Annotated in this window: 53 protein-coding genes and 1 pseudogene; 18 read left to right on the top strand and 36 right to left on the bottom strand. The window is 73.9% G+C overall.

Features of this window, described 5'->3' with window-relative positions; all coding sequences use genetic code 11:
* Both B0E53_RS04785 and B0E53_RS04780 read right to left on the bottom strand, forming a co-directional pair.
* The coding region (locus B0E53_RS04785; RefSeq protein ID WP_107074858.1) for a hypothetical protein at positions 1-1,446 on the bottom strand (1,446 nt) is incomplete at its 3' end.
* Positions 1,404-3,209 (bottom strand): hypothetical protein, encoded by a 1,806-nt coding sequence (locus B0E53_RS04780; protein WP_246835239.1) that lies wholly within the window; start codon positions 3,207-3,209, stop codon positions 1,404-1,406. The genes B0E53_RS04780 and B0E53_RS04785, both read right to left, overlap by 43 nt.
* A 243-nt stretch (positions 3,210-3,452) precedes the next feature.
* Here B0E53_RS04780 and B0E53_RS04775 point away from each other — a divergent pair, with 243 nt between their 5' ends.
* Positions 3,453-4,637, top strand: a complete 1,185-nt coding sequence (locus B0E53_RS04775) for a hypothetical protein (RefSeq protein ID WP_107074853.1) — start codon at positions 3,453-3,455, stop codon at positions 4,635-4,637.
* 148 nt (positions 4,638-4,785) lie between these two features.
* Here B0E53_RS04775 and B0E53_RS37325 read toward each other — a convergent pair whose 3' ends face one another.
* The 11 genes and pseudogenes from B0E53_RS37325 to B0E53_RS04735 form a co-directional block, all read right to left on the bottom strand.
* Positions 4,786-4,959, bottom strand: a complete 174-nt coding sequence (locus tag B0E53_RS37325) for a hypothetical protein (protein WP_168215221.1) — start codon at positions 4,957-4,959, stop codon at positions 4,786-4,788.
* Complete coding sequence (locus B0E53_RS04770) at positions 4,956-5,174, bottom strand: flavin reductase (protein ID WP_107074852.1); 219 nt, start codon at positions 5,172-5,174, stop codon at positions 4,956-4,958. The genes B0E53_RS37325 and B0E53_RS04770 overlap by 4 nt, the downstream gene beginning before the upstream one ends.
* Positions 5,171-5,359: a hypothetical protein gene (locus B0E53_RS04765; protein ID WP_107074851.1), complete on the bottom strand. Its 189-nt coding sequence runs from the start codon at positions 5,357-5,359 to the stop codon at positions 5,171-5,173. The genes B0E53_RS04770 and B0E53_RS04765 overlap by 4 nt, the downstream gene beginning before the upstream one ends.
* A gap of 130 nt (positions 5,360-5,489) precedes the next feature.
* Positions 5,490-6,701 carry a helix-turn-helix domain-containing protein gene (locus B0E53_RS04760; RefSeq protein ID WP_107074850.1) on the bottom strand — a complete coding sequence of 404 codons (1,212 nt, stop codon included), beginning with the start codon at positions 6,699-6,701 and terminating at the stop codon, positions 5,490-5,492.
* A 135-nt stretch (positions 6,702-6,836) separates the two neighbouring features.
* Positions 6,837-7,385: a GNAT family N-acetyltransferase gene (locus tag B0E53_RS04755; RefSeq protein ID WP_107074849.1), complete on the bottom strand. Its 549-nt coding sequence runs from the start codon at positions 7,383-7,385 to the stop codon at positions 6,837-6,839.
* A 109-nt stretch (positions 7,386-7,494) separates the two neighbouring features.
* Positions 7,495-9,438 (bottom strand): 1-deoxy-D-xylulose-5-phosphate synthase, encoded by a 1,944-nt coding sequence (dxs, locus tag B0E53_RS04750; RefSeq protein ID WP_107074848.1) that lies wholly within the window; start codon positions 9,436-9,438, stop codon positions 7,495-7,497.
* Positions 9,439-9,508: 70 nt separating this feature from the next.
* Complete coding sequence (locus B0E53_RS39060; RefSeq protein ID WP_281492834.1) at positions 9,509-9,871, bottom strand: anhydro-N-acetylmuramic acid kinase; 363 nt, start codon at positions 9,869-9,871, stop codon at positions 9,509-9,511.
* Positions 9,850-10,017, bottom strand: coding sequence for an anhydro-N-acetylmuramic acid kinase (locus tag B0E53_RS40025; RefSeq protein WP_281492833.1), 168 nt, complete (start codon positions 10,015-10,017; stop codon positions 9,850-9,852). The genes B0E53_RS39060 and B0E53_RS40025 overlap by 22 nt, the downstream gene beginning before the upstream one ends.
* Before the next feature lie 81 nt (positions 10,018-10,098).
* Positions 10,099-10,489 (bottom strand): annotated as a pseudogene (locus B0E53_RS39055) (anhydro-N-acetylmuramic acid kinase); the annotation flags it as partial.
* A gap of 31 nt (positions 10,490-10,520) precedes the next feature.
* Entirely contained in the window at positions 10,521-11,759 is a 1,239-nt protein-coding gene (locus B0E53_RS04740; RefSeq protein WP_107074847.1) for a class I SAM-dependent RNA methyltransferase, read from the bottom strand.
* Positions 11,756-13,819, bottom strand: a complete 2,064-nt coding sequence (locus tag B0E53_RS04735) for an APC family permease (protein WP_107074846.1) — start codon at positions 13,817-13,819, stop codon at positions 11,756-11,758. The genes B0E53_RS04740 and B0E53_RS04735 overlap by 4 nt, the downstream gene beginning before the upstream one ends.
* 158 nt (positions 13,820-13,977) lie before the next feature.
* Here B0E53_RS04735 and B0E53_RS04730 point away from each other — a divergent pair, with 158 nt between their 5' ends.
* Complete coding sequence (locus B0E53_RS04730) at positions 13,978-14,643, top strand: TrkA family potassium uptake protein (protein WP_107074845.1); 666 nt, start codon at positions 13,978-13,980, stop codon at positions 14,641-14,643.
* A 3-nt stretch (positions 14,644-14,646) separates the two neighbouring features.
* Positions 14,647-15,336 (top strand): TrkA family potassium uptake protein, encoded by a 690-nt coding sequence (locus B0E53_RS04725; RefSeq protein WP_107074844.1) that lies wholly within the window; start codon positions 14,647-14,649, stop codon positions 15,334-15,336.
* Positions 15,337-15,354: 18 nt separating this feature from the next.
* On the opposite strand, the gene B0E53_RS04720 is transcribed toward B0E53_RS04725, so the two are convergent.
* From B0E53_RS04720 to dut, 4 genes are all read right to left on the bottom strand, one after another.
* Positions 15,355-15,969, bottom strand: a complete 615-nt coding sequence (locus B0E53_RS04720; RefSeq protein WP_246835238.1) for a DUF3159 domain-containing protein — start codon at positions 15,967-15,969, stop codon at positions 15,355-15,357.
* 56 nt (positions 15,970-16,025) lie between these two features.
* Positions 16,026-16,406, bottom strand: a complete 381-nt coding sequence (locus tag B0E53_RS04715; RefSeq protein ID WP_107074842.1) for an OB-fold nucleic acid binding domain-containing protein — start codon at positions 16,404-16,406, stop codon at positions 16,026-16,028.
* Between the two features lie 237 nt (positions 16,407-16,643).
* Positions 16,644-17,294, bottom strand: coding sequence for a DUF3710 domain-containing protein (locus B0E53_RS04710; protein WP_107074841.1), 651 nt, complete (start codon positions 17,292-17,294; stop codon positions 16,644-16,646).
* A 25-nt stretch (positions 17,295-17,319) separates the two neighbouring features.
* Positions 17,320-17,817 carry a dUTP diphosphatase gene (gene dut, locus B0E53_RS04705; RefSeq protein ID WP_210405922.1) on the bottom strand — a complete coding sequence of 166 codons (498 nt, stop codon included), beginning with the start codon at positions 17,815-17,817 and terminating at the stop codon, positions 17,320-17,322.
* Positions 17,818-17,903: 86 nt separating this feature from the next.
* Between dut and B0E53_RS04700 the strand changes: the two genes are divergently transcribed.
* Positions 17,904-18,395 carry a DUF3093 domain-containing protein gene (locus tag B0E53_RS04700; RefSeq protein WP_107074839.1) on the top strand — a complete coding sequence of 164 codons (492 nt, stop codon included), beginning with the start codon at positions 17,904-17,906 and terminating at the stop codon, positions 18,393-18,395.
* Positions 18,396-18,428: 33 nt separating this feature from the next.
* Here the strand turns inward: B0E53_RS04700 and B0E53_RS04695 are convergent, their stop codons facing one another.
* Complete coding sequence (locus B0E53_RS04695) at positions 18,429-19,307, bottom strand: hypothetical protein (RefSeq protein WP_107074838.1); 879 nt, start codon at positions 19,305-19,307, stop codon at positions 18,429-18,431.
* 132 nt (positions 19,308-19,439) lie between these two features.
* Complete coding sequence (locus tag B0E53_RS04690) at positions 19,440-19,736, bottom strand: DUF4193 domain-containing protein (RefSeq protein ID WP_091269374.1); 297 nt, start codon at positions 19,734-19,736, stop codon at positions 19,440-19,442.
* A gap of 435 nt (positions 19,737-20,171) precedes the next feature.
* Between B0E53_RS04690 and B0E53_RS04685 the strand changes: the two genes are divergently transcribed.
* Positions 20,172-20,681, top strand: a complete 510-nt coding sequence (locus tag B0E53_RS04685; RefSeq protein WP_210405923.1) for a LytR C-terminal domain-containing protein — start codon at positions 20,172-20,174, stop codon at positions 20,679-20,681.
* A gap of 86 nt (positions 20,682-20,767) precedes the next feature.
* Here the strand turns inward: B0E53_RS04685 and B0E53_RS04680 are convergent, their stop codons facing one another.
* A complete protein-coding gene (locus B0E53_RS04680; protein ID WP_107074836.1) occupies positions 20,768-21,589 on the bottom strand; it encodes an inositol monophosphatase family protein in 822 nt (273 codons plus the stop codon).
* A gap of 287 nt (positions 21,590-21,876) precedes the next feature.
* On the opposite strand from B0E53_RS04680, the gene B0E53_RS04675 reads away from it, so the two are divergent.
* Positions 21,877-23,487, top strand: coding sequence for an RNA polymerase sigma factor (locus tag B0E53_RS04675; protein ID WP_107074835.1), 1,611 nt, complete (start codon positions 21,877-21,879; stop codon positions 23,485-23,487).
* A gap of 245 nt (positions 23,488-23,732) precedes the next feature.
* Entirely contained in the window at positions 23,733-23,966 is a 234-nt protein-coding gene (locus tag B0E53_RS04670; RefSeq protein WP_107074857.1) for a hypothetical protein, read from the top strand.
* Positions 23,967-24,071: 105 nt separating this feature from the next.
* Here B0E53_RS04670 and B0E53_RS04665 read toward each other — a convergent pair whose 3' ends face one another.
* The 3 genes from B0E53_RS04665 to B0E53_RS04655 form a co-directional block, all read right to left on the bottom strand.
* Positions 24,072-25,805 (bottom strand): DEAD/DEAH box helicase, encoded by a 1,734-nt coding sequence (locus B0E53_RS04665; RefSeq protein ID WP_107074834.1) that lies wholly within the window; start codon positions 25,803-25,805, stop codon positions 24,072-24,074.
* Positions 25,806-25,990: 185 nt separating this feature from the next.
* The gene (locus tag B0E53_RS04660; RefSeq protein WP_107074833.1) at positions 25,991-26,641 is read right to left on the bottom strand and encodes a TRIC cation channel family protein; all 651 of its coding nucleotides are present in this window, start codon (positions 26,639-26,641) and stop codon (positions 25,991-25,993) included.
* Positions 26,642-26,681: 40 nt separating this feature from the next.
* On the bottom strand, positions 26,682-26,900 hold the full coding sequence (locus B0E53_RS04655; protein WP_107074832.1) for a DUF3039 domain-containing protein: 219 nt from the start codon (positions 26,898-26,900) through the stop codon (positions 26,682-26,684).
* Positions 26,901-26,988: 88 nt separating this feature from the next.
* Here B0E53_RS04655 and B0E53_RS04650 point away from each other — a divergent pair, with 88 nt between their 5' ends.
* The gene (locus B0E53_RS04650; RefSeq protein WP_107074831.1) at positions 26,989-27,924 is read left to right on the top strand and encodes a pseudouridine-5'-phosphate glycosidase; all 936 of its coding nucleotides are present in this window, start codon (positions 26,989-26,991) and stop codon (positions 27,922-27,924) included.
* Positions 27,921-28,817 (top strand): PfkB family carbohydrate kinase, encoded by an 897-nt coding sequence (locus tag B0E53_RS04645; RefSeq protein ID WP_107074830.1) that lies wholly within the window; start codon positions 27,921-27,923, stop codon positions 28,815-28,817. The genes B0E53_RS04650 and B0E53_RS04645 overlap by 4 nt, the downstream gene beginning before the upstream one ends.
* 35 nt (positions 28,818-28,852) lie before the next feature.
* Here B0E53_RS04645 and B0E53_RS04640 read toward each other — a convergent pair whose 3' ends face one another.
* Entirely contained in the window at positions 28,853-29,209 is a 357-nt protein-coding gene (locus tag B0E53_RS04640) for a DUF3099 domain-containing protein (protein ID WP_107074829.1), read from the bottom strand.
* A gap of 105 nt (positions 29,210-29,314) precedes the next feature.
* Here B0E53_RS04640 and B0E53_RS04635 point away from each other — a divergent pair, with 105 nt between their 5' ends.
* Both B0E53_RS04635 and B0E53_RS04630 read left to right on the top strand, forming a co-directional pair.
* Positions 29,315-29,626, top strand: coding sequence for a hypothetical protein (locus B0E53_RS04635; protein ID WP_244167872.1), 312 nt, complete (start codon positions 29,315-29,317; stop codon positions 29,624-29,626).
* Positions 29,616-29,927, top strand: a complete 312-nt coding sequence (locus B0E53_RS04630) for a hypothetical protein (RefSeq protein WP_107074827.1) — start codon at positions 29,616-29,618, stop codon at positions 29,925-29,927. The genes B0E53_RS04635 and B0E53_RS04630 overlap by 11 nt, the downstream gene beginning before the upstream one ends.
* A gap of 210 nt (positions 29,928-30,137) precedes the next feature.
* Here B0E53_RS04630 and B0E53_RS04625 read toward each other — a convergent pair whose 3' ends face one another.
* From B0E53_RS04625 to B0E53_RS04615, 3 genes are all read right to left on the bottom strand, one after another.
* Positions 30,138-31,337, bottom strand: coding sequence for a low temperature requirement protein A (locus B0E53_RS04625; protein ID WP_107074826.1), 1,200 nt, complete (start codon positions 31,335-31,337; stop codon positions 30,138-30,140).
* 62 nt (positions 31,338-31,399) lie between these two features.
* Entirely contained in the window at positions 31,400-31,975 is a 576-nt protein-coding gene (locus tag B0E53_RS04620) for an HhH-GPD-type base excision DNA repair protein (protein WP_107074825.1), read from the bottom strand.
* Between the two features lie 112 nt (positions 31,976-32,087).
* Positions 32,088-33,311 carry a S8 family peptidase gene (locus tag B0E53_RS04615; RefSeq protein WP_107074824.1) on the bottom strand — a complete coding sequence of 408 codons (1,224 nt, stop codon included), beginning with the start codon at positions 33,309-33,311 and terminating at the stop codon, positions 32,088-32,090.
* Between the two features lie 184 nt (positions 33,312-33,495).
* Here B0E53_RS04615 and B0E53_RS04610 point away from each other — a divergent pair, with 184 nt between their 5' ends.
* The 4 genes from B0E53_RS04610 to B0E53_RS04595 all read left to right on the top strand — a co-directional run bounded on the left by B0E53_RS04610 (position 33,496) and on the right by B0E53_RS04595 (position 40,341).
* On the top strand, positions 33,496-34,980 hold the full coding sequence (locus B0E53_RS04610) for a methyltransferase (RefSeq protein ID WP_210405921.1): 1,485 nt from the start codon (positions 33,496-33,498) through the stop codon (positions 34,978-34,980).
* Positions 34,980-35,402: a D-aminoacyl-tRNA deacylase gene (gene dtd, locus B0E53_RS04605; protein ID WP_107074823.1), complete on the top strand. Its 423-nt coding sequence runs from the start codon at positions 34,980-34,982 to the stop codon at positions 35,400-35,402. Before B0E53_RS04610 ends, dtd begins: the two co-directional genes overlap by 1 nt.
* A gap of 119 nt (positions 35,403-35,521) precedes the next feature.
* Positions 35,522-39,220 (top strand): S8 family serine peptidase, encoded by a 3,699-nt coding sequence (locus B0E53_RS04600; protein WP_107074822.1) that lies wholly within the window; start codon positions 35,522-35,524, stop codon positions 39,218-39,220.
* Between the two features lie 134 nt (positions 39,221-39,354).
* Positions 39,355-40,341 carry a transcriptional regulator TrmB gene (locus B0E53_RS04595; RefSeq protein WP_107074821.1) on the top strand — a complete coding sequence of 329 codons (987 nt, stop codon included), beginning with the start codon at positions 39,355-39,357 and terminating at the stop codon, positions 40,339-40,341.
* Between the two features lie 16 nt (positions 40,342-40,357).
* Here B0E53_RS04595 and B0E53_RS04590 read toward each other — a convergent pair whose 3' ends face one another.
* A complete protein-coding gene (locus B0E53_RS04590) occupies positions 40,358-41,146 on the bottom strand; it encodes a sporulation protein (protein ID WP_107074855.1) in 789 nt (262 codons plus the stop codon).
* Between the two features lie 225 nt (positions 41,147-41,371).
* Here B0E53_RS04590 and sigB point away from each other — a divergent pair, with 225 nt between their 5' ends.
* Both sigB and B0E53_RS04580 read left to right on the top strand, forming a co-directional pair.
* A complete protein-coding gene (gene sigB / locus B0E53_RS04585) occupies positions 41,372-42,358 on the top strand; it encodes an RNA polymerase sigma factor SigB (RefSeq protein ID WP_107074820.1) in 987 nt (328 codons plus the stop codon).
* Between the two features lie 87 nt (positions 42,359-42,445).
* Complete coding sequence (locus tag B0E53_RS04580; RefSeq protein WP_107074819.1) at positions 42,446-42,853, top strand: VOC family protein; 408 nt, start codon at positions 42,446-42,448, stop codon at positions 42,851-42,853.
* A 3-nt stretch (positions 42,854-42,856) separates the two neighbouring features.
* On the opposite strand, the gene B0E53_RS04575 is transcribed toward B0E53_RS04580, so the two are convergent.
* The 3 genes from B0E53_RS04575 to B0E53_RS04565 are packed head-to-tail and all read right to left on the bottom strand — an operon-like array spanning position 42,857 to position 47,525.
* Positions 42,857-45,412: a bifunctional GNAT family N-acetyltransferase/acetate--CoA ligase family protein gene (locus B0E53_RS04575; RefSeq protein ID WP_107074818.1), complete on the bottom strand. Its 2,556-nt coding sequence runs from the start codon at positions 45,410-45,412 to the stop codon at positions 42,857-42,859.
* A 25-nt stretch (positions 45,413-45,437) separates the two neighbouring features.
* On the bottom strand, positions 45,438-46,619 hold the full coding sequence (locus tag B0E53_RS04570) for an acetoin utilization protein AcuC (RefSeq protein WP_107074817.1): 1,182 nt from the start codon (positions 46,617-46,619) through the stop codon (positions 45,438-45,440).
* A gap of 48 nt (positions 46,620-46,667) precedes the next feature.
* Positions 46,668-47,525 (bottom strand): sulfurtransferase, encoded by an 858-nt coding sequence (locus B0E53_RS04565; protein ID WP_107074816.1) that lies wholly within the window; start codon positions 47,523-47,525, stop codon positions 46,668-46,670.
* A 98-nt stretch (positions 47,526-47,623) separates the two neighbouring features.
* On the opposite strand from B0E53_RS04565, the gene B0E53_RS04560 reads away from it, so the two are divergent.
* Complete coding sequence (locus tag B0E53_RS04560) at positions 47,624-48,310, top strand: metal-dependent transcriptional regulator (protein ID WP_107074815.1); 687 nt, start codon at positions 47,624-47,626, stop codon at positions 48,308-48,310.
* Positions 48,311-48,337: 27 nt separating this feature from the next.
* On the opposite strand, the gene B0E53_RS04555 is transcribed toward B0E53_RS04560, so the two are convergent.
* From B0E53_RS04555 to B0E53_RS04535, 5 genes are all read right to left on the bottom strand, one after another.
* Positions 48,338-48,886 (bottom strand): hypothetical protein, encoded by a 549-nt coding sequence (locus tag B0E53_RS04555; RefSeq protein ID WP_107074814.1) that lies wholly within the window; start codon positions 48,884-48,886, stop codon positions 48,338-48,340.
* Between the two features lie 86 nt (positions 48,887-48,972).
* Positions 48,973-49,215 (bottom strand): DUF5522 domain-containing protein, encoded by a 243-nt coding sequence (locus B0E53_RS04550; RefSeq protein ID WP_107074813.1) that lies wholly within the window; start codon positions 49,213-49,215, stop codon positions 48,973-48,975.
* Between the two features lie 43 nt (positions 49,216-49,258).
* Positions 49,259-50,236 carry an asparaginase domain-containing protein gene (locus B0E53_RS04545; protein WP_107074812.1) on the bottom strand — a complete coding sequence of 326 codons (978 nt, stop codon included), beginning with the start codon at positions 50,234-50,236 and terminating at the stop codon, positions 49,259-49,261.
* On the bottom strand, positions 50,233-50,874 hold the full coding sequence (locus B0E53_RS04540; protein ID WP_107074811.1) for a class I SAM-dependent methyltransferase: 642 nt from the start codon (positions 50,872-50,874) through the stop codon (positions 50,233-50,235). The genes B0E53_RS04545 and B0E53_RS04540 overlap by 4 nt, the downstream gene beginning before the upstream one ends.
* An 11-nt stretch (positions 50,875-50,885) precedes the next feature.
* Positions 50,886-51,972, bottom strand: a 1,087-nt coding sequence (locus tag B0E53_RS04535) for an alpha/beta hydrolase (RefSeq protein WP_107074810.1), incomplete at its 5' end; no start/stop codon positions are given.

Raw genomic sequence — 51,972 nt, 5'->3', positions numbered from 1 at the left:
CGGGCTGACCCCGGACCCGGTGACCGGCGGCACCGGCACCAGCGTCCGCCCCGGCGGCACGTACGCCCGCCAGCCGCCGTCGGCCACGAAGGCCGGCACCGGCATGGCCGGCACGGTGCGGATCGGGGTCGGGGTGAGCGGCAGCAGCGCGGCGGCGACGGCCCCCGCCCACGGTGCCCAGGTCCGGGCCGCGCGGTGCCGGACCCGGTCCAGGGCGAGGGCCAGCAGCACCCCGAGCACCGGTACGCAGACCAGCGCGAACCGGGCCGGCACCACGAGGTCGAGCAGCGGCACCCCGGCGAGCAGCCGGTACGGCCCGGGCAGCCCGGTGTCGTGCCGGTTCACCACGATCGTGGTGCCGAGCGAGAGCAGCGCGAAGAGCAGCCCGCAGGCGGCGAGGGCCCGGACCAGCGGCCGCCGCCACAGCCGGACCACTATCAGCACGGCCAGCAGCGGCAGGAACGGCCCGAAGAACGAGTTCTCCTCCGTGGCGTTCGGGGAGAGCAACCCGGCGTGGTAGGGGTCCCCGGCGACGGTCTGCCGGGCGGCGGTGGCGTACGAGGCCAGGTCCAGCCGGTAGCCCCGGGCGTAGAACGGCATCCCGCTGTAGTGGCCGGGGCCGTGGAACTGGACCCAGAGCGGGTACGCCAGCAGCACTCCGGCGACCAGCGCCCCGATCCCGAGCCGGCGCGCCACCACGGGCGCCAGCCGGCGCGCCCCGGCCCGGTCGGCGAGGGCGTACGCCCCGGCGAACACCCCGGCCGCGAGGGCCAGGAAGACCAGCACCTCCTCGCCGAGGAAGACCTGGTACGCGACGGCGAGCCCGAGCAGCACCCCGTCCCGGCGGACCCGGTCGTGCGCCGGCCGGAACACCAGCCCGAGAATCACCGGGACCAGGAACTGGGCGGCCATGTGCAGGTGCGCCCCGGCCTGCGACACCAGGCCGGGGGCGAAGCCGCAGAACAGCCCGCCCACCGCCGCCGCGGCCCGGGACCGGACCAGGCGGCGGGCGAGCAGCGCGTACCAGGCGGTGGCCGTGCCGGCGAGGCAGAGCACCACGGCCACGAGGAACGCCACCTGGGAGCCGAACAACGCGGTGACCGGGGTGAGCGGCACGCCCAGCCCGAGCACCGAGGTGTTGGCCATCAGGTTGACCCCGTCCGGCACGTTCAGGGCGGTGCTGTGCAGCGGGTTCTCCCCGCCGGTCACCGCCCGGGCCGCCCGGGCCAGCATCCACTCGAAGAGCATCTGGTCGCCGGCCTGGTGGAACAGCCGGTCCGGCCGGCCCCACTGGCCGGCGGTGAGCAGGACGGCCAGGCCGAGGTAGCCGGCGACCACCAGCGCGTCGACCGGCCGTGGCCGCCACCGGCGCCGGGGCGCGGGCCCGGGGCGGTCCGGGCCGCTCAGGCGGACGGGCTGGTCAGTGTCCGGACGTCCCACAACCACACGTCCAGCTCCTGCCGGGCCGGCCCGACCAGCTGCTCCACGGTCCGGCGCAGCGGCTCGGCGTTCTGCTCGTTCAGCGGCAGCAGCACGATCGCGGCCCGCCAGTGCCGCAGCTCGTCGAGGAAGCGGCGGCGCTGCCGGTCGTCGAGCTTCGGCGTACGCCCGGTGGATTCGACCTCGGCGAGCAGCTCGCCGATGCCGCTGGGCCGGCCACCGAAGCGGCCCGGATCGCCGGTGACCCCGTTGCGCGGGGCGAGGAAGTAGCCCCCAGGGATCTTGAAGGCCAGGTCGGTGCTGGCCGCCCAGCGCATCGGGTCGGTGTTGCCCATGGCCGGCACCGGCACGGACACCAGCGTCTGGTCCGGCCCGACGTACTGCCGCCACCGGTCCGCGGTGATGAACTTCGGCACGGCCGGGCGGGTGGTGACCCGCAACGGCATCGGCGCGACGGGCAGCAGCGCGAACACCAGACCGGCGGCGGTCAGGGTACGCACGGTGCGCCGCTCCACGACCCGCAGCGCCGCCGCCCGCTCCACGGCCAGGGCCAGCAGCACCCCGACCACCACGGTGGTGATGAGGCCGAACCGGGTCGGCACCACGGCGTCCAGCAGTGGCAGCTTCACCAGCAGCTCCCACGGGCCGGTGATGAGGTCCCGGTCCCACCAGGAGACCCGCTCGCCGAGGGAGAGCACGGCGAAGAACAGCCCGGTCGCCCCGAGCGCCCGGACCACCACCTCCCGGCGCAGCCAGACCACGATGCCGATGGCAAGCAGCGACAGGCTCCAGCCGAAGAAGGCGTTCTCCTCCGAGTAGTTCGGGGCCAGGTTGACGTTGGCCCGCTCGTTGCCGCCCAGCGTGGCCGAGCCCGGGGTGAAGAACGCGGCGATGTCGTTGCCGTAGTCGCGGACCGTGTCGCTGAGCCCGTGGTACGCCATCGGCCCCGCGAACTGCACCCACAGCGGGTACGCCAGCAGCGCCCCGGCGAGCACCGCGCAGACGGCCAGCCCGACGCCGAGCGGCCGCCACGCGGCGGCCCACCGCTCCCGCTGCTGCACCACCACGGCGAACAGGAACACCCCGCAGGCCAGCGCCGTGAAGAGCAGGATCTCCTCGTTGACGAACGCCTGCGCGGTAACCAGCAGGGCGAGCAGCACGCCGTCACGGACCGGCCGGGTGGAGCGGGCCAGCACCAGCACCCGCCACACGATGAACGGCAGCAGGAACTGGCTGATGATGTTCGGATGCCAGTTGGCGTGCGACAGCATGGCCGGCGAGAACCCGCAGAACCAGCCACCCACGGCGGCGGCCAGCCGGTTGCGCACCAGGTGCCGGGAGAGCACCCGGTACCAGGCGGCGGCCGTGCCGGCGAGGCCCAGCGTGACCAGGGTGACGAAGGAGACCGCCGGTCCGAACAGGAGGGTCACCGGCACCATCGGGATGCCGAGGGCCAGGATGGCGGTGTTCGCCATCAGGTTGACGCCGTCCGGATAGTTGAACTGGTCGGTGTAGAACGGGTACTCGCCGTGCAGCACGACCCGCACCGAGTGGGCCAGGAAGAACTGCACCTGCGCCGGGTCGCTGCTGTAGAGCGCCGCCACCCGGCCGGCCGGGTCGGCCCAGATCCCACTGGTCACCCAGAGCGCGGCGAGCAGGAACACCCCGTACACGGCCAGGTCCTGCCGGCGCGGCGTCCACCGCCACCGCCGCCGGACGGCCGGCGCGACCGGCTCCGGGTCATCCGTGGCGACCGGGGGTTCGTCCACCAGGACGGAGAGCGGTCCGCCTGAAACGTCGGCGTCCGGCGTCGAGTCACCACGGGGCTCGGCAGGCGTCACAGTCGGCGGAGTCTACCGGAGCCGGATATTGGCGTACGAATCGCACGTGCCACCGTCCTTTGTGCTCATCAGCCGAAAGGGTGAGGCGGGCGCGGTCGGCCGACCGGGCGTCTCGTACCATGTGGGCTTCCGGACACGGCCGGTGAAGACGGGATTCAGGGGGCGTACAGGGTGGTTTCAGTCCGTCGACGCGGCACGACGGCCACCGCGCTGCTGGCCCTGCTGCTGACCGGCTGCGGCCCGGTCGCCGGGCGGCAGCCGGCCGCGCTGCCGGTCGGCTACGACAGCCTGGACGGCACCCTGAAGGTCTGGCCGGCGCGGGGCAACCTGGCCCGCGACGCCGCCGCGACCGCCGGGATCACCGCCGCCGTCCGCGACTGGCGCTCCCCCGTCGACGACCGCGCCCACCTCGCCTCCTCCGGCATCCTCTACTCCGGTGAGGTCGCCGGGTCACCGCTCGCCCTGGTCGCCGCCGACGTGCCCGGCGAGGCCGCCTCCTGGCTGCTGCAACTCGACCGCGACGGGCAGCGCTGGCGGATCGCCCACGCCACCGAGTACACCGACCCCGGCTACCTGGTCTACTCCGACGTGCTGCCGGTCCAGCAGCCCGCCGGCCGCCGCTACCTCACCTCCGCCCGCGTCGAACGGCTGCTCGGCCCCGACGGCAAGGCGCTCCCCGCCGCCGACGGCATCACCGAGCCGGTCGCCGTGCCGGCCTGCCAGGCCGTGGCCGTGACCGCGACGCTGCGGCCCACCCGCTCGCTGCCGCGCGGCCGGGCCGCCGACCGCGTCCTCGACCTGGGTACGGCGACCTCCGCGCCCCGCTATCCCTTGGTACGGGACGAGACGGGGTCGGGGAAGCGGGCGCTGACCGGGCTGGACACGTGCGTGCTGGCCGGGGAGCGGGGGCCGTTCGGGAGCGTGCCGCGGCGGATCGGGGACCGGCAGGCGCCCCGGTCGGCGCCGGAGTCGTGGCCGATGGCGAAGATTTCTGTGCGATCGCTCGGGTCGGTTTCCCTTGGTGGCGGGGAGCCGGGTGAGCTGGAGCAGCTGACCTGGGAGAGCGCTACCGGAACGATGACCGCGGTGGTCTACCGGCCGGCCGGCGGTGGTTCTCCCGTGGTCTCCCCTGCTGACCGGTCCACGACGTTGCAGGCTTACTACCTGCCGGTACCGGGACAGCCGCTTGCGGTGCTGAGCTGGCGGTCCCGGGATGCTTCGTTCGCCGCGCCGCCGGGGACCACCCGGCTGGTGGACCGGCCTGGTCTTGTGGTGGTGGCGCAGCCGGACCGGAAGCAGACATTCAGCCTGGCGGGTACGGAGAAGACCTGGTACCGGTCCGTGGGCGGGCGCTGAGGCCGCCTGTGGTTGCGGTGGTGGGGTTCGGGGCAGCCCGACCCGCTCCGGGCGGTCAGGCTTGATCCCTGCGCGGGTCGGGCTGCCCCGAACCCCGCGCTGGTTTTGGTCCGTCCATGGGTTGCGGCTCGGCCGCCGCTGGCGATCTTCACACGAGGCGGTGGAGGCGGACTTTGGGGCGCTCGTTCCTCAAGTGGCTCTGCTTGTGTTGGCGGACCTGCTCGTCCCAGACCTCCTGGTCGTAGTCCGGGTCGGGTGGGATCCACCGGTGGGAGCCGTCGCTGTAGTGGTACTTCTCGTCGCCGGCTCGAAGGATGCTCATCGGGTCCAGCCGAGGAATCGGTGGTGCAGTTGGCCGGCCGGGACGTGGGCCAGATCCTTGGTGGCGTCGACGAGTTGGGCGGCCAGGTAAAGGGCCAGTGATACCGGGGCGCCGTCGTATTCGGCTCGCAGTTCCCGCTGGCGGGTTTGGCAGGGCCAGCCGGCGCCGCAGCCGCCGCACGCCCAGGCCGGTTTGACCGGGAGGTGCGTCGTCATCGCGGGTCGTCCTGGCTGGGCCAGTGGCCGCGGTTGATCGGGATGAGGTGGCGGCTTCGGCACGGCAGGTCGGCTCCGCAGCGGCAGACGCGTCGCCAGTGCCGCCACGACCAGACCGGGCGGTGGCGGCGAGCCAGGGTCAGCGCCGCCGCCAGGAGGTATTCGTCGTAGGAGACGCGCCGCACCTGTTCTCCCTCGTCCCTCAGGGTTGAGAGGGACACGGCGACCAGGCGATCCCGCACCGCCCGCCGCATCCCGTGACGAGGAAGCTACGCAGCGTTGCAGGGCGCGATGGGTAGGGTTCCTACCCCTGGATCAAGAGACGAGGCCGACCTTCAACGCGAGGTCGACAACGTCCTTCCGCACCGGACGCGGCGCGTCGAGCAGATTCAGGGTCATCTGCCGGGCGTAGCCGTTGAAGCGGATCGTCTCCGGTGCCGACTCGTACGCCTGCCGGAGGGCGGCCACGGTCGCTTCGCTGTCGCCCTTGCCATAGTGACCACGAGCGACCTCGATGAGGTGGCGGGCGCGGCGCGGCCTCGACGGGATGCCAGCCGGATCGACGCGACGGGCTTGTCGCAGCGCCTCGCCGGACTTCTGCAACTCGACGGCCACGGTCACGGCGTGCGCGCCCATGATGACCCGCGAGAACGACGTCTGCGGCTGGTAGAAGTCCTTCGGCAGGCGCTGCGCCACCCGGTCCGCGCGGTCCCAGTACCGCCAGGCCCGGCCCTCCTCGCCAGCCCGGGCAGCGGTGTAGGCGGCTTCGAAGTTCAGCGCTCCCCAGAGCGCGAGAAGGTTGGTGTCCGCGTCGGCCACCCGAGCCTCCAGTGCCGACACGACATCGAGCGTCACCGCCATGGCCGTGTCCCAGTCCCCGGCATCCCGGTGCACCTGGCACAGGAACCACCCGGCGCCGGCCAGCGCCTCGGGCTCCCCGGACTCCTGGGCTGCGACCATCGCCCGGTCGGCGACGCGCCAGAGGAGTTCGGCGGCCGGCTGGTAGGCGAGGAACATCTGCGCCAGCCCGAGCACCCCGGCCAGCAGAGCCTGGGCCTGCCGACGCTCGTCGCCCTCATATGTCAACGCGGCATGTTGGGCATCCCGAACCAGGCCCGGAAGCAGACCACCAAGCACCGTGCGGTGATCCGACGCCTGATGGCGTGCCCGCCATGCTGCCGCAAGACGTTCCCTCAACTGGTCCAAGGGCACCGGTGGAACACGGCCGGACAGCGGGATCCGGTTCACGGCGTCTCGGACCGTTGCGAGGGCCGGGTGTTCCGGGCCGTTGACGACGGCGGAACGGTCGCTCAGCTCTCCCACCAGAGCGGACACGTCGACCTTGAGAGCGCGGGCGATCCGGTCCAGCATGTGCACGCGTGGGGGGAGGATCCGATCGGTTTCCACCGCCTTGACCCACTCGGCGCTGCGACCAACCAGGCCGCCGAGTACGGCTCGGGTCTTGCCCGAGCGCTCGCGGTAGATCTTTAGTCGCTGCCCGAAGGTCAGCTCCGGCATGGAGTCCATCCCGAACCTCCTCATAGCGCGGGATGCGTCGCTGCCCGCAGGCCGCCGCCCTGCCCAACCGTACTCACGACCTCTCGCCGTGATAAGCCCGCGACGTCGCGCGACCCGCCCTCAGCCGACAACCCCTCGCCTGGCTCAGCACTCCCCGCAAGAAGGAGTTGAGGCCGGCGCAGCAAGGGCCATCAGTTCAAGCCGCATGCCGATGTATTTGGAGTCGTCTGGCCCGGCCCGAAACTGCCCATCCGGCTTCCAGCCATGCCTGACGTAGAAAGCTCGCGCACGTCTGTTGCGCTCCCAGACTTCGAGCATGCCTGCAGGTAGGGAAACGTCTTCCAGGTATCGCACGAAGGACGCGTGCAAGGCACTGCCGATACCCTTTCCCCAGTTCCCCGGGACGACATGGATCTGGTACAGCTGGCCCACCGCACTGGCGTCCACCTGGGATGAGAGCGGAGGACCCATGGCGGCGACACCAACGATGCGACCATCGACGGCACCACACAGCACTCTCTTGTGGGGCGACTCGATCGCCGCCGTCCATCCGGTTCGCTGTTCTCGTTCCAGGGCCGGATTCACGATGGCCTCGGGGGCCAGTCCGCCGGCTCTGTAATAGGCCAGGCGCGCCCGAGTGTGCACGTCGATAATTCCGTCCACATCGGCGAGCATCGCTTCCCGTACTTCCATCGCATGGACGTTACTAGCTTTCAGCAATGCCCTAACCCACGGAGGGGCGGCCCCGACGCCGAACGGGCGGCCCTGAGCGAAGCAGGGCCGCCCGTTCGCGTAGCTGGGATCAGTTCTTGGCGGTCGCCTTGTCGGCGGCCGGGTCAACAGACTGAGCGTCCAGCCCCGAGATCCACCCGGTCACGTTTCGCGCCACGTCCTGCGCAGTCAGCCCCAGGTCGGCAAGGATCTGCGCCCGGGTCCCGTGCGGGTGCCAGTCCGCCGGCACACCGAGATCCTTCACCGGCACCCGAACGTCAGCGTCCCGCATGGCCTGGGCCAGCGCGGAACCCACGCCCCCAACCCGGACCCCGTCCTCGACGGTGACGACGAGCCGGTGCCCGGCGGCCAGCTCGACCAGCTCGGCCGGCACCGGACGCACCCACCGCGGGTCGACCACGGTCACGCCGTACCCCTGCTCGGCGACCCGGGTGGCGACCTCCATGCCGAGGCCGGCGAAGGAGCCGACCGCGACCAGCAGCACGTCGGTACGCGCCGACTCGGCCAGCACGTCGACCGGGCCGACCCGGCGCACGGCCGGCAGGTCGGCGGCGACGGTGCCGGTCGGGAAGCGCAGGATGGTGGGGCCGTCGTCAACGGCGACCGCCTCGCGCAGTTCCTCGCGGAGGGTGGCCGAGTCGCGGGGCGCGGCGATGCGCAGGCCGGGCACCACACCGAAGACGGACATGTCCCAGATGCCGTAGTGGCTGGGCCCGTCGGGGCCGGTGATGCCGGCCCGGTCCAGCACGAAGGTGACCGGCAGCTTGTGCATGGCCACGTCGAGCAGGACCTGGTCGAAGGCGCGGTTGAGGAAGGTCGCGTAGACGGCGACCACCGGGTGCAGGCCACCCATGGCGAGGCCGGCCGCCGAGGTGGCGGCGTGCTGCTCGGCGATGCCCACGTCGTACACCCGGTTGGGGTACTTGCGGGCCAGGGTGGCGATGCCGGTGGGCTCGGCCATGGCGGCGGTGATGCCGACCACGTCGGGACGCTCGTCGGCGATGGCGACCAGCTCGTCGGCGAAGACGTTCGTCCACTTCACCGAGGGGACGGCGAGCAGCTTGCCGGTCTCGGCGTCGAACGCGCCGGGGCCGTGCAGGCAGTCGGCCTCGTCCTCCTCGGCCGGCCGGTAGCCGTAGCCCTTGCGGGTGACCGCGTGCACTATCACCGGGCCGCCGAAGTTCTTCGCGGCGCGCAGCGCCGACTCGATGGCGGGGACGTCGTGGCCGTCGACCGGGCCGACGTACTTGATGCCCAGGTCCTCGAACATGGCCTGCGGGGCGACCGCGTCCTTGATGCCCTTCTTGACCGCGTGCAGCACCTCGTACATGGGCCTGCCGACCAGCGGGGTCGAGCCGAGGGCGTCCTTGACGGTGTCGAGCACCTTCTCGTAGCTCGGGTTGAGCCGCAGCGACGACAGGTGGTCGGCGAGGCCGCCGATGGTCGGCGAGTAGGACCGGCCGTTGTCGTTGACCACGATCACGAGGGGGTTGCCGGCGGTGGCGATGTTGTTCAGCGCCTCCCAGCACATGCCGCCGGTGAGCGCGCCGTCGCCGACCACGGCGACCACGCTGCGCTTCTCGCCGCGCAGCGCGTACGCCTTGGCGAGGCCGTCGGCGTAGGAGAGGGCGGTGGAGGCGTGCGAGTTCTCGATGAGGTCGTGCTCGCTCTCCGCCTGGCTGGGGTAGCCGGAGAGGCCACCGCGCTGGCGGAGCTTGTCGAAGCCCTCCTGCCGCCCGGTGACGATCTTGTGTACGTAGGCCTGGTGGCCGGTGTCGAACAGGAGCCGGTCGCGCGGCGAGTCGAAGACGCGGTGCATGGCCAGCGTCAGCTCGACCACGCCCAGGTTGGGGCCCACGTGCCCGCCGGTGCGGGAGACCTTGGCGATCAGGAAGTCCCGGATCTCGGCGGCGAGGATGTCCAGTTGCTCGGCCGTCATCCGCTTCACGTCCTGCGGGCCGCGGACGGTGCCCAGCAGCCGACCGTGGTTGGCCGTGCCCTCTTCAACACTCATGACCGAAGAGTCTATCGGCCACCCGACAGCCCGCAGCGCGGCCGTGGATCTTCCCAGGTCAGGGCCCCGATCAGGGGACGATGACCAGCCGGCGCGGCGGATCCGCCGGGGTGCCCGCCCAGGCCGGGCCGGAGGGAGTCCAGGAGCCCAGCACGGCGGCCCGGGACGCCCCGGTGACCGAGGGGATGGCCCCGGGCAGCCCGTGCCAGGAGAGCCAGCCCAGCAGGGCGAACGCGTACGCCTCCTTGGCCTGGGCCGGCACGCCCAGCTCGTCGGTCGTGCGCAGCCGCCAACGCCCCTCGCCCAACGCGGCGAGCCGGGCCCGGAGTGTGGGGTTGCGCACTCCCCCGCCGGCGGCGATGACCTCGGTCACCCCGTGCCGGTCACAGGCGTCGGCGACGGTCCGGGCGGTCAGCTCGGTGAGCGTGGCCAGCCGTCGTCGACGGCCAGCGGCTCCCCCAGGGCGGCCAGCCGGTCGTCCAGGTAGCGGCCGTGGAACAGCTCCTTGCCGGTCGACTTGGGCGGGGGCGCGGCGTAGTAGGGCTCGGCCAGCAGCAGCCCCAGCAGCCCCTCGTGCACCCGGCCGGCCGCCGCCGGCCGAGTCGAGCAGCAGCGCGTCGAAGGCCGGGACCAGCGGCGCGCCCTGGCCGCCGGCCGCCACGTCCGCCGACCGCAGGTCGTGCAACACGGGTACGCCCACCCGGGCGGCCACCCGGGCCGGCGCGCCGAGCTGGAGGGTGCCCCGCACCCGGCTCGCCTCGACCCAGTGGAAGACGGTCTGCCCGGGCGAGACCACGGCGTCGGCCGTGCCACCGGCCAGCTCGACGCCGGCCGCCGCCGCCTCGGCGAAGACCTCGCCGAGGCGGTTGTCCAGCCGGCAGACCGCCTCGATGGTGGTGGCCGCCGGGGGCAGCAGCGCGCCGATCTCGGCCCGCAGGTCATCGGGGTAGTCGAGGCTGCGGTGCCCGAGCGGGCGCAGCCGCAGCGTCTCCCCGTCCCGGGTGAACTCGGCCGCCACCACGTCCACCCCGTCGTACGAGGTGCCCGACATCAGCCCGACGATCTTCATCGGGCCAGGCTAGTCATTGCCCGGGTGGCAGGAACAGCCCGACCAGCTCGACGTGCTGGGTCATCGGGAACAGGTCGAAGCCGCGCAGCGCGGCCAGCCGCCAACCGGCCCCGGTGAAGGTGCGCACGTCCCGGGCGAAGGCGGCCGGGTCGCAGGCCACGTACGCGACCGCGCGCGGGCCGGCGGCGACGATGTCCCGCACCACCGGGGCGCCCGCGCCGGAGCGCGGCGGGTCGAGCACCACGAGGTCGACCGGGCCGGTGACCCGGCGGCGGGCCAGCGCGGTCTCCACCCGGGCGGCGACCACCTCGACCCGGGGCAGGTCGGCCAGGTTGGCCCGGGCCGCGTCCACCCCGTCCTGGCTCGACTCGACCAGGGTGACCCGGGCGTCGCCGACCCGGCCCGTGAGGGCCGCGGCGAACAGCCCGGCGCCGCCGTAGAGGTCCCAGGCGGTCTCGCCGGGGTGCGGTTCGAGCAGGTCGAGGACCGCCCCGACCAGGGTGTCCGCGGCGGCCGGGTGCACCTGCCAGAAGCCGGACGCGGGCAGCGTCCAGTCCCGGCCGGCGGCCACCTCGCGGACCTCGGCCGGGCCGCTGACCGGGGTGGGGACCCCCTCGGCGAAGGCGACCACGCTGACGTCGCCGCCGGTGGAGGCGACCGTCTCGACGGCGTCGGCGTCCGGCCAGCGGGCACCGCTCGGGGTCAGCACGGGCAGGTCCTGGATGGCCGGGTGGGCGATCAGGCAGCGGTCGATCGGCACGACCTCGTGCGAGCGGTGCTTGAGCAGGCCGGCCCGGCCGGCGGCGTCGACCGCGTAGCGGACCCGGGAGCGCCAGCCCAGCGGCCCGCCGGGCAGCGCCTCGACCCGAACGCCGAGCGCGTCGATCTGGTCGTCGGTGAGCCCGCCCAGCCGGGTGAGCTGCTCGCACACCACGGTGTTCTTCCAGTCGAGCTGGGCGGCCGGGGTGACGTGCTGGAGGTCGCAGCCGCCACACCGGCCCGGCTTCGCGTACGGGCAGGGTGGCTCGACCCGGTCCGCCGACGCGGTCAGGATCTCCACGGCGTCGGCGCGGGCGAAGCCCCGGTGCAGCTCGGTCACCTCGGCCACCACCCGCTCGCCGGGCAGCGCGTGGCGGACGAAGACCACCTGGCCGTCGACCCGGGCCACGCAGTGCCCGCCGGGGGCGACCGCGTCCACGGTCAGCTCGACCCGCTGCGCCTCCTCCAGCCCGGTCCGGGCGGGCGCGGTCACGGGCGCTCCCCCGAACCGCTCTCGCCGGGCGGCGCGGAGACCACCGGCGGGACGGTGGGCGGCAGGGTGCTGCGCGGGGCCACCCGGGGCCCGCGTGCCGGGCCACGGGTGAGCGTGGCGTCCAGCCGGTCCAGGTTCTTGCTGGCGGTCGAGGCGAGCTGCCAGGGCACGCTGGTGACCATCACGCCCGGCTCGAACAGCAGCCGCCCCTTGAGCCGCAGCGCGCTCTGGTTGTGCAGCAGGTTCTCCCACCAGCGGCCCACCACGTACTCGGGAATGAAGACCGTGACCACGTCGCGGGGCGACTCCCGGCGGGTGGAGGCGACGAAGTTGAGGATCGGCCGGGTGATCTCCCGGTACGGGGAGTCGATCACCGTCAGCGGCACCGGCAGTTCCCGCCGCTCCCAGTCGGCCTGGAGGTCCCGGGTGTCCTTGTCGTCGACGTTGACGGTCACGGCCGTGAGCGTGTCCGGCCGGGTCGCCCGGGCGTACGCGATGGCCCGCAACGTGGGCTGGTGCAGCTTGCTGACCAGCACGATCGCGTGGTTGCGGGCGGGCAGCACGGCCCGCTGCTCGGTCGGCTCCAGCTCCGCGGCGATCCGGTCGTAGTGCCGGCGGATGGCCAGCATGAGCAGGTAGATCACCGCCATCGCGGCGATCGCGATCCAGGCGCCGAGCAGGAACTTGGTGACCAGCACGATGATCAGCACCACGCCGGTCATCACCATGCCGAACGCGTTGATCGCCCGGGAGCGGACCATCCGGGCGCGCGCCTCCGGGTCCCGCTCGGTGCGCAGGTGCCGGTTCCAGTGCCGGATCATGCCGGCCTGGGAGAGCGTGAACGAGACGAACACCCCGACGATGTAGAGCTGGATGAGCCGCGTGACCTCGGCCTGGAAGCCGATGATCAGCACCACCGCGAAGACGGCCAGGAAGAGGATGCCGTTGGAGAACGCCAGCCGGTCACCCCGGGTGTGCAGCTGGCGGGGCAGGTAGCGGTCCTGGGCCAGGATCGAGCCGAGCACCGGGAAGCCGTTGAACGCGGTGTTCGCGGCCAGGAACAGGATCAGCGCGGTCATCCCGGCCACCACGTAGAGCAGCACCGAGCCGTCGCCGAAGACGGTCTGGCCGAGCTGGGTGGTGACGGTCTTCTGCACGTACCCGTCGGGCCCGGAGACGATCTGCGCCGGGTCCTCGACGAACTGGAGGCCGGTCAGCTTGGCCAGCCAGATGATGCCGACCAGCATGCTGACCGCGATGGTGCCGAGCAGCAGCAGGGTGGTCGCCGCGTTCTTCGACTTCGGGGTCTTGAACGCGGGTACGCCGTTGGAGATCGCCTCCACGCCGGTGAGCGCCGCGCAGCCGGAGGAGAAGGTGCGCAGCAGCAGGAAGATCAACGCGAAGCCGGTCACGCTGTGCTCGGCGTGGATCTCCAGCCCGGCGCTCGGCGCCCGCAGGTCGTCGCCGAGGATGAAGATCCGGACCAGCCCGGTCAGCAGCATGCCGCCGATGACGATCACGAACCCGTAGGTGGGGATGGCGAACGCGGTACCCGACTCGCGCAGGCCGCGCAGGTTGATCGCCGTCAGCAGCACCACCGCCGTGACCGCGATGAGCACCTTGTGGGTGGCCACGAACGGCACCACCGAGCCGAGGTTCGCCACGCCCGAGGAGACCGACACCGCGACGGTGAGCACGTAGTCGACCAGCAGCGCGCTGGCCACCGCGAGCCCGGCCCGGGGCCCGAGATTGACCGTGGCCACCTCGTAGTCGCCGCCACCCGAGGGGTAGGCGTGCACGTTCTGCCGGTAGCTGGCCACCACGGTCAGCATCACCACGACGACCGCGAGCGCGATCCACGGCGAGAAGAAGAAGGCCGACGCGCCCGCGATGGAGAGCGTCAGCAGGATCTCGTCCGGAGCGTAGGCGACGCTGGAGAGCGCGTCGGAGGCGAAGACCGGCAGCGCGATGCGCTTCGGCAGGAGGGTGTGCTGGAGACGGTCGGACCGGAACGGTCGACCGAGGAGGAGTCGCTTCAGCAGCGAGGTGGGTCTGGCCACAACCGCAAAGAGTACGACCACCTCGCGCCGGGCGGTGGGGGTGGCCGATCGCCCGGTGCGCGCCCGCGCGGTACGGTTCGATCCCCCGCCGGCAGCGGGGACGTGGCAGGCTCGCAGACGACGGGCCAGCGGGCGGCACCGTGGGAGGAGCGGACACCGTGCATGTCGTGATCATGGGCTGCGGCCGGGTCGGGTCGACCCTGGCCCACAGCCTGGAGTCCCGGGGGCACTCGGTGGCGGTGATCGACCAGGACGCGGACGCGTTCCGCCGTCTCGGGCCGGACTTCGCCGGCATTACGGTCACCGGCGCCGGCTTCGACGGCGAGGTGCTGCGCCAGGCCGGCATCGAGCGCGCCGACGCCTTCGCCGCGGTCTCCAGCGGCGACAACTCCAACATCATCTCGGCCCGGCTGGCCCGCGAGACCTTCGGCGTGTCCCGGGTGGCCGCCCGGATCTACGACCAGCGCCGTGCCCAGGTCTACGAGCGCCTGGGCATCCCCACCGTGGCCACGGTGCGGTGGACGGCCGAACGGATGCTGCGCCACCTGGTCCCCGAGGGCAACGTGGAGATCTTCCGCGACCCGACCAGCACCGTCTCGATCATCGAGGTGCCGGTGCACAAGGACTGGATCGGCCGGTCGCTGCGGCACCTCGAGGAGGCCACCGGCGCCCGGGTGGCCTACCTGATCCGGTTCGGGATCGGCACCCTGCCGACCGCCTCCACCGTGGTGCAGGAGGGCGACCAGGTCTTCATGCTGGTGACCGACGACATCGCCGCCTCGGTCACCTCGATGGCGGCGGCGCCGCCCGAAGGGGGGCAGTGAGCCATGCGCATCGCCATCGCCGGCGCGGGCAACGTGGGCCGGTCGATCGCCCAGGAGCTGATCGACAACGGCCACCAGGTGATGCTGATCGAGCGGCAGCCCAAGATGCTCCGGCCCGACCGGGTGCCGGCCGCCGACTGGGTGCTCGCCGACGCCTGCGAGCTGGCCAGCCTGGAGGAGGCCAACCTGGCCGGCTGCGAGGTGGTCGTCGCGGCCACCGGTGACGACAAGGTCAACCTCGTGGTGTCGCTGCTGGCCAAGACCGAGTTCGCGGTGCCCCGGGTGGTGGCCCGGGTCAACCGGGCGGAGAACGAGTGGCTCTTCACCGAGCAGTGGGGCGTGGACGTCGCGGTGAGCAAGCCGCGGGTCATGGCCGCGCTGGTCGAGGAGGCGGTCACCGTCGGCGACCTGGTCCGGCTGATGACCTTCCGGCAGGGCGAGGCGAACCTCGTCGAGATCACCCTGCCGCCCACCGCGCCCTACGTCGGGCAGCCGATCCACGCGGTGCCGCTGCCCCGGGACGCCGCGCTGGTGGCGATCCTGCGCGGCAAGCGGGTGCTGGTGCCCAGCCCGGACGACCCGATCGAGGCCGGCGACGAGCTGGTCTTCGTGTGCACGGCGGCAGTGGAGGACGAGGTCCGGGCGGTGATCCTCGGCCCGGACAGCGTCGGGCGCACCCGCGAGCGGTCCTGACCGGGCGGCACCGGGGGCTCAGGCCCCCGGCAGCGGCGTCGGCGCGGTCTCCCGGGTGACCCGGCGCACCACCCAGACGGTGATCAGCAGCAGCAGCGCGTACGGCGGGTAGCCCAGGGCGAGCCGGGCCACGCCCAGCGCGGTGTCCTGGTGGGCCAGGTAGAGCCCGGCCTGCACGCCGACCTTGGCCAGCCACACCACGCCCCAGAGCACGGTGAGCTGGGTGAAGGTGCGCACCAGCCTCGGGTCGTCCCGCCACTCGGAGCGGCCCTTGGCCACCAGCACCGACCAGATCCAGCCGACCAGCGGCTGCTTGATGGCCGCCGAGAGCAGCAGGGCCAGGCCGTAGCCGATGCCGTAGAGGATGCCGGGGAGGTAGAAGTCGCGCTCGTTGCCGGTGCGCCAGGCGATGGCCGCGCCGATGGCGATGCCGACCAGGCCGTTGACCGCGTGCCGCACCGGCCGGCGCTGGGCCAGCCGCAGCCCGGCGATCAGCAGCGCCACCGCCACCGAGGCGATCACGGCGGGACGCAGGTCGCCCACCACGTTGGCGATCACGAAGACCACCACGGGGATGCTCGACTCGACCAGGCCCCGCCAGCCGCCGAGCTGGTCGGCCATCTGCTCGGCCATGCTGGGCAGCCGCTCGTCCTCCGGCCCGAGTTCCGGCTGGGTGTGCTGTCCGGTCGTCACTTCGGCGACTCCAGCTCGTAGTACGGGTTGTAGATCACCTTGCGGTCGTCCCGTAGGGCCACCCGGCCGCGGGCGGTAAGGTGCCGGCCCGGCTCGATGCCGGCGATGTGCCGCCGGCCCAGCCAGACCAGGGTGACCACGTCGCTGCCGTCGTAGAGGTCGGCCTCCAGCGTGGGCAGGTTGGTCCGGGGCGTGTAGACCACGGTGCGCAGCCGCCCGGCGACCGAGACCACCTGGCCGCGCATGCACTGGCGGGCCGGCATGCCCCCGGACTCGGCGCTCTCCCGTTGCAGCTCCTGCGCCTCGATTTCGGCTTCGCTCGCGGTGAGGCGTTTCAGGAGTCGCCGCAGCGACACCCGGCTCTCGTCGGTCGTCATGACCTCCGCGTCACCCTCTCCACGCCGGCCGGCTCCCGCCGGCTCTGGGTAGGCCCCGGATTGCCGGAACCGTCCCGCCAGCGTACGCCGATCCGGCCCGGCGGCGGGACCGGCGTCGGAGTGCGTACGCCCCCCGGGGCCGGGCACGGATCCGCCCGCTGCGGCCAGGCCCGGACACGCGACGGGCCCGGCGGCGTCGATGTCACGCCGACTCCGACCGGGCCCGGATCGCGGTGCTCAGGCCTCGCGCTGCTGCGGCGCGCCCTCCTGCTCGGCCTGCTCGGCCATCTCGCGGGGCAGCCGCAGCGGCAGCGGCTCGCGGACCGGCTTGGCCTCCTGGCCGCGGTCGACGACCAGGCCGTCGAGGCAGGCCGCGAGGGGGCCGGCGGCGACCGGGTTGGTGGCGGCCTCGCCCTGGTAGACCCCGCGCACCATCCAGCGCGGCCCGTCGATGCCGACGAAGCGCAGGTCGGTGATGCCGTCCGGGGTGCGGACGCGGGCGCGCAGCTCGGTGCCGTACTCCCCCTCGACCTCCTGGGCCGCGGCGCCGTCGTTGAACAGCGACTGCCGGATCTCCTCGCGCACCTCGTCCCAGATGCCGTCGGAGCGGGGCGCGGCGAAGACGCCGAGCTGGAGGGCGTTCTGGCCGTGCACCAGCACCACCTGCTGGATCACGCCCTGCGGGTCGGCCTGCACCCGCACCTCGACCTCCGGCACCGCCGGGATCTGCAGGCTGCCCAGGTCGAGCCGGGGCGCGTCGGGCGCCTCGGTGACGTCGTACGGGCCGCGAGCCGGCGGCTGCGGGGTCTCCTCGGTGTCGAGGACCCCGGCGTCCCGCTCGTCACGCGCGTGCCGCGCGCCCTCGGCCCGCTTACGGGAGAAGATCACTGCGCCCACCCTCCGCTGTTCGCACTCACCCTGCCACCTCTTCCGTGTGCCCGCCCGCCGGAGCCGGGACCAGCCCGGCGTGCCCGCCGGTGGAGCCGTGCCCGCCGGTCCCGCGCCGGGACACGGGCAGCTCGACGACCGGCTGGAACTCGGCCCGGGCGACCCGCTGGACCACGAGCTGCGCGATCCGGTCGCCGCGGCTGATCTTCGCCGGCGTCTCCCGATCATGATTGATCAGGTTGACCAGGATCTCACCCCGGTAGCCGGCGTCGACCGTACCGGGCGCGTTGAGCACCGTCACGCCGAGCCTGGCCGCCAGCCCCGATCGGGGGTGCACCAGGCCGACGTACCCCTCCGGCAGCGCGACGGCGACACCGGTCGGCACCAGGGCCCGCCCGCCGGGCGGCAGCTCCACGTCCGCGGCGGCCACCAGGTCCGCGCCGGCATCGCCGGGATGGGCGTACGCCGGCAGCGGCAGCTCCGGGTCGAGCTGCCGTACGGGCACGGGTACGACGTCTGTCACGGTCATCCTCTTCCGTCCGGTCCTTGCGGGGGTGACCCTGCCATCCTGCCGGTTCGCCGGCCGCCCGCGCGCCGTACCCTCGGAGTGTGCGTCAGTCGTCATCCTCGACCGCCCCCGTGGCCGCCCCGCCCGCGTACGCGGAGCGCCTCGGGCTGCCCTGGTGGGCCTGGCCGACCGGCCTCGCCCTCGCCGGGCTGCTCGCCGCCGAGCTGTGGATGGGCGCGACCGGCGTCCGGGCCTGGCTGCCGTTCGTGCTGCTGCTCCCCGCAGCGGCGGCCACGCTCTGGTGGCTGGGCCGGATCCGCGTCACCGTCCACGCCGGCGAGCTGCGGGTCGACGACGCCCACCTCCCGGTGCGCTTCGTCGCCGACGCGGTGCCGCTGGACGCGGCGGGCCGGCGTGAGGTGCTCGGCGTCGGCTCCGATCCGCTCGCCTTCGTGGTGCAGCGCCCCTGGGTCGGCGGCGCCGTGCAGGTGGTGCTCGACGATCCCGACGACCCCACCCCGTTCTGGGTGGTCAGCACCCGGCACCCGGTCGAGCTGGCCACGGCCCTGCTGGCCGCCCGCGACGCCGGCTGACCGGCGCCGGTCCCCGGCCGGGCGGTTCCTGACTCAGGAGGGCTTGCCGGGCAGCGCGCGGGCCTGGTGGCGGAGGTCCTTGCGGAGCTGGTCGCCGAGGGTGCGGGTGGCCCGCCGGTTGAGGTAGCCGGCCACGGCGGCGCCGGTCAGGAACGGGCCGAGCGTGGTGAGGTTGCGGCCGAAGCGGCGCAGCAGGCTGTCGCGCAGTTCGCGGCGGGCGGCGGTGCCCAGCACCGCGCTGACCCCCACGCCCGGCATCATCGGGTTGACCCCGCGCTGGGTGGCCCAGGACTGCACCAGCGACACGGCCCGCTGCGCGCCCCCGGCGGGCAGCGGCACCCGGTGCACCTCGTGCAGCTCGCCGATCAGCTTCAGCTCGATCGCCACCACCGCGACCGTCTCGGCGGCCAGCAGCACCGGGGCGGAGAGCAGGGTCGGGGTGACCGCCCACTCGACCGCGGCAACCCCGCCGCCGGCCGCGCCGACGCCGGCGGTGGCCCGGGCCGCGTTGCGGATCAGCCGGTCGGCGAGGGCGTCGTCGTCGAGGCCGGGGAAGTGCTTCCGGAGCGTGGCCCGGTCGCGGATCGGCACGCGCGGGGCGATCTCGGCGACGGTGTCGGCCATCCAGCGGATGGCGGCCTTCGGCTTGTACAGGTCGGTGATGCCGCGGGCGCGGGCCTGGCCGACCAGGCGGGTGAGCAACTGCCGGCGGCGGGCCACGGGCAGGTCGTCCGCGGTCAGCGCGGCGACGGTCGCGCCGAGCTGGTCGGCGTCCGCGCCGGGCCGCTCGGCGTCCGTGGTGGGCGGCGCCGGCTCGGCGGGGGCGTCCGCGGGTGGCGTCCTCTCGGTCGACCGGTCGGCGCTGCCCCCGTCGGCGTCCGGCCCGTCGGCACGCTCGCTGCGCTCGCTCACCCGTCCGCCCTCCTGCTCCGCGCGGCGTGGCAGCCGCCGGTACGAGTCAAGCAGCTTCCCGCCACCGGCGCACGGCGGCTCGATAAGCGGCGGCCCCGTCGAGGAGGCCGCCGCCGGTGTCTCGGGTCGGAGTCAGACGCACTCGCGGCAGATCAGCTCGCCGTTGCGCTCGACCGCCAGCTGGCTGCGGTGGTGGACCAGGAAGCAGCGGGCGCATCGGAACTCGTCCTGCTGCATCGGTAGCACCTTGACCGTGAGCTCCTCGTCGGCCAGGTCGGCGCCGGGCAGCTCGAAGCTCTCGGCCACCTCGGCCTCGTCGACGTCCACGGCGCCCGACTGTGTGTCGACGCGCCGGGCCTTGAGCTCTTCCAGGCTGTCCTCGCCGAGGTCGACCTCGTCGCGACGCGGGGCGTCGTAGTCGGTGGCCATCGGTTTCACTCTCCCATATCGATATGGTCGCTTCCGGTTGTAACGCCGGACGACGCTGTTTCGGTTCCGCTGGCCGGCCACCAAATGTGTCGGTCACCCGACCCGACCATCGGAGCCGGGCCGCCAGGAGGGAACTTCCCCCAGCGAGCGCGGAACCTTACCCCCCCTTGGGCGAGGCATGTATACCGCCCCCGTGGCAGAGATGTACGCCCCGGCGCCCGAAGTTGTTCCCGATGTGACTCAGGCGACACGAAGATAGGGGTAGTAGTACCCGTTCCCCCGGTGGCGCGCCGGCATGTCGGACTGTTTCCACGCGACGGCCGGACAAGCGTTAACCTCAGCGGCGTACTCGACGGCCGGCGGGGCGGACCGACCGCCGGCGGCCGCCGCCACCCAAATACCGTCCGGGGAGCGCCCAGAATGAGTTTTGCGCGAGTGCGGGCACTCGTTGTCGTCGGACTGCTGGCGGTCACCGCCCTGGTCTTCGTCGTCGTCGCGCTGGTCCGCGACACCCAGGGCACGGCCAGCAGCGCTGAGAACTGCCCGCAGGGCTGGCCGATCGCCGACCTGCGCCTGCGCGAGCAGAAGGACGTCAAGATCAACGTCTACAACGGCACCGACGAGGTCGGCCTGGCCGGCAGCGTCGCGGACGACTTCCGCAACCGCAAGTTCCAGGTCAAGAAGGAGGGCAACGCGAAGCCCGTGGACGAGGTCGCGGTGCTGCGCTACGGCCCCAAGGGCGTCGGCTCCGCGCACCTGCTGCGGGCCTACTTCCTCAACAACGCCAAGCTCGAACCGGACCTGAAGCGCAAGGACGACACGGTCGACGTGGTCCTCGGCAACGGCTTCCAGCAGTTGGCCACCACCACGGAGGTCAACCAGTCCCTCGGCGACCTCGGCTCGCCGGAGGCGCCGGCCGGCACCTGCCCGGGCCCGGTCAAGTAGCGCTCGGCTCCGGAAAGAGTGGCCTCCCCCGCCGGGGCGGCCACTCTTTCCGTTTGTCGGGCCGTTTGTCGGGCCGGGCGGATCGGTCACGGGCCGCCGGAGGCGTCCAGGGCGGCGAGCCGGGTATGCAGCGGCTCGTGCAGCGCGGGCGGCGCGGCGAGCACCAGGTCCGGCCCGGGCGGCCGGCCGGACAGCCCGGTCACCAGCAGCCCGGCCTCGCGGGCGACCAGCCCGCCCGCGGCGAGGTCCCAGGCGGCCAGCCCCTTCTCGTAGTAGGCGTCCACCCGGCCCTCGGCGGCCAGGCAGAGGTCGAGCGCGGCGGCGCCCATCCGGCGGATGTCGCGCACCTGCGGGATCAGTTCGGCGACCACCCGGGCCTGGTGCGCCCGGCGCCCGGCGTCGTAGCCGAACCCGGTGGCGACCAGCGCCTGCCCGAGGTCGGTCTCGGCGGAGCAGCGCAGCCGCTGCCCGTCCCGCCAGGCGCCGCCGCCCGCGGTGGCCGTCCACTCCTCCCCGGTGGCCACGTTGCGCACCACCCCGGCGACCACCTCGCCGGCCACCTCGGCGGCCAGGGAGACCGCGCAGTACGGCAGCCCGTAGAGATAGTTGACCGTGCCGTCGATGGGGTCGACGATCCAGCGCACCCCGCCCTCGGCGGCCGGGCCGGTCTCTCCCGCGCCGTACTCCTCGCCGAGCACCGCGTCGCCGGGGCGCAGCGTCCGCAGCGCGGCCAGCACCTGCCGCTCCACCGCCCGGTCGGCGGCAGTGACCACGTCGGTGACGGTGCTCTTGGTCGCGGCGACCGAGACCCCCTCGGCCCGCATCCGGTGCGCGGTGGCGGCGGCCTCCCGGGCCACCTCGACGGCGATCTTGAGCAATTCCTGCGGCGTGGGTGCCGAGGCGGTCATGTTCGTCCCCTTCCGGCACGATCCGGACCGGCCGGTTCGTGCGCGGGTATCATCCTTACAAAGTCCACAACTGCGTCTAATCGGCGGTCCGTACGGCCGGTCCACCGTGCGGCGCAGGATGATCGCCGCAGACGGCGTTACAATTCACCCTGCCCCACGCGCCACGGACCGCCAGCGACCGGTCGGCCCGGGACACGGGGGTCCCTCAACGACATCGCCCGGCACGGCGTCCCGTGCTGCGCCGGACGACCCGGCCGTGCTCGCTCTTCGCCTCCGGAAGGTCATTCGTGACAGAACCACGCCAGACCGGCGCCGACGTTCGCTCGCTCACCGACACCCTGATCGCCCACGCGCAGAGCGCCGGCGGTCAGCTCACGTCGGCCCAGCTCGCGCGCACCGTCGAGTCCGCTGAGGTGACCCCGGCCCAGGCCAAGAAGATCCTCCGTGCGCTCTCCGAGGCGGGCGTGACGGTGGTCGTGGACGGCTCGGCGAGCACCCGCCGCCGGGTCGCCGCCGCCCGGTCCGCCCCCCCGGCCTCCCGGGCCCCCACCGCCAAGACCACGAAGAAGGCCGCCGCGCCCGCCCCGAAGCAGGCGCCGGCCGCCGAGGAGGCCCCGGCCCCCGCCCCGCGGAAGGCGACCGCGCGCAAGGTCGCCGGCACCACCGCCGAGGTGGCCGCCACGGCCGCCGCCCCGGCGAAGGCCACCAAGACGACCCGGGCCACCAAGGCCACCGTGGCCGCCAAGAACGCCGCCGCGAAGCCGGCCAAGGACGCGGCGAAGGGCGAGGGCGCCGAGGGCGAGATCGACCCGGAGGAGCTCGCCGCCGAGATCGAGGACGTGGTGGTCGAGGAGCCGGCCGAGCTGACCCAGGCCGCCGAGGCCGACGCGGCCAGCTCCGCCACCGACAACGACTTCGAGTGGGACGACGAGGAGTCCGAGGCGCTCAAGCAGGCGCGCCGGGACGCCGAGCTGACCGCCTCCGCCGACTCCGTCCGGGCCTACCTGAAGCAGATCGGCAAGGTGCCGCTGCTCAACGCCGAGCAGGAGGTCGAACTCGCCAAGCGGATCGAGGCCGGCCTCTACGCCGCCGAGCGGCTGCGCGCCGCCGACGAGGGCGAGGAGAAGCTCACCCGCGACATGCAGCGCGACCTGATGTGGATCTCCCGGGACGGCGAGCGGGCCAAGAACCACCTGCTGGAGGCGAACCTCCGGCTGGTCGTCTCGCTGGCCAAGCGCTACACCGGCCGTGGCATGGCCTTCCTCGACCTCATCCAGGAAGGCAACCTCGGCCTGATCCGCGCGGTCGAGAAGTTCGACTACACCAAGGGCTACAAGTTCTCCACCTACGCCACCTGGTGGATCCGCCAGGCCATCACCCGCGCCATGGCCGACCAGGCCCGCACCATCCGCATCCCGGTGCACATGGTCGAGGTGATCAACAAGCTGGGTCGGATCCAGCGCGAGCTGCTCCAGGACCTGGGCCGCGAGCCCACCCCGGAGGAGCTGGCGAAGGAGATGGACATCACACCGGAGAAGGTGCTGGAGATCCAGCAGTACGCCCGGGAGCCCATCTCGCTCGACCAGACCATCGGTGACGAGGGTGACAGCCAGCTCGGCGACTTCATCGAGGACTCCGAGGCGGTCGTCGCGGTCGACGCGGTGTCGTTCTCGCTCCTGCAGGACCAGCTCCAGCAGGTCCTCCAGACGCTGTCCGAGCGCGAGGCGGGCGTGGTACGCCTGCGCTTCGGCCTCACCGACGGCCAGCCGCGCACCCTGGACGAGATCGGCCAGGTGTACGGCGTGACCCGGGAGCGCATCCGGCAGATCGAATCCAAGACCATGTCCAAGTTGCGGCACCCCTCGCGTTCGCAGGTGCTCCGCGACTACCTGGACTGACCGCCACGCGTCAACCGGCCGTGTCGGTTTGATCACCAGCCGTAGAACACTCTCCGGTGACCTGACGGTTGCCCGTTTGTGATCGTTGACGTGGCACCCTTGGTGCACGGCACACTGTCTTCCACGCCAGGTGTGACCTCCGTCCCCGACGGGCACACAGGGAAGGCAGGGCCCGAGAAGGGTGTTGCACGATAGGTGAGCAACCGAAGAGAGTGTTCATCGGTGACGACCAGAGGAGGAAGGCGATGACCCCGACCCTCACGCCGCCGCCCGAGACGGTGAGCCCCCCGGCCGCCGATGAACGGTGCGACCGCTGCAATGCTGCAGGCAAGCTCCGGATCACTCTGGCGGGTGGGAGCGAGCTGGTGTTCTGTGGGCACCACGCGAACAAGTACGCGGAGGATCTCGTGAAGATCACCGTGCGGTTCGCGTCGGACCCGGAGTTCAGCTGGCGTGGCGCCGATCTGATGGCGAACTGAGTACGAGGAATCCGCAACTCGACATAAGCCGGCCGGAGGTCCCCAGGGACCTCCGGCCGGCTTTTCGCACACCCACCCCAGCCGTCGAGCCGGGGGGCAGACCGGTCAGAGGGTCTGGACGGTGGCGATGCGCTCTTCGAGTTGCTCGATGGTGGCCTGGGCGCTGGGCGGGCCGCCGCAGAGTCGGCGCAACTCGGCGTGGATTTTGCCGTGCGGCTGGCCGGTCCGGTGGTGGCGGGCCGCCACGAGGGCGTTCAGCTGCCGCCGGAGGGCCACCCGGCGCTGGGCGGCACTCATCGGGGCCGGGGGCGCCGTCTGGGCCGCAGCGGCCGGCTCAGCGGTCCGCTGGGTGGCCCGGCGCCGCTGCGCGGCGAGCTGCTCGGCCTGCCGCTTGGTGAGCAGCATCGAGACCTGGTCGGCGGTGAGCAGCCCGGGCAGGCCGAGATATTCCTCCTCCTCCGGGGTGCCCGCCTGGGCGGCCGTGCCGAACGACGCCCCGTCGAAGATCACCTGGTCCAGCTCCGCGGTGGCGGACAGCGCCGCGAACCGCTTCTCCAGCTCGCCGCTGGCCTGGTCGTCCCGCTGGGCGCGCTCCAACAGGTCGTCGTCGAGCCCGTCGGAGTCCTTCGGCTTGCCGAGCACGTGGTCCCGCTCGGCCTCCATCTCGCTGGCCAGCCCCAGCAGGTGCGGCACGCTGGGCAGGAAGACCGAGGCGGTCTCGCCGGGCCGGCGGGCCCGGACGAACCGGCCGATCGCCTGGGCGAAGTAGAGCGGGGTGCTGGCGCTGGTCGCGTAGACGCCGACGGCCAGCCGGGGGATGTCGACGCCCTCGGACACCATCCGGACCGCGACCAGCCAGCGCTGCTCGGAGGCCGCGAACGTCGCGATCCGCGCGGACGCGCCCTGGTCGTCGGAGAGCACCACGGCGGCCTTCTCACCGGTCACCTGCTCCAGCAGCTTGGCGTACGAGCGGGCCACCTGCTGGTCGCTGGCGATCACCAGGCCGCCGGCGTCGGGCATGCCGTTGTTGCGCAGCACGGTCAGCCGGGCGTCGGCGGCCCGCAGCACCTGCGGCATCCAGTCGCCGGCCGGGTCCAGCGCGGTCCGCCAGGCCTGCGCGACGAGGTCCTGGGTCATCGGCTCGCCCAGCCGGGCGGCCAGTTCCTCGCCCGCGTTGGTGCGCCACCGGGTCTCCCCCGAGTACGCCAGGAAGAGCACCGGACGGACCACGCCCTCGCGCAGCGCGTCGGAGTAGCCGTAGACCGAGTCGGCGCGGGAGCGGAGCAGCCCGTCCCCGCCCCGCTCGTAGCTGACGAACGGAATCGGGTTGTCGTCGGAGCGGAACGGCGTACCGGTGAGCATCAGCCGGCGTACCGCGGGCTCGAAGGCCGCCTTGACGCCGTCGCCCCAGGTCCGCGAGTCGCCGGCGTGGTGGATCTCGTCGAGGATGACCAGGGTGCGCCGGGTCATGGTGCGCCGCCGGTGCACCTGCGGCGCCATGCCGACCTGGGCGTACGTGACGACGGCGCCGTGGAAGTCGGCCGCGGAGTGCAGGTCGGCGTTGCGGAAGGCGGCGTCGAGCTGGATGCCGACCCGGGCGGCGGACTCCGCCCACTGGGTCTTCAGGTGCTCGGTCGGGGCGACCACGGTGACCGCCTCGACGGTGCCGTCGTTCAGCAGTTCGGCGGCGATCCGGAGGGCGAAGGTGGTCTTACCGGCACCGGGCGTGGCGACCGCCGTGAAGTCCTCGGTGCGGCGGCGCAGGTACTCCACCATCGCCTTGCGTTGCCAGGCACGCAGGGGTGGGAACGAGTCGAGCGCCGGCAACCGCGGTGCCACGCGTAGCTCCTCTCCGCTCGCAGGCGGCGACGGGCCCCGCCCGGCCGAGGGCCACGGGTACCGCCGCCCATGAAAACGCCCTCGCGCATGGGTGCCGCGAAGGCCGACTCAGCATAACCAGCGGGGGCGTTGCGCCCCACTCGACGCCACGCTGGTCACATCCGCCCACCCCGCCGCGACATGGCTCAGACCTGCGGTCCCCGGGCGCCGGTGCGCGGCGGCCGCGGCGCCGGCACCGGGGCGGACCAGCGCCGCCGCAGCGACACCAGGCGCAGCCCGAAGACGAAGACGGCCGCGGCGGTCAGCGGCCCCGCGGTCGCCACGCCGTACGTCGACAGCAGCGCCACCGCGATCGACCCGGCGAGCGCGGCCACGGCGTAGATCTCCCGGCGCAGCACCACGGGGATCTCGCCGGTGAGCAGGTCACGGCCCAGGCCGCCGCCGATCGCGGTGAGCATGCCGATCATGCAGGCGCCGACGGCCGGCACGTGGGCGTCGAGGGCCTTGAGCGTGCCGGTGACGGTAAACAGGGCGAGGCCGGCCGCGTCGAGCACCAGCACGGTGGTGCGCAGCCGGGCGAACTGGGGATGCAGCCAGAAGATGGCGGCGGCGGTGACCGCCGCGGTGACCGCGTACCGCCAGTCGGCGAAGGCCAGTGGCGGCACCTCGTCGATGACCAGGTCGCGGAAGATCCCGCCGCCGAGGGCGGCGACGACGCCGACGAAGACCACCCCGAAGAGGTCGAGCCGTTTGGCCACCGCCGCGGAGGCGCCGGAGGCGGCGAAGACCGCCACGCCGGTGAGGTCGGCGAGGAGCAGAGGGGTGGAGGTGGTCACCGCCGCAGGTTACGTGGGCGGCCGGCGAGGCCGCCCGGGATCACGCGGCGTACGAGTCGTAGATCTCCTTGCACTTGGGGCAGACCGGGGAGCCCGGCTTGGCCGCCTTGGTCACCGGAAAGGTCTCGCCGCAGAGGGCCACCACGAAGGTGCCCATGACGGCGCTCTCCGCGATCTTCTCCTTGCGGACGTAGTGGAACATCTCCGGGCCGGTGTCGGCGTCCTTCAGCTCGGGACGCTCGAGAACCTCTGTACTCACGTCTACACCTCCAACGGTCCAGTTTTGCAGGTCGATCCGGCCCGGTCCACCTGGGCCCGCGCCGGAGGCGGCCCGTACCGTAGCCGAAGTGACCAACTTTCACATCAGTCTCGGCACCGAGGTGGCCGACGCCCTGCGCGACGGGCGTCCGGTCGTCGCCCTGGAGAGCACCATCGTCTCGCACGGCCTGCCCCGACCGGACAATCTTCGCGTCGCGCGGGACATCGAGCAGGCGGTTCGGGACGCCGGGGCTGTCCCGGCCACCATCGGCATGGTCGCCGGTGAGCTGATCGTGGGGCTCGACGACGCCCAGCTCACCCGGCTCGCCACGGTCGACGGGGTGAGCAAACTCTCGGTGCGCGACCTGGCCGTGGCGGCGGCGACCGGCGCGGACGGCGCCACCACGGTGGCGGCGACCAGCGCGGTGGCCGCGGCCGCCGGGATCGGCGTCTTCGCCACCGGCGGGCTCGGCGGGGTGCACCGGGAGGCCGCGCAGACCTTCGACGAATCCGCCGACCTGGTCACCCTGGCCCGGACCCCGATCGCGGTGGTCTGCGCCGGGGTGAAGTCGATCCTCGACGTGGGCGCCACCCTGGAGCGGCTGGAGACCCTCGGGGTGAGCGTGGTCGGCTACCGCACCCGCCGCTTCCCCGGCTTCTACCTCACCGACGCCGGCTTCGACCTGGACTGGTCGGTGGAGTCGCCCGAGCAGGCCGCCGACGTGCTGGCCGCCCGCCGGGAGCAGGGCGTGCACCACGGCGGGTTGATCGTGGCGAACCCGCTGCCGGTGGACGAGCAGCTCGACCCGGCGCTGCACGACCGCACCCTCGCCACCGGCCTGGCCCTGCTGGCCCGCGACGGGGTGACCGGCAAGGCGGTGACCCCGTTCCTGCTGGCCCACTTCCACTCGGCCACCGAGGGCGCCAGCCTGGCGGTGAACGTCCGGATCATCCTGCGCAACGCCGACCTGGCGGCACGGATCGCGGTCGCCTCGGCGGCCCGCCGCACCGCCCCCTCGGCATGAGCCCCGCGCCCCGCATCATCGTCGTCGGCGACGTGATCACCGACGTGCTCGCGGTGCTCTCCGGTCCCCTGGCCACCGGCTCGGACACCGCGGCCGGGATCCGGTTCAGCGGCGGCGGCCAGGCGGCCAACACCGCGGCCTGGCTGGCCGGCCAGGGAGCAGCCGTCACCCTGGTCGCCGCCGTCGGCGACGACGAGACGGGCCGCGAGCGGGTCGCCGAACTGGACCGGGTCGGGGTGACCTGCGCGGTGGAGCGCCACGAGGGCTATCCGACGGGCACGGTCATCGTGCTCACCCACGACGGGGAGCGCACCATGGTCAGCCAGCGGGGGGCGAACCTGCGGCTGACCGCCGGGCACGTCGACCGGAGCGTCGCGGCGGCGCCCGACGCCGGGCATCTGCACCTGTCCGCGTACACCCTGCTGGACGTCGGGTCGCGCGGCGCGGGCCTGCGCGCGCTGGCCGCGGCCCGCGAGCGTGGGCTGACCACGAGCGTCGACGCGGCCTCCGCGGCCCCGCTGCGGCGGGTCGGCACGGCATTCCTGACCTGGGTACGCGACGTCGACCTGCTGCTGGTCAACACGGACGAGGCGACGGTGCTGGCCGGCGGGCTGGACCCGGCGGCGCAGGCCCGGGCGCTGACCTCGGTGGCCCGGCGGGTGGTGGTGAAGCGGGGTGCGGCCGGCGCGGTCTGGGTGGACCGGACCGGACTGGTCGAGACGGCCCCGGCGCCCGGGGTGGCCGTGGTGGACGTGACCGGGGCGGGCGACGCCTTCGCCGCCGGCCTGCTCACCGCCTGGCTGGCCGACGCGGACCCGCGCGCGGCACTGGCCCGGGCCGGCGACCTCGGCGCCCTGGCGGTCACGACCGTCGGCGCCCGTCCCCAGCCCTGACGGTGGTCGGTCCGGGCGGCTGCCGCCCGGACCGGTCAGGGTTCGGCGTCGATGACCTTGTGCGGGGGCTCCTCCGCGGAGAGCGCCATCGGCGGGGTCTCGTCGCGGTGCCGGGGCTGGAACTTCCCGGCCAGCCGGTGCTGTTCCTTGGGCGGGCGGTCGTTGGCCAGCAGCACGGCCAGCCACGGGATGAGTACCATCCCGAGACCGCAGAGCGGTAGCCAGAGCCAGAGCAGTGGGGCCTTGACCACGACCAGCACCGCACCGATCACCAGGCACGCGACCCGGATTCCCATCATCAGCACGTAGCGCTTCTGCCGGCTGGTGAGCTGGTCGTCCTGGCTGCGCGAGGCGTCGGTGATCAGGATCGGCTGATACGCCTGACGCTTCACCACGGACCTCCTCGAGGGATTACGACCCATCCTGTCACCCCCGACGGTTGATCGGCGAGAATCGTGACAAGGCACCTCGTGTTACACGCGTGGTACGCTCGCCCCGTGGGCAACCGGTTCAGCTTCTCCGACGAGGCGTTGGCCAACCTGCGGGTCTACGACGTCACGCCGGGGGAAGTCTGGGAGGCCCTGCACAGCACGCGGCGGGTCATCCGGCACCTGGGGGACGACGTCATGGTGGTCTACGCGACCGACCACCGGGGGCGACGCCTCGCGGTGCTGCTGGCCGAGGCCGACGGCACCGACAACGACTGGGACATCCTCTCCGCCCGCGAACTGAGCGACGTCGAGGCCAAGCGCTACGACGACGCGGTGCGGAGGTCACGCCGACGAGGAGGCGGTCACGATGCACCGTAACGACGCGACCAAGCGGTTCCACGACGGCGGCGACGCGCTCGCCGACCTGATCGACGACACCCAGCCCGCGGAGCTGCCCACCCCCGACACCGACGTGCCGATGGTCAGCCGCTCGGTGCGCCTGCCGCTGGAGACGTACGAGCGGGTCCGGGCGGCGGCCGAGACGCGCGGCATCGGGGTGACCACGCTCATGCGCCAGTGGATCGAGGCCGGCCTGGCCGACCTCGACGACTCGGCCACGGTCTCCCTGGCCGACGTGCGCCGGGCCCTGGCCGCGCTGTCCCGCCCCACCGCCGCCTGAGCGTCAGGCCTCCGGGCCGCTGCTCTCCGGCCCCCTCCGCCCGAGCGGGGACCTCGTAGCCGACCGCCGCGGTGAGCACGCCGAGCACGATGACCAGGTGGGTGATCGTGGCCGACGTGCCGAGCCGGCCCGGCACCGCGTTACCCCCGTCCGCCGCCCTCGCTCCCAACGACGGGGCCACCACGCCGGTTGCGCCTTTTTCCCGGCGGGTCACATCGGCGAGGCGGGGCGTTCCGGCGGGCGGCCCCGGGCGCGCAGCGCGTCCGCCACGGCCATCCCGGTGAGCACCGCCGTGACGCCGGCGGCGATGCCGAGCAGCGGCAGCCGGCCCAGCAGCGGCACCCCCAGCACCAGGAGCAGGAGGCCGATCAGGCGGGACCGGGAGACCCGGCCGAACACCTCGTACTCGAAGCGGGCCCGGCCGACCACGAAGAGCGCCGGGCCTCCGACGATGGCCGTCACCCGGACCACGTCGGCGTGCCCCGCGGGCTCGGCGATGGCCACCTCGTAGCCGACCGCCGTGGTCACGATGCCGGCGATCATCGTGAGGTGGGTCCAGGTGGCCGACTGGCCGAGCCGGGCCGGCTGCCGGGCCTCGGCCACCGCCTCGACCAGCACCGAACCCGCCCGGTGGAAGTAGATCCGCCAGAGCAGCACGGTGGTGGCGAAGGCGTCCACGAGGGCGATCCAGCGCAGCAGCGTGAATCCGCTGCCACTGAACCCGACGCCGGCCACGAAGATCATCTCGCCGAGCGCGATGATGGTGAACTGCTGGTACCGCTCGGCCAGGTGCTCGCCGGTCACCGTCCACGTCGTGGCCGACGCCCGGCCCAGCCGGGGCACCGGCCAGCCGGTGACCACGCCCAGGTAGTCGATCACCAGGGCCACCCCCCAGCAGAGCAGCCGCAGGTCCTCCCCGACCAGGCCACCGACGAGCCAGGGCACGGCCGAGACAGCCGACCAGACCAGGATCCGGTCGGACCGATGCCGCTGGACGTGCCGGCGCAGCGCCACCGTCAGGTAGAGCGACCGGCCCAGCTGGATGGAGACGTACCCGGCGGCGAAGCTCAAGCCGTGCGCGCCGTACGCGTCCGGCACCGAGACCGCCATCACCAGGCTGCCGAACATGGACCCGATCATCACCGCCTGGATGGGCGGTTGCTCGGGGTCGTAGTGGCTGGTGGCCCAGGCGGTCAACGACCAGACCATCCAGAGCGCGAGCAGCAGGAACAGCGTCTGCGCCAGTTCCAGCGGAAGGCGTCCGCCACCTGCTGCCACGTCGGTGATCAGGCGCTGCGAGACCCGGGTGAAGGCGAAGACGAAGACGACGTCGAGGAAGAGCTCCAGGAAGGTCGCACGGTGGCTGCCCCCGCCGCCGCGCAGGAGTTCCGCCCCCCGCTCGTCCGTCATCACCCGCCCGCCGTCACCGCCTTGACGATCATGACAACGAGCCAGGGTGGGCGCCGGTTGCGTCAGCCCTTCGCGGCCTTCGCCTCCGCCTTCATCCGCTGCTTGTACTCGCGGACCCGGCGCAGCGACTCAGGATCGGTCACGTCGGCCACCGAGCGGTACGCGTCCACGTCGCCGTAGCCGCCGGCCGCCTCGCGCCAGCCGTCCGGGGTGATCCCGAACCGCTTGCCGAGCAGGGCGACGAAGATCTGCGCCTTCTGCCGGCCGAAGCCGGGCAGCTCGCCGACCCGGCGCAGCAGCTCCCGGCCGTCGGCCGCCTCGGACCAGAGCCGGGCCGGGTCGCCGTCGTAACGCTCGACCAGGGCCCGGCACACCTCCTGCACCCGGGCCGCCATGGCCTTGGGGAACCGGTGCAGGGCCGGCGGCCGGGCGAAGATCTCGACCAGCGCCTCCGGGGGGTGTTCGGCCAGCTCCCGGGCGTCCGGCTCGTGGCCGAGCCGCTGGGCGAGCACGTAGGGAGAGGAGAACGCCTTCTCCATCGGCACCTGCTGGTCCAGCACCATGCCGAGAAGCAGCGCCAGCGGGCTGCGCGCCAGCAGCTCGTTGGCCTGCGGGTCGATGGGCAGCGAGAGCGTCATGCCCCCATCCTGCCGCGCCCGCCGCCGCCCGCCACGGCGACTCCCCGCGACGCGCGACACGGCCCGGTGGACAGGGGTGGAGTCCACCGGGCCGCGGGGCCGCGCCCGATCGTCAGTTGACGACGAAGAGCAGCCGGTTCGGCGAGCCGGAGCCGGGGTCGGTCACCTTGCCGGTGGTGGCGTTGGTGGTCAGGTAGCTGGCCACCTGCGCCGGGCTGTACGACGGGTTGGCACCGAGCACCAGCGCCGCCGCGCCCGCCACGTGCGGCGAGGCCATCGAGGTGCCGCTCAGCGTGCTGCTGGCGGTGTCGCTGGTCCGGTACGCGGAGACGATGCTCGACCCGGGGGCGAAGATGTCCACGCAGGAGCCGTAGTTGGAGAAGGACGAGCGCGCGTCGCTGCTGGTGGTGGAGCCGACGGTGATCGCGGCGGCGGCCCGCGCCGGCGAGTAGTTGCAGGCGTTGGCGCTGGAGTTGCCGGCCGCCACCGCGTACGTGACGCCGGAGTTGACCGAGTTGGTCACCGCGTTGTCGATCGAGCTGCTGACGCCGCCGCCGAGGCTCATGTTGGCCACCGCCGGCTTCACCGCGTTCGAGGTGACCCAGTTGATGCCGCTCACCACGCCGGTGGTGCTGCCGCTGCCGGAGCAGTTGAGCACCTTCACGGCGACCAGCCGGACGCCCTTGGCCACGCCGTACCGGGTGCCGCCGACGGTGCCGGCCACGTGGGTGCCGTGGCCGTTGCAGTCGGTGTTGTTGGTGTCGACGGTGTTGGTGCCCCAGGTGGCCCGGCCGCCGAAGTCGGTGTGGGTGGTCCGGATGCCGGTGTCGATGATGTACGCCCGGACGTTCGAGGCCGTGTTCGGGTAGGTGTAGCTGGCGTCCAGCGGCAGGTTGCGCTGGTCGATCCGGTCGAGGCCCCAGGACGGCGGGTTGGTCTGGGTGGCCTGGGCGCTGACCACCCGGTCCTGCTCGACGTACGCGACGGCCGGGTCGGCCGCCAGCCGGCGGGCCTGGGCGGGGCTCAGCTTCGCGCTGTAGCCGGTCAGGGCGGAGCTCCACACCGTGCCGACGCTGCCGCCGTAGCGCTTGGCCAGGCCGGCGGCCCGGTCCGGCACGGCGGTCCGGGCGGTGAGGCTGTTCGCGGCGCCGACCGTGTCGCTCTTCAGCACCACCAGGTAGCTGCCGCTGATGGCGTCGGGGGCGGAGGCGTAGCGGACGTCGCCGGTCGGCGCGGCGAGGGCGGGGGTGGAGGCGGCGGCGGCGAGGGCCGCGGCGGCGGCCGTGACGGCGAGCGCGCGCAGCGCACGCCGCCGGGGAACGGACACGTCGGGCATCGTCTGGCTCCCTACCGGGCGCTCCCGGGCTCGTGGCCACCGGGACGCCCATCGACGGATGTTGCCGCAGATGCTAGCCATTCATTGATGAACATGAAAGAGGTAACGGCCGATACAGCGGGCTGCCGGTATGGATCCGCCGGGTGCCGGCCGGGCGAGCGCCCCGGGGAGGCAGGATGACGACGTGGACCGTCACGACATGCTGCTCTCCCCCGCCGGGGTCGACGCGCTGCGCACCGCGCTGACCCGGGCGCGCTTCACCGCCAACGGCATCGCCAACCGGCTCGGCCCGCAGGCCACCGGAGCGGTCGCCCGCAACGACTACCGGGCCGCGCTGCGCGCCACCGAGGACCGGGACCCGCTCGGCACGCTGATCCGGGTCTTCATCTGCGACCAGACCGAGCCGGAGCCCGTGGTGGCCGCCGCGCTCGCCCCGCTGACCGTCGGGGAGGCGCTCGCCGGGGGGCTCGTCGAGCGGCACGGCGAGGGGCTGCGCGCCGGCGTCGACCTGGAGCCGTACGGGGACGACTGGTTCGTGCTCGCCGACGTGCCGGCCAGCGCCCGGCCCGGCCGCCCGCTGCACGCCGAGCACGTGCTGGGCATCGGCGGTGCCACCCAGACGCTGATCGGCGCGACCGTGCGCCGGCCGGTGGAGACGGCGCTGGACCTGGGCACCGGCTCGGGCGTCCAGGCCCTGCACCTGTCCACCCACGCCCGTCGGGTGACCGCCACCGACGTCTCCGAGCGGGCGCTGCGATTCGCCGCCACCACCGCCGCCCTCAACGGGCAGGACTGGGAACTGCTCCGCGGCGACCTGGTCGCCCCGGTGGCCGGCCGCCGGTTCGACCTGGTGGTCAGCAACCCGCCGTTCGTTGTCGGGCCCGGCACCACCACGCACGTCTACCGGGACTCGGGCCGGGTCGGCGACGCGATCGGCGCCGAGCTGGCCGCCGCCGCCCCGCACCTGCTCACCGAGGGCGGGACCATGCAGTACCTGGCCAACTGGGTGCACGTCACCGGCGAGGACTGGGCCGAGCGGGTGACCGGCTGGTTCGCCGGCACCGGGCTGGACGCCTGGGTGATCCAGCGCGAGGTGGCCGACCCGATGGCGTACGTCAGCCTGTGGCTCACCGATGTGGGCGAGGCGGCCGACCCGGAGCGGATGGCGGCCTGGCTGGACTGGTTCGACGCGCACAAGGTGGAAGCCATCGGGTTCGGCATCGTCTCCCTGCGGCGGGCCGGTCACGACGAGCCGATCGTCCGGGTGGAGGACCTGCGCCAGCGGGTGGAGCCGCCACTGGGCGACCGGGTTGGCGAGTGGTTCGATCGGCAGGACTGGCTGCGGGCCCGGGACACCGACGGGCTGCTGGCCGCCCGCTACCGGGCCGCCGACGGGCTCCAGCTGCGCCAGGAGGCCACCATGGGCGAGGAGGGCTGGGCGGTGGACCGGCAGGTCCTCGCCATGCCGCGCGGGCTGCGCTGGTCCGAGGAGATCGACCCGCTGGTGCTCGCCCTGGTCGGTGGCGCGGACGGGCGCCTGCCGCTGCGCGACCAGCTCGCCCTGCTGGCCGCCGCGCACGACGTCACCCCGGACGAGCTGGCGGAGGCGGCCGGGCCGATCGTGGCGCACCTGGTCGAGCGGGGCATCGTCGAGCCGGTGGCGGACTGATGCGGGCCGTGGTGCAGACGGTCGGCCGGGCCGCCGTGACGGTCGACGGCGAGGTGGTCGGCGAGATCGCCGACGGGCTGCTGGTGCTGCTCGGGGTGACCCACACGGACACCCCGCAGGTGGCCGCCACCATGGCCCGCAAGATCCACGAGCTGCGCATCCTGGACGACGAGCGCAGCGCCGCCGACACCGGCGCCCCCGTCCTCGTGGTCAGCCAGTTCACCCTCTACGGCGACGCCCGCAAGGGCAGACGTCCGAGCTGGACCGCCGCCGCCCCCGCGGAACTGGCGGAACCCCTGGTGGAGGCGGTGGTGCGAGAGCTGCGCCAGCGCGGCGCCAAGGTCGAGACCGGCCGCTTCCGCACCCACATGCTGGTGGAGAGCGTCAACGTCGGGCCGCGTACCGTGCTGCTCGAACTCTGACCACCGGGCGGCAGCGACGCGGCCCGATGGACGACACGATGGTGGCGGAGTCGCGCCAGGGCACTACTCCGCCAACGCTGGCCGTTCACCCGGCCTGGCCGCGGCGGTAGAACCGTCGCATGTCATCGCCCTCACATCCCACCCCCCACAGCCGAACGAGACGGCGGCTGATCGCCGTCGCGGCGGCCGCCGGGCTGGTCGCGGCCGGGTTCGCCGTGATCGAGACGCCGGCCGCCGCGGCCGGTCCGCCCACCACGCCACCGGCCCCGACCCGGGACCGGCACACCGTCACCCTGATCACCGGCGACGTGGTCACCGTGACCACCCTCGCCGACGGCCGGTCGACGGCCGACGTCGACCGGCCCGACCACGCCACCGGCGGCGTCCACCTCCAGGAGAGCGGCGGCGACCTGTACGTGCTGCCCGACGAGGCGCTGCCGCTGCTGGGCGCCAACCGGCTGGACCGGCGGCTGTTCAACGTCACCGACCTCATCGAGATGGGGTACGACGACGCCCGGACCGCCGCGCTGCCGCTGATCGCCACCTACCCGAAGGCGTCGGCCCGCGCGGCCCGCCCGGCCGCGCCGCGCGGCAGCCGGCTCGTCCGCGACCTGCCCAGCGTCACCGGTGCCGCGCTGGCCGCCGACAAGAAGCAGGCCCGCGCCTTCTGGTCCACCGTCGCGCCCACGCCGGCGCCCCGCTCCGCCGCCGCGCTCGGTGCCGGGCTCGGCAAGCTCTGGCTGGACGGGCGGGTGACGGCCAACCTGAAGGAGAGCGTGCCGCAGGTCGGCGCGCCCGAGGCGTGGGCCGCAGGCTACGACGGCAGCGGCGTGACGGTCGCGGTGCTGGACACCGGGGTCGACGCGACCCACCCCGACCTGGTCGATCAGGTCGACGAGAAGGTCAGCTTCGTGCCGGGCGAGGACACCTCCGACGTCAACGGGCACGGCACCCACGTCGCCTCGACGATCGCAGGCACCGGCGCGGCCTCCGGCGGGGCCAACAAGGGCGTCGCGCCGGGCGCTGACCTGATCGTCGGCAAGGTGCTCAGCAACGAGGGGTACGGCCAGGACTCCTGGATCCTCGCCGGCATGCAGTGGGCGGCCGAGTCCGGCGCGGACGTGATCAGCATGAGCCTCGGCGACTCGTCCCTGACCGACGGCACCGACCCGATGGCGCTCGCGGTGGACACCCTCTCCGCGCAGTACAAGACGCTGTTCGTCATCGCCGCCGGCAACGCCGGACCGCAGACCATCGGGTCGCCCGGCACCGCCGCCAGCGCCCTGACCGTCGGTGCCGTGGACAAGCAGGACCAGCTCGCCTGGTTCTCCAGCACCGGCCCGCTGGCGCGTACCGGAGCCCTGAAGCCGGACCTCGCCGCGCCCGGCGTCGGCATCACGGCGGCCCGCTCGCAGCAGAGCGGCGGCTCCGGCATGTACCAGAGCATGGACGGCACCTCGATGGCCACCCCGCACGTCTCGGGAGCCGCGGCGATCCTCACCCAGCGGCACCCGGACTGGTCCGGCCAGCAGGTGAAGGAAGCGCTGATGAGCAGCGCGAAGGGCCTGGCCGACAGCTACACCCCGTACGAGGTGGGCAGCGGCCGGCTCGACGTCGCGGCCGCCGTGCGGAACGGCGTGCGGGCCACCGGCTCGGCGTTCTTCGGCAACTTCGACTGGCCGCACGAGCCCACCGACGCCCCGGTCACCAGGCCGGTGACGTTCACCAACTCCGGCAGCACGGCCGTCACCCTCGACCTGGCCGTCACCGGGACCGGACCGTTCTCGCCGGGCGCCTCCTCGGTGACCGTGCCGGCGGGCGGCAGCGTGGACGTGCCGGTGACGGGCGACCCGCGAGGTGGGGCGTACGGGCAGGTCACCGGCTACCTGGTCGGCACCGACGCGGCCACCGGCAGGGCCGTCACCCGCACCGCCCTCGGCCTGCTCAAGGAGGACGAGCGGTACGACCTGACGGTCAAGCTGCGCGGCCGGGACGGCAAGCCGGCGAGTGCGACCGTCGTGGTGAAGAAGGCCGGCGAGTGGTACCCGTGGCAGTACGCCGTGGACGGCGAGCGGACGCTGCGCCTGCCGCCGGGCACGTACACGGTGGAGGCGGCGCTGGACGTCCCGGGTGAACGGGCGGACGGCCTGGGCCTCGCCCTGCTGGTGGACCCGGAGACGGTGCTCGACCGCGGGGCCGAGGTGGTGCTGGACGCGAGCCGGGCCCGGCTGCTGGAGACCACGGCGCCGCAGCGCACCGAGGACCGGCAGCGCCGGCTCGACTTCGAGGTCGGGTACGCCAACGGCGACGGCTTCCGGGAGGCCTACCAGATCCCGGTGAAGTACGACGACCTCTACGTCATGCCGACCGAGAAGGTCACCCAGGGGTCGTTCACCATGGCGGCCCGGTGGCGCAAGGGCGAGCCGATGCTGACGCTGGCGGCCGCCGGCCGGCTGCCGATCGACGCCACGGTGCAGCCGGGCGCCACCCTCACCGCGGGCGCCGAGACCCTGCGGCCGGTCTATGCCGGCACCGGCACCCCCGACGAGTACGCGGGCCTGGCCGTCAAGGGCGGGATCGCCGTGGTGACCCGCAGCGACGTGATCGGTGCCGCCGACCGGGCCGCCGCCGCGGCGGCCGCCGGGGCGAAGCTGCTGCTGGTCGTCAACGACGGAGCCGGCATCCTCAACGAGTACGTCGGCGAGTCCCCGATCCCCGTCGCCACCGTGCGCCGCGACGCCGGCGCGAAGCTGATCGAGGTGGCGAAGGCCGGCGCGCCGAAGCTCAACGTCACCCGCACGCCCTACGCGAACTACGTCTACGACCTGACCCGGGTCTGGCCCGACCAGGTGCCAGACCGGCCGCTCACCTACCACCCGGGCCGGAACGACCTGGCCCGGATCGACGCGCGCTACCACGCGGTCAAGGACACCCCCGGTGCCGGCTACCGGTACGACATGACGTTCAGCCCCGCACTCGGCTTCCGGGAGTCCGAGTGGCACCCCGGCACCCGCACCGAGTGGGTCACTCCGGACGTGGTCTGGCACGAGGTGCACCAGCAGGGCAGTTGGACCGACACCGCGTACTTCAACACCTACGCCCGGGGCAGCACGACCCGGTTGGACTGGTTCGCGCCCGCCGTCCGGCCGGCCTTCAACCGGGCGTTCGCGGTCCGGAACAGCCGCTACCAGGACTACCTGACCCTCAACGTGCAGGCCTGGAGCCCGTCGGACGCCGTGCTCGAGCACGGCGGCAACCTGGACTGGGGCTCGGTGCCGACGAACCTCAAGCTCTACCAGGGCAGCACGCTGCTGCACGAGAACAAGTTCTCCTCCGACCTGCAGTGGAAGAAGGTGCCGGCCGGCACGCTGCCGTACCGGCTGGTGCTGGACGCGTCGCGGCCCGCGGCCGAGTGGCGGCTGTCGACCCGTACGCACACCGAGTGGGACTTCGTCTCCAGCTCGAACACGGCGGACAACTTCGTCCCGTTCGCGCTGCTCCAGCTCGACTACGCGCTGGAGACCGACCTGCGCGGCGACGTCAAGGCCGGCACCAGCCAGCGGATCAGCGTCAAGGCGGGACCGCAGCCGGGCGGCACCGGCACCGGGAACATCACCTCGGTGGGCCTGGAGGTCTCGTACGACGACGGCGTTACCTGGCAGCCGGTGACCCTGAACCGGGGCGACGGCGACCGCTGGAACGGCTCGCTCAAGCTGCCGAACCGGCCGGGCGGCTTCGTCTCGGTGCGGGCCGAGGCGCGCACCGACGCCGGCTTCGGCATCCGGCAGGAACTCACCCGCGCGTACGGCCTGCGGTGAGGTGGCCGGCGGGGCCCCGGGACGGGCACCGTCCCCCCGGGGCCCCGCCGGGGCCGTCGCCAGCCCTGCCCTGGTCAAGATCCATGAAGATGCCCCATACTCTCCGTGCCGTCGGCGGAGGGAGGCAGCCACCGATGCTGGGCGTGTTGGGTCTGGGCCCGGACGACGAGGCGGTCTACGGCCTGCTGGTCCGGCAGGCCCAGGCCGGTCCGGCCGAACTCGCCGACGCCCTGCGGATGCCGGTCGCCGCGGTCGAGGCGGCGCTGTCCCACCTGACCGCGTGCGGCCTGGTGAAGTACGGCCCGGACGACGAGTTCTCGGTGGCCCCGCCCGCGGTGGCACTCGGGGCGCTGCTCAGCGAGCAGCGCAACGCCCTGCGCAGCGCCGAACTGGCGCTGGTCACGCTCGCCGAGGAGTACCGCGGGGCGGTCGCGGGCCGCGCCATCGACGAACTCATCGAGGTGGTCAGCGGTGTCGACGCCGTCCGGCACCGATTCGCGCAGGTGCAGCACGCCGCCCGCAGCGAGGTCCGCACCTTCGTCACCACCCCCTTCATCGCTGTGCCGCCGGGTGAGAACGCCGTGGAGTCGGTGGCGGTCGCCCAGGGGGTGCGGTTCCGGGTGGTGATCGACCGGCCCACCCTCGCCGAGCCCGGCGTGATCGCCGAGACCATCCAGTCCCTGCGTGACGGCGTCGAGGTGCGGGTGGTCGAGTCCCTGCCGATCAAGCTGATCCTGGCCGACGCCGAACTGGCCCTGGTGCCGTTGACCGCCACGCCCGGCGGCGAGCCCGGCGCGGTGCTGCTGCACCGCACCGGGCTGCTGGCGGCGATGGACGCGCTGTTCGAGATCGTCTGGCGGCACGCCCACCCGCTCGACGCGGCGGCGTTGACCGGTGCGGCCGGCGACCTCGTGGTCACCGGCGACCCGGACGGCCTGACCGAGCTGGACCGCAGGATCCTGGCGCTGCTGCTGGCCGGGCTCACCGACCACGTCGTCGCGGCCCAGCTCGACCTCTCCCTGCGGACCCTCCAGCGACGCCTGCGCCACCTCATGGACCTCGCCGGCGTGCAGACCCGGATGCAGCTGGGCTGGCACGCCGCCCGCCACCACTGGGCCTGACCGCCGGCGCCCGAGATCAGAAGAAGAGGCCGCGGCGGGAGAGGGACTGGCGGAGCCAGCCGTCGAGCTGGGCGGTCCAGTCGGTGCGGTCCGCCGTGGCGTGGTCGACGGTGAAGCGGCCGAAGGCGTCGTGGCCCTCGGTGAACAGGCCGCCGCGCTTGTCCAGCTCCAGCACCACGTGCATCTGGTGCGGGTCGGTCACGAAGGTGAGTTCGAGCTGGTTCATGGCGCGCGCGTACTGGGGCGCCGGGTGGAACTCGATCTCCTGGTAGAACGGCAGGCTCTGCCGCAGGCCGTAGATGTGGCCGCGCTCGACGTCGGCCCGGGCGAACCGGAAACCCAGCCGCAGCAGCGCCTCCAGCAGCCGCTCCTGGGCCGGCAGCGGGTGCACCGCCACCGCGTCCAGGTCGCCCTTGTCGACCGACCGGGCCACCTCCAGCTCGGTCCGCAGTCCCATGGTCATGCCGTGCAGGTGCTGGCCGTACAGGTCGGTGAGCGGGGTCTCCCAGGGCACCTGGAAGCGGAACGGCACGTCGTACCGCTGCCCCGGGTCCAGCCGGAACGCGCCGGTCACCTGGGCCCGGCCGAACTCCTGGGTGGTGTCGTACTCCGAGTCGCCGCTCTCCACCTCGACCCGGGTGACCAGACCGAGTGCGAGGTAGCTCACGTCCACCGGGTGGTCCCCGCCGACCACCTGGATCCGGCCCTCCAACTGGCCGCCGGGACGGCAGTTCGGGTTGGCCAGCACCGTCTCCACCGACGGTCCACCCACACCCATCGCCTGCATGAGCCGCTTGAAGACCACCACGTCCTCCGATCGCCTGTGCGTGCCGAGCCTCGCTGGCCGGCCGCTGGCACGGTAACCGGGCCCGGCAAGGCACAGCCGAGGTTCCGCCCGGATTGCTGTCGGGTCCCCGATCGCCTCACTCCCGTTTCACGCCCCGCCCGCCAAGCTGTTTCTCACCGGCACCACCGCGCCGGCGAACGGCACGGAACCGGTACGGCACGACGGACACGGGGAGAGACAGAGATGGCCCAGCAGATGATCGAGCACCAGGAACTGGACGTCACCCTGACCGACCTGGACGCCACCGACGAGCGCGGCGTCTCCACGGACCTGGTCCGGGCGTACCTGAACGGCATCGGCCGCACCAAGCTGCTCACCGCGGCGCAGGAGGTCGAGCTGAGCAAGCGGATCGAGGCCGGCCTCTTCGCCGAGGAGAAGCTCTCCACCTGCACCCCGGTCTCCACCGAGCTGCGCGCCGACCTGGAGCTGATCGCGGCCGAGGGCCGCGCCGCCAAGGACCACCTGCTGGAGGCGAACCTGCGGCTGGTGGTGAGCATCGCCAAGCGCTACACCGGCCGCGGCATGGCCTTCCTCGACCTCATCCAGGAGGGCAACCTCGGCCTGATCCGCGCGGTCGAGAAGTTCGACTACGCCAAGGGCTACAAGTTCTCCACCTACGCCACCTGGTGGATCCGCCAGGCCATCACCCGCGCCATGGCCGACCAGGCCCGCACCATCCGCATCCCGGTGCACATGGTCGAGCAGGTCAACCGGATGGTCCGGGTCCGCCGCGAGCTGTCGGTCACGCTGGGCCGGGAGCCCACCGTCGCCGAGGTGGCCACCGCGCTGGAGATCCCGGAGTACCAGGTGATCGAGCTGATCTCGTACGACCGGGAGCCGGTGAGCCTGGACCAGACGGTCGGCGAGGACGGCGAGAGCGCGCTGGGCGACTTCGTCGCCGCGGTGGACCCCAACGCGGAGCCGGGCGACGCCGCCGGCAACGGCGAACTGCGCAACGAGGTACGCATCGTGCTGGCCACCCTCTCCCAGCGGGAGCAGGCCGTGATCCGGCTGCGGTTCGGCCTGGACGACGGCCGGCAGCGCACCCTTGACGAGGTGGGCCGCGAGTTCGGGCTGTCCCGGGAGCGGATCCGGCAGATCGAGAAGGTGACCCTGCTCAAGCTGCGCGCCCCGGAGCGGGCCAACCGGCTGGAGGCGTACGCCTGCTGACCCGACCCGACCCACCCGACAGGTCCCGGCGGTTCGCCGGGGCCTGTCGCGCTTGAAGCGACTGCCCGCGGCGACCACCCTGGGACGATGAACTGGACACTGGAAGTGGTGGTGGTGCCGGTCTCCGACGTGGACCGGGCCAAGGAGTTCTACGCCGAGCGGCTCGGCTTCGCCGTCGACCATGACACCGATCTGGGGGGCGTCGGGCGGATCGTCCAACTCACGCCCCCGGGCTCCGGGTGCTCGATCGTCCTCGGCCGGGGCGTCGTGCCCGAGATGCCGCCGGGCTCGCTCAAGGGGCTGCAACTGGTCGTGCCGGACCTGGAGAAGGCCCGCGCCGAGCTGGTCGAGCGGGGCGTCGAGGTCAGCGAGATCCAGGTGGTCGGGCAGAACCCGCGCCCGGTGCCGCACCCGCTGGACAACGTCGGCTTCGTCTTCCTCACCGACCCGGACGGCAACGCCTGGGCCGTGCAGCAGATCTCCAGCCGGGCCTGAGCCTCACAGCCGGCGCGGGCCGGTGTCGGGGCGGGGCGCCTCGGCGCCGGTGCGGACGGTGGCGTGCAGCACCGAGATGCCGTCCGGCCGGGCCAGCACCGGGTTGAGGGTGAGCGACCGCACCCGGGGCTGCTCGTCGGCGAGCCGCCCGACCCGCAGCAGCAGGTCGACCAGGGCGGCCCGGTCCACCGGCGCGGCGCCCCGGTGCCCGTGCAGCAGCGGCGCGGCCCGGGGCTCGTCGACCAGTTCGGCGGCGTCCCGGTCGGTCAGCGGCACCGCCCGCCAGGCCCGGTCGCCGAGCAGCTCGGTGGCCACGCCACCCAGGCCGAAGCCGACCACCGGCCCGAACGCCGGGTCCTCCACCAGCTCCACCACGCAGGCCACCCCGGGCGGGACCATCGGCTGGACCAGCACGTCCGCGCCGAAGACCGGGGCCATCTCGGCGTACGCGCGGCGCAGCGCGGCGGCGTCGGCCAGGTCGAGCCGGACCGCGCCCAGGTCGAGGCGGTGTCGCAGCCCGGGGGCGGCCGCCTTGAGCGCGACCGGCCAGCCGAGCCGCCCGGCCGCCGCCACCGCCTCCTCGGCCGAGTGCGCGGGCGCCGACTCCGCCACGTCGATCCCGTACGCGCGCAGCAGCGCCGCCGTCTCGGCCCCGTCGGGCCGCAGCGCGGCCTGCCCGGCCGACCGGTCGACCCGGCCCAGCTCGGGCAGCACCCCGGGCGGGCGGCGCAGCCAGTCGGCGTACGTGGTGACCCGGGCCAGGGCCCGGACCGCCTCCTCCACGCTCGGGTACGCGGGCACCCCGGCGGGCACCCGGCCGGCGAGGAAGGTGGCCACCACCGGCTTGCCGGTGGTCCGCGCGTCGGGCAGGGCGGCGGTGAAGTCGCCCTCGGGGTCGGTGAGCTGGCCGGGCAGCGGCGGGGCGAAGACCGCCACCACGGCGTCCACCCGCTCGTCGGCGGCGGAGGCGGCCAGCGCGGCGGCGTACTCGGCGGCGGTGGCCCGGGGGCCGACGTCGTGCGGGTAGCCGTCGGCCACGGTGAGGCCCTGGGCGGCGCAGGCCGTGGCGGCGAGCCCGGTCAGCGCCGAGGAGTTGCCGACCACGGCGACCCGGCGGCCGGCCGGCAGCGGCTGGTGGGCCAGGAGCACGCCGACGTCGAGCAGTTCGGCGACGGTGTCCACCCGGATCACCCCGGACTGGGCGAAGAGCGCGCTGACCGCGGCGGCGTCCAGGGCCGGGGCGTCCCCGACCCCCGGCGGGCGGGCCAGCGAGGCGAGCGCCACCACCGGCTTGCTCCGGCCGATCCGCCGGGCCAGCCGGGCGAACTTGCGCGGGTTGCCGAACGTCTCCAGGTAGAGGGTGATGACATCGGTGCCGGGATCGTCCTGCCAGTACTGGAGCAGGTCGTTGCCGGAGACGTCGGCCCGGTTGCCGGCGGAGACGAAGCTGGACAGGCCGAGGCCGCGCCGGGACGCCTCGGCGAGCAGGGCCACCCCGAACGCGCCGGACTGGCTGAAGACGCCGACCCGGCCGGGGGCGGGCAGCACCGGGGCGAGGGTGGCGTTGAGGCGTACCGCCGGGTCGGTGTTGGCCACGCCGAGGCAGTTCGGGCCGACCACCCGCATGCCGGCCAGGTGGGCGGCGCGGACCAGGGCGCGCTGGGCGGCCGCCCCGGCCGGGCCGGACTCGGCGAACCCGGCCGAGATCACCACCAGCCCGTGCGCGCCGGCCTTCGCGGCGTCGGCGACCACCTCGGTCACCGCCTCGGGCGCGACGGCCACCACGGCCAGGTCGATGTCCTCGCCGGCGTCGGCCGCCGACGGGTACGCGGGCAGCCCCGCCACGGTGGCCGCGGTCGGGTGCACCGGGACGATCGCGCCGGTGAACCCGCCGTCGCGCAGGTGCCCGAGCAGGGCCGCGCCGACCCCCTGGCCGGTGGTGCTGGCGCCGTAGACGGCGATGCCGCGCGGGGCGAGCAGCCGGGCGATCGAGCGGGCCTCGGTGCGGTGCTCCCGGCCGCGCTGCACCTCCAGGGTCGCCTCGGTGGGGGCGATCGGGAAGTTCAGGTGCACCACGCCGTCGGCGAACTGGCGCTGGACCTGGTAGCCGAAGTCGGAGAAGACCCGCAGCATCGTCCCGTTGGCCGGGAGCACCTCGGCGACGAAGTGCACGATGCCGTAGCGCCGGGCCGCGTCGGCCAGGTGCTCCAGCAGCACCGAGCCGATGCCCCGGCCCTGGTACGCGTCCTCGACCACGAAGGCCACCTCGGCCTCGGGCGAGGCGGGGCCGAGCCGCTCGTACCGGCCGACGGCGACGATCCGGTCGCCGGCCAGCACCACGAACGCCTCCCGGTCGCGGTGGTCGACGGTGACGAACCGCTGCAGGTCCCGCTCCGGGATCCGCGGGTACGGCGAGAAGTAGCGCAGGTAGCGGGTGCGCTCGGAGAAGCGCGAGTGCATCGCCACGATCGCGGCGGCGTCGTCCGGACGGATCTGCCGCAGCTGGACGGTCGTGCCGTCGCTGAGCAGCACGTCCACCGGTTGCTCCACGGTGGTCACCGGTCGGTCCTCCCCACCCGGCGGATCAGTCGCGCGGGTCGTGCGGGTCGAGCCCGAGCAGCGGGAAGACCGCCTTGCGGGTCGCCGCGACGGCCCGGTCCACCGCGGTCGGCTCGCCGCTCGGCTGCCACGGCTGGTACGACGGGTCGACATCGTCGGTCATCCGCAGCGGCACCTCGTGCCCGGGTCGCCGGCGCGCCGCCAGTTCCCGCCAGCCCGGCGGGGTGAGCGTGGCCGGGTCCAGCGGCTCCCCGGTGGCCACCGCGAGCAGGTGCGTCCAGGCCCGCGGCACCACCTCGACCAGCGCGTACCCGCCGCCGCCGGTGGCCACCCAGCGGCCGTCGCACAGTTCGTCGGCGAGGGCGCGCAGCGCCCGGTAGGTGGCAAGCTGCCCGTCGACGGAGAGGTGCAGGTCGGCGAGGGGGTCGAGCCGGTGTCCGTCCGCCCCGCACTGGGTGACCAGCACCTGCGGCCGGAACGCCCGCAGCACCGACGGCACGATCGCGTGGAACGCCCGCTGCCAGCCCGCGTCGCCGACCCCGGGCGGCAGCGGCACGTTGACGGCGGAACCCTCCGCGCCCGGCCCGCCGGTCTCGTCGGGGAACCCGGTGCCGGGGAAGAGCGCCAGCGGGGTCTCGTGCAGGCTGACCGTGAGCACCCGCGGGTCCCGGTAGAAGATCTCCTGCACGCCGTCGCCGTGGTGCACGTCCACGTCCACGTACGCGATCCGCTCCGCGCCGAGCTCGAGCAGGCGGGCGATGGCCACCGCCGGGTCGTTGTAGACGCAGAAGCCGGCGGCCCGGGCCGGCATGGCGTGGTGCAGCCCACCGGCCACGTTGACCGCCCGCCGGGCCTCGCCCCGCCAGACCGCCTCGGCCGCGGCCACGCTCGCCCCGGCGATCAGCGCACTCGACTCGTGCATGCCCTCGAAGACCGGGTTGTCGGAGGTGCCGAGGCCGAAGCCGGCGAAGAGCGGATCCCGGGGCGCGGCCCGCACGGCGTCCAGGTAGCGCGGGTCGTGCACCCGGGTCAGCAGCGCGTCGTCGGCCGGCGCCGGCTTCACCAGCCGGACCCCGGGCCGGTCCAGCACCCCCAGCTCGCGGGCGAGCGCCATGGTCAACTCGACCCGCACCGGGTCGAGGGGATGGTCGCCCATGTCGTACCCGAGCAGGGCCTCGTCCCACACCACCACCGTGTCCTCGGCCATGGGGCCATCGTCGCACGCGGGTCGGGGCGGGCCCACGGCACGCGCGGCTCAGCGGCGCGATGTCTCCCCGGTGGCCACCGGACGGTCCGGGTCGGCCACCCAGTTGCTCCACGAGCCGACGTACAGGGCGGCGTCCGGGCGGCCGGCCAGGTGCAGCGCCAGGACCGCCTGGGCGGCGGTCACCCCCGAGCCGCAGTACGCGCCGACCGGCGTGCCCTCGGCCACCCCGGCGGCGGCGAACCGCTCGCGCAGGGCCTCGGCGGCGGGGAAGCGCCCCTCGGCGACGTACCCGGGCGCGGGCAGGTTGACCGCGCCCGGGATGTGCCCGGCGACCGGGTCGATCGGCTCGGTCTCGCCCCGGTAGCGGGGTGCTGCCCGCACGTCGAGCAGCACCCCGGTGCCGGCGGCGGCCAGCCGGGCGGCCTCCCCCGCGTCCAGCACCGGAAGCTCGCCCGGGGTGACCCTGACGTCACCGGGCGGAGGCGCGGGCGCCTCGGTGGAGAGCGGCAGGCCGGCCGCGACCCAGGCCGGGAAGCCGCCGTGCAGCACCCGGACCGCCCGGTGGCCGGCCCAGCGCAGGGTCCACCAGGCGCGGGCGGCCGACATGCCGTCGCCGCCGTCGTACACCACCACGGGGTGACCGGCGCGCACACCGGCGGCCCGCAGCGCGGCCTGGAGCGCGGCGGGGTCGGGCAGCGGGTGCCGGCCGGCGGCGCCCGGCCGGCCGCAGAGTTCGGTGTCCAGGTCGACGAAGACGGCGCCGGGCAGGTGACCGGCCAGGTAGTCCTTCCGGCCGGGCGGCCCGGCGAGCCGCCAGCGGACGTCGAGCAGGGTGGGCGGGTCGGCGCGGTCGAGCTCGGCGGCGAGCCGGTCGGGCTCGACCAGCAGGTCTTCGGTTCCGGACATGCGGTCCAGTCAACACCATCCGGGCAGCGACCTCCCGGTTCGGCGGCCGTTGATCGTCGGGGGTCCGGGGTAGCATCGAACGCCGGAGGGCCGCTGACGTGAAGCATGACCTGGTCGACACGACCGAGATGTACCTGCGCACCATCCTCGAGCTGGAAGAGGAGGGGGTGCCGCCGCTGCGTGCCCGGATCGCGGAGCGGCTGAAGCAGAGTGGTCCCACCGTCAGCCAGACCGTCGCCCGGATGGAGCGCGACGGCCTGCTCACCGTCGAGGGCGACCGGCACCTGACGCTCACCGCGCTGGGCCGCGGCACGGCGGTTTCGGTCATGCGCAAGCACCGGTTGGCCGAGCTGCTGCTGGTGAACGTGATCGGGATGCCCTACGAGGAGGCCCACGATGAGGCCTGCCGGTGGGAGCACGTGATGAGCGACGCGGTGGAGAAGCGGGTCTACGACCTGCTCAACCGCCCGACCCGCTCGCCCTACGGCAACCCGATCCCGGGCCTGGAGGAGCTGGGCGAGCCGGGCCTGCGGGAGGCCGAGACCGCGGAGAGCGAGCGCAACCTGGCCTTCCCGGGCCTCTCCGGACCGGTCGTGGTGCGGCGGATCTGCGAGAGCGTGCAGACCGACGCGGATGTGCTCCGGCAGTTGCACGCGGCGGGCGTCGACCCGGGCGCCACGGTGACCGTGGCCCAGGAGCGCGACGGCGTCTCCATCGACCGCTCCGGCGACCGGGTGCGGCTGCCCCGCGAGGTGGCCTCCCGGGTCTTCGTCGCGGCCCGCTGAGCCGCCCGGTCCCGCCCCGCGCGGCGGTCAGAGCTGCCGGGTGTCGATCACCTTGGCGAGGTTGACCAGCTTCCCGGCCACCTTGTCGGCCTCGGCCGTGGCCGTGCCGCGCGGGCTGGTCCAGCGCAGCGTGGCCAGCCGCCCCTCGCTGGCCAGCCAGCCCACCTCGGCCGTCGGGCCGTCCTTCGCGGTCTTCGGCAGCGTGTGCCGGTAGCCGATCTTCCCGAGCTTGGTGACCTTCTTCGCGCCCCGGGGCAGCACGTCCAGGGTGAAGGTCGACGTGTCGATCGACGTGTCGGTCACCGTGAGGGTCAGCTCCGGCAGCACGGCCTGCTCGGCGCGGACCACGCAGGTGTGGGTGTCCCCCTTGTCCATGGCGGCGGCCACGTCGAACCTGCCGCCGGTGTGCTTGGCGATCACCGCGAAGTCGAGCAGCCGGCACGCCCCGCCCGACGAGGCCGCGGAGACCTCGACCGCCCTCGGTTCCGCCGCCGGCGCCGCCACCGGCGGGACCTCCCTGGCGCAGCCGGCGGTCAGCAGTACGGCCGAAGCGGCCAGCCAGGTCCGGGCGCGCACGTGGAGACCTCCGCTGTCGTCGGCGGGAACCGCCCGCCGGATGTCCGTCGGACACCGTACGGGGTGCCCACCGGGGACGGAAGACCTCAATCGTCCACATACGGACAGTGCCGGCATCCTCGCCCGCAGCACGTACCGCGGCGGGCCAGGAAACCGGCGCTCAGCACGAAGAGCCCGGTGACCGGGTCCAGGTAGCCGGCCTCGCCGGCGGCCAGGGCGGCGGCGTGCGCGGCCAGGATCCGCTCCCGGTCGGGATGGTCGGGCGACAGCCGCGACGGGTGCGGCTCGGTCAACGGCCGGTCCGCCAACGGTCGTCGCTCTCCGGTCACCGGGCGAGTCTACGGAGCCCGCGTCGCCCGCCCCGCCGGCGGTTCAGCCGTGCCGGGCGAAGGCCGCGGCGACCGCCGGCCGGTCCGCGCCACCGGCCAGCAGCATCCGGAGCAGCACCTTGGCCTTGTACGGGTCGAGCAGCCCACCGCAGACCAGCCCGCGCCGCCGCAGGTCGGTCTCCGAGCCGACCGCACCGTAGGTGTCCCGCAGCACCGAACCCGCTCCGGTACGCGAGGCGAGCACCACCGGCATCCGCGCGGCCAGCCCGCCCAGCGCCGGGGCGAAGTTCGGCGGCACGTGCCCCACCCCGAAGCCGGCCACCACCAGCCCATCCAGGCCCGGGGCCAGCGAGTCGAGCAGCGCCAGGTCGTCGTCGAGGGTGACGGTGTGCAGCGCCACCCGGGTGGCGGCGAGCCGGTCCCGGTCCACCGGCGGCAGCGGCACGTGCCGGGGCGGGCGGATGAGCAGGCGTACCGCGCCCTCGATGACGTGCCCGAGCGGGCCGGCGTTGGGCGAGGCGAAGGTGGCCGTGCTGGTGCTGTGGGTCTTGCGGACGAACCGGGCGGCGTGGATCTCGTCGTTGAACGCCACCAGCACGCCGAGGTCCCGCGCGGCCGGCGCGGCGGCGACCCGGGCCGCGGCGAGCAGGTTGGCCGGGCCGTCCGGGCCGGCCAGGGTGGGGTTGCGCATGGCGCCCGTGAACACCAGCGGCTCCGGGTGCGGCCAGACCAGGTCGGCCAGGAACGCGGTCTCCTCCAGGGTGTCGGTGCCCTGGGTGACCACCACGCCGGCCGCCCCGTCGGCGACCGCCGCGCCGGCCGCGTCCACCAGGTCCAGGATCTGCCGGTACGCCAGGGCGGCGCTCGGCACCGCCTCGACGTCCCGCACGTCGAGCGGGAGGTCGGCCAGCCCCGGTACGGCGGCGGTGAGGTCGGCGCCGGTGAGCCGGCTGACCACTCCCCCGGCGCCGGTGCCCGCCATGGCGATCGTGCCGCCCAGGGTGAAGAGCGCGACGGTCACCGCTCGGCCTTGCGGGCGAGCAGGAACGCCTGCGGCCCCCGGTCGAGTTCCTCCGCTTCGCGGACCAGCGTGGCGTGCACGGCCAGGCCGGCCGCCGTGAGCTGCTCGGCCAGCCGGTCCGGCGGCAGCCAGTACACGTCGTACGAGACGGTGTGGCCGTACGCCTGCTCCAGCCGGATCCGCTGGTCGCCGGCCTTGACCGCGACCAGCAGGTGACCGCCCGGGGCGAGCACCCGGTGGAACTCGGCGAACACCCCGGGCAGCAGCTCCGGTGGCAGGTGGATGATCGAGTACCAGGCGACGAGACCGGCCAGCGCCTCGTCGGGGGTGTCCAGCGCGGTCATCGAGCCGACCTCGAAGCGCAGCTCCGGATGGTTCCGGCGGGCCACCTCAAGCATGCCCGGGGAGAGGTCGACACCGGAGATGTCGAGCCCGAGACCGCGGAGGTGGGCGGTGATCCGGCCGGTCCCGCAACCCGCCTCCAGCACCGGCCGGCCGGGCCCGACCAGCTCCGCGAACGCGGCCAGCATCCCCCGGTCGAGGGGGCCCTCCAGCACGTCGGGGATCAGCCGTGCGTAGTCCACGGCCACCGTGTCGTAGGCGGCGCGCGTCTCGGTGAGCCAGGTCGGTTCGATCATGAAAGTCGACCCTAGTCGCCGGCCGGCCCCGCGTCCGCCCGCACCCGGCCCAGGTAGGCCACGAACGCCTCCGGCCGCTCGAACAGCGACCGGTGACCCGCACCCGGGATGACCAGGTGGTCCTTACGCGGGGCCTGGAGCTGCGCGTACCACTCGTCGAAGAGGCGCAGCCGGCCGGGCACCTCGTGCGCGCCGTCCACGAACCACACCGGCACCCGCAGCTCGCGGACGTCCCGGCGGAAGTCCAGGTCCTGCAACCGGGGGTAGAGCACGTCCCAGCCGTCGAGGAAGCCGAACAGGTGCACCTTCTCCAGTGGACTGTATTCCGGCACGCCCAGGTTGCCGGCCACCCCGGTCTCGTCCTCGCTCGCCCCGGTGCGGTCGAACGCGAAGGCGCCGGCCTCGTTGGTCAGCAAGGCCTCGTAGGCCCAGATGTCCCGGTAGGGCGGCGGACCCTGGGCCGCCATCCGCTCGGCGAGGTCGTCGCGGCCCGTCCGGCGGGCCCAGGCGAGGGTGTCCGCGTACTGGCTGCGGTCCGCCTCGCGCAGGCTCACCACCTGCCCGACCCCCACGTAGCCGGCGAACATCTCGGGATGGCGCCGCACGGCGAGCAGACCGGGAACGGTGCCGCCGGAGTGGGCGAGCAGGTGGATCCGGTCCCGGCCGAGCCGCTGCCGCAGGTGCCGGGTCACCGCGAGCAGGTCGTCGACCTCGTCCTCCAGGCTCCAGTCCGCCGCGGAGCGGAACCCCGACCAGGAACGCGGGCCACCCGACCGGTCCCAGACGGCCACCACGAACTGCTGTTCCAGGGCGGCCAGGTGCCGGCGGACGGAGCCGACCTCCGAGCCGCCGGGCGGGCCGGGTACCACCAGCAGCACCGGGGCGTTCCGGTCCGTACCCCGGATCAGCAGTCCCAGGTCGCGCCCGGCGGAGGCGACGGTGTCGAAGCGGGCGATGCCACCGGGGATCGGGTCGGTGCGGCCCGGCACCGCCGCACCCGCGGTGACCAGGGCGAGGAGGGCGGCGAGCAGGCCCACGCCCGCCCGGCCCGACCAGCGCGGCAGCGGCCGGCGCGGCGCCGTGCCGTCGAGCCGGCGG

This window comes from Micromonospora sp. MH33 (genome assembly GCF_003013775.1).
Lineage (GTDB): Bacteria > Actinomycetota > Actinomycetes > Mycobacteriales > Micromonosporaceae > Micromonospora > Micromonospora fulviviridis.
This window is presented reverse-complemented; position numbering and strand designations above follow the sequence as displayed.

Bases quoted from the DNA above. Each gene is read 5' to 3' on its own strand.
- B0E53_RS04670 (WP_107074857.1), top strand. From the start codon at position 23,733: ATGACCCCGACCCTCACGCCGCCGCCCGAGACGGTGAGCCCCCCGGCC.
- B0E53_RS04565 (WP_107074816.1), bottom strand. From the start codon at position 47,525: ATGTCCGGAACCGAAGACCTGCTGGTCGAGCCCGACCGGCTCGCCGCC.
- B0E53_RS04680 (WP_107074836.1), bottom strand. From the start codon at position 21,589: ATGACCGCCTCGGCACCCACGCCGCAGGAATTGCTCAAGATCGCCGTC.
- B0E53_RS04725 (WP_107074844.1), top strand. From the start codon at position 14,647: ATGCGCATCGCCATCGCCGGCGCGGGCAACGTGGGCCGGTCGATCGCC.
- sigB (WP_107074820.1), top strand. From the start codon at position 41,372: ATGGCCCAGCAGATGATCGAGCACCAGGAACTGGACGTCACCCTGACC.
- B0E53_RS04595 (WP_107074821.1), top strand. From the start codon at position 39,355: ATGCTGGGCGTGTTGGGTCTGGGCCCGGACGACGAGGCGGTCTACGGC.
- B0E53_RS04570 (WP_107074817.1), bottom strand. From the start codon at position 46,619: ATGGCCGAGGACACGGTGGTGGTGTGGGACGAGGCCCTGCTCGGGTAC.
- B0E53_RS04715 (WP_107074842.1), bottom strand. From the start codon at position 16,406: ATGACGACCGACGAGAGCCGGGTGTCGCTGCGGCGACTCCTGAAACGC.
- B0E53_RS04615 (WP_107074824.1), bottom strand. From the start codon at position 33,311: ATGCCCGACGTGTCCGTTCCCCGGCGGCGTGCGCTGCGCGCGCTCGCC.
- B0E53_RS04625 (WP_107074826.1), bottom strand. From the start codon at position 31,337: ATGACGGACGAGCGGGGGGCGGAACTCCTGCGCGGCGGCGGGGGCAGC.
- B0E53_RS04580 (WP_107074819.1), top strand. From the start codon at position 42,446: ATGAACTGGACACTGGAAGTGGTGGTGGTGCCGGTCTCCGACGTGGAC.
- B0E53_RS04620 (WP_107074825.1), bottom strand. From the start codon at position 31,975: ATGACGCTCTCGCTGCCCATCGACCCGCAGGCCAACGAGCTGCTGGCG.
- B0E53_RS04645 (WP_107074830.1), top strand. From the start codon at position 27,921: ATGAGCCCCGCGCCCCGCATCATCGTCGTCGGCGACGTGATCACCGAC.
- dxs (WP_107074848.1), bottom strand. From the start codon at position 9,438: ATGAGTGTTGAAGAGGGCACGGCCAACCACGGTCGGCTGCTGGGCACC.
- dtd (WP_107074823.1), top strand. From the start codon at position 34,980: ATGCGGGCCGTGGTGCAGACGGTCGGCCGGGCCGCCGTGACGGTCGAC.
- B0E53_RS04540 (WP_107074811.1), bottom strand. From the start codon at position 50,874: ATGATCGAACCGACCTGGCTCACCGAGACGCGCGCCGCCTACGACACG.
- B0E53_RS04760 (WP_107074850.1), bottom strand. From the start codon at position 6,701: ATGGACTCCATGCCGGAGCTGACCTTCGGGCAGCGACTAAAGATCTAC.
- B0E53_RS04690 (WP_091269374.1), bottom strand. From the start codon at position 19,736: ATGGCCACCGACTACGACGCCCCGCGTCGCGACGAGGTCGACCTCGGC.
- B0E53_RS04755 (WP_107074849.1), bottom strand. From the start codon at position 7,385: ATGGAAGTACGGGAAGCGATGCTCGCCGATGTGGACGGAATTATCGAC.
- B0E53_RS04630 (WP_107074827.1), top strand. From the start codon at position 29,616: ATGCACCGTAACGACGCGACCAAGCGGTTCCACGACGGCGGCGACGCG.
- B0E53_RS04600 (WP_107074822.1), top strand. From the start codon at position 35,522: ATGTCATCGCCCTCACATCCCACCCCCCACAGCCGAACGAGACGGCGG.
- B0E53_RS37325 (WP_168215221.1), bottom strand. From the start codon at position 4,959: ATGAGCATCCTTCGAGCCGGCGACGAGAAGTACCACTACAGCGACGGC.
- B0E53_RS04720 (WP_246835238.1), bottom strand. From the start codon at position 15,969: ATGGCCGAGCAGATGGCCGACCAGCTCGGCGGCTGGCGGGGCCTGGTC.
- B0E53_RS04770 (WP_107074852.1), bottom strand. From the start codon at position 5,174: ATGACGACGCACCTCCCGGTCAAACCGGCCTGGGCGTGCGGCGGCTGC.